General features: G+C 65.5%; 59 protein-coding genes and 2 tRNA genes. 43 read left to right on the top strand and 18 right to left on the bottom strand.

Annotation, left to right across the window (positions count from 1 at the left end; translation table 11 throughout):
- Window positions 1-292: 292 nt before the first annotated feature.
- From rpsJ to J0F76_RS11330, 21 genes are all read left to right on the top strand, one after another.
- Window positions 293-601, top strand: a complete 309-nt coding sequence (gene rpsJ / locus J0F76_RS11430; protein WP_089386317.1) for a 30S ribosomal protein S10 — start codon at window positions 293-295, stop codon at window positions 599-601.
- 10 nt (window positions 602-611) lie between these two features.
- On the top strand, window positions 612-1,478 hold the full coding sequence (gene rplC, locus J0F76_RS11425; RefSeq protein ID WP_207469507.1) for a 50S ribosomal protein L3: 867 nt from the start codon (window positions 612-614) through the stop codon (window positions 1,476-1,478).
- Window positions 1,478-2,098: a 50S ribosomal protein L4 gene (gene rplD, locus J0F76_RS11420; protein ID WP_207469505.1), complete on the top strand. Its 621-nt coding sequence runs from the start codon at window positions 1,478-1,480 to the stop codon at window positions 2,096-2,098. Before rplC ends, rplD begins: the two co-directional genes overlap by 1 nt.
- Window positions 2,095-2,391, top strand: coding sequence for a 50S ribosomal protein L23 (locus tag J0F76_RS11415; RefSeq protein WP_207469503.1), 297 nt, complete (start codon window positions 2,095-2,097; stop codon window positions 2,389-2,391). Before rplD ends, J0F76_RS11415 begins: the two co-directional genes overlap by 4 nt.
- Before the next feature lie 94 nt (window positions 2,392-2,485).
- On the top strand, window positions 2,486-3,325 hold the full coding sequence (gene rplB, locus J0F76_RS11410; protein ID WP_207469501.1) for a 50S ribosomal protein L2: 840 nt from the start codon (window positions 2,486-2,488) through the stop codon (window positions 3,323-3,325).
- Between the two features lie 3 nt (window positions 3,326-3,328).
- Entirely contained in the window at window positions 3,329-3,607 is a 279-nt protein-coding gene (rpsS, locus tag J0F76_RS11405) for a 30S ribosomal protein S19 (protein WP_167622735.1), read from the top strand.
- A gap of 5 nt (window positions 3,608-3,612) precedes the next feature.
- Entirely contained in the window at window positions 3,613-3,993 is a 381-nt protein-coding gene (rplV, locus tag J0F76_RS11400) for a 50S ribosomal protein L22 (protein ID WP_126155999.1), read from the top strand.
- Window positions 3,993-4,709 (top strand): 30S ribosomal protein S3, encoded by a 717-nt coding sequence (gene rpsC, locus J0F76_RS11395; protein ID WP_207469499.1) that lies wholly within the window; start codon window positions 3,993-3,995, stop codon window positions 4,707-4,709. The genes rplV and rpsC overlap by 1 nt, the downstream gene beginning before the upstream one ends.
- Before the next feature lie 12 nt (window positions 4,710-4,721).
- Window positions 4,722-5,135 carry a 50S ribosomal protein L16 gene (gene rplP, locus J0F76_RS11390; RefSeq protein WP_200683679.1) on the top strand — a complete coding sequence of 138 codons (414 nt, stop codon included), beginning with the start codon at window positions 4,722-4,724 and terminating at the stop codon, window positions 5,133-5,135.
- A 191-nt stretch (window positions 5,136-5,326) separates the two neighbouring features.
- Window positions 5,327-5,533, top strand: coding sequence for a 50S ribosomal protein L29 (gene rpmC, locus J0F76_RS11385; protein WP_103173026.1), 207 nt, complete (start codon window positions 5,327-5,329; stop codon window positions 5,531-5,533).
- Window positions 5,534-5,545: 12 nt separating this feature from the next.
- Window positions 5,546-5,791: a 30S ribosomal protein S17 gene (rpsQ, locus tag J0F76_RS11380; protein ID WP_207469497.1), complete on the top strand. Its 246-nt coding sequence runs from the start codon at window positions 5,546-5,548 to the stop codon at window positions 5,789-5,791.
- Between the two features lie 76 nt (window positions 5,792-5,867).
- Window positions 5,868-6,236, top strand: a complete 369-nt coding sequence (gene rplN, locus J0F76_RS11375; RefSeq protein WP_010400243.1) for a 50S ribosomal protein L14 — start codon at window positions 5,868-5,870, stop codon at window positions 6,234-6,236.
- Window positions 6,236-6,541, top strand: coding sequence for a 50S ribosomal protein L24 (rplX, locus tag J0F76_RS11370; protein WP_207469489.1), 306 nt, complete (start codon window positions 6,236-6,238; stop codon window positions 6,539-6,541). Before rplN ends, rplX begins: the two co-directional genes overlap by 1 nt.
- On the top strand, window positions 6,541-7,101 hold the full coding sequence (rplE, locus tag J0F76_RS11365; protein WP_207469487.1) for a 50S ribosomal protein L5: 561 nt from the start codon (window positions 6,541-6,543) through the stop codon (window positions 7,099-7,101). Before rplX ends, rplE begins: the two co-directional genes overlap by 1 nt.
- Before the next feature lie 17 nt (window positions 7,102-7,118).
- The gene (gene rpsN, locus J0F76_RS11360) at window positions 7,119-7,424 is read left to right on the top strand and encodes a 30S ribosomal protein S14 (RefSeq protein ID WP_207469484.1); all 306 of its coding nucleotides are present in this window, start codon (window positions 7,119-7,121) and stop codon (window positions 7,422-7,424) included.
- A gap of 9 nt (window positions 7,425-7,433) precedes the next feature.
- Window positions 7,434-7,832 (top strand): 30S ribosomal protein S8, encoded by a 399-nt coding sequence (rpsH, locus tag J0F76_RS11355; protein WP_207469478.1) that lies wholly within the window; start codon window positions 7,434-7,436, stop codon window positions 7,830-7,832.
- Between the two features lie 12 nt (window positions 7,833-7,844).
- Window positions 7,845-8,378: a 50S ribosomal protein L6 gene (gene rplF, locus J0F76_RS11350; RefSeq protein WP_207469475.1), complete on the top strand. Its 534-nt coding sequence runs from the start codon at window positions 7,845-7,847 to the stop codon at window positions 8,376-8,378.
- A gap of 12 nt (window positions 8,379-8,390) precedes the next feature.
- Window positions 8,391-8,750 carry a 50S ribosomal protein L18 gene (gene rplR / locus J0F76_RS11345; RefSeq protein WP_207469473.1) on the top strand — a complete coding sequence of 120 codons (360 nt, stop codon included), beginning with the start codon at window positions 8,391-8,393 and terminating at the stop codon, window positions 8,748-8,750.
- Between the two features lie 110 nt (window positions 8,751-8,860).
- Window positions 8,861-9,430, top strand: coding sequence for a 30S ribosomal protein S5 (rpsE, locus tag J0F76_RS11340; protein WP_154763368.1), 570 nt, complete (start codon window positions 8,861-8,863; stop codon window positions 9,428-9,430).
- A 12-nt stretch (window positions 9,431-9,442) separates the two neighbouring features.
- Window positions 9,443-9,628, top strand: coding sequence for a 50S ribosomal protein L30 (gene rpmD / locus J0F76_RS11335; protein WP_207101248.1), 186 nt, complete (start codon window positions 9,443-9,445; stop codon window positions 9,626-9,628).
- A 138-nt stretch (window positions 9,629-9,766) separates the two neighbouring features.
- Window positions 9,767-10,477 carry a hypothetical protein gene (locus tag J0F76_RS11330; RefSeq protein ID WP_207469471.1) on the top strand — a complete coding sequence of 237 codons (711 nt, stop codon included), beginning with the start codon at window positions 9,767-9,769 and terminating at the stop codon, window positions 10,475-10,477.
- A gap of 2 nt (window positions 10,478-10,479) precedes the next feature.
- Here J0F76_RS11330 and J0F76_RS11325 read toward each other — a convergent pair whose 3' ends face one another.
- Window positions 10,480-11,088: a hypothetical protein gene (locus J0F76_RS11325; RefSeq protein WP_207469469.1), complete on the bottom strand. Its 609-nt coding sequence runs from the start codon at window positions 11,086-11,088 to the stop codon at window positions 10,480-10,482.
- 216 nt (window positions 11,089-11,304) lie between these two features.
- Between J0F76_RS11325 and rplO the strand changes: the two genes are divergently transcribed.
- From rplO to rplQ, 7 genes are all read left to right on the top strand, one after another.
- Window positions 11,305-11,784 (top strand): 50S ribosomal protein L15, encoded by a 480-nt coding sequence (gene rplO / locus J0F76_RS11320; protein WP_207469467.1) that lies wholly within the window; start codon window positions 11,305-11,307, stop codon window positions 11,782-11,784.
- Window positions 11,785-11,892: 108 nt separating this feature from the next.
- Window positions 11,893-13,263, top strand: coding sequence for a preprotein translocase subunit SecY (gene secY / locus J0F76_RS11315; protein ID WP_207469466.1), 1,371 nt, complete (start codon window positions 11,893-11,895; stop codon window positions 13,261-13,263).
- A 34-nt stretch (window positions 13,264-13,297) separates the two neighbouring features.
- Entirely contained in the window at window positions 13,298-13,969 is a 672-nt protein-coding gene (locus J0F76_RS11310; protein WP_207469464.1) for an adenylate kinase, read from the top strand.
- A 153-nt stretch (window positions 13,970-14,122) separates the two neighbouring features.
- Window positions 14,123-14,491 carry a 30S ribosomal protein S13 gene (gene rpsM / locus J0F76_RS11305; protein WP_207469462.1) on the top strand — a complete coding sequence of 123 codons (369 nt, stop codon included), beginning with the start codon at window positions 14,123-14,125 and terminating at the stop codon, window positions 14,489-14,491.
- A gap of 12 nt (window positions 14,492-14,503) precedes the next feature.
- Window positions 14,504-14,893: a 30S ribosomal protein S11 gene (gene rpsK, locus J0F76_RS11300; RefSeq protein ID WP_089386342.1), complete on the top strand. Its 390-nt coding sequence runs from the start codon at window positions 14,504-14,506 to the stop codon at window positions 14,891-14,893.
- 115 nt (window positions 14,894-15,008) lie between these two features.
- A complete protein-coding gene (locus tag J0F76_RS11295) occupies window positions 15,009-16,025 on the top strand; it encodes a DNA-directed RNA polymerase subunit alpha (RefSeq protein WP_207469454.1) in 1,017 nt (338 codons plus the stop codon).
- 108 nt (window positions 16,026-16,133) lie between these two features.
- The gene (gene rplQ, locus J0F76_RS11290; RefSeq protein ID WP_207469452.1) at window positions 16,134-16,553 is read left to right on the top strand and encodes a 50S ribosomal protein L17; all 420 of its coding nucleotides are present in this window, start codon (window positions 16,134-16,136) and stop codon (window positions 16,551-16,553) included.
- Between the two features lie 21 nt (window positions 16,554-16,574).
- On the opposite strand, the gene J0F76_RS11285 is transcribed toward rplQ, so the two are convergent.
- A complete protein-coding gene (locus tag J0F76_RS11285; RefSeq protein WP_207469451.1) occupies window positions 16,575-16,769 on the bottom strand; it encodes a hypothetical protein in 195 nt (64 codons plus the stop codon).
- Window positions 16,770-16,866: 97 nt separating this feature from the next.
- On the opposite strand from J0F76_RS11285, the gene J0F76_RS11280 reads away from it, so the two are divergent.
- The 11 genes from J0F76_RS11280 to J0F76_RS11230 all read left to right on the top strand — a co-directional run bounded on the left by J0F76_RS11280 (window position 16,867) and on the right by J0F76_RS11230 (window position 27,115).
- Complete coding sequence (locus tag J0F76_RS11280) at window positions 16,867-17,478, top strand: helix-turn-helix transcriptional regulator (protein ID WP_207469448.1); 612 nt, start codon at window positions 16,867-16,869, stop codon at window positions 17,476-17,478.
- 64 nt (window positions 17,479-17,542) lie between these two features.
- Window positions 17,543-18,133 carry an acyl-homoserine-lactone synthase gene (locus tag J0F76_RS11275; RefSeq protein ID WP_207469446.1) on the top strand — a complete coding sequence of 197 codons (591 nt, stop codon included), beginning with the start codon at window positions 17,543-17,545 and terminating at the stop codon, window positions 18,131-18,133.
- 48 nt (window positions 18,134-18,181) lie between these two features.
- Complete coding sequence (locus tag J0F76_RS11270; RefSeq protein ID WP_207469444.1) at window positions 18,182-19,498, top strand: replication-associated recombination protein A; 1,317 nt, start codon at window positions 18,182-18,184, stop codon at window positions 19,496-19,498.
- A 31-nt stretch (window positions 19,499-19,529) separates the two neighbouring features.
- On the top strand, window positions 19,530-19,895 hold the full coding sequence (gene crcB, locus J0F76_RS11265) for a fluoride efflux transporter CrcB (protein ID WP_207469441.1): 366 nt from the start codon (window positions 19,530-19,532) through the stop codon (window positions 19,893-19,895).
- Entirely contained in the window at window positions 19,892-20,953 is a 1,062-nt protein-coding gene (locus J0F76_RS11260; protein WP_207469439.1) for an RluA family pseudouridine synthase, read from the top strand. Before crcB ends, J0F76_RS11260 begins: the two co-directional genes overlap by 4 nt.
- The gene (locus tag J0F76_RS11255) at window positions 20,950-21,606 is read left to right on the top strand and encodes an HAD-IA family hydrolase (RefSeq protein ID WP_207469437.1); all 657 of its coding nucleotides are present in this window, start codon (window positions 20,950-20,952) and stop codon (window positions 21,604-21,606) included. Before J0F76_RS11260 ends, J0F76_RS11255 begins: the two co-directional genes overlap by 4 nt.
- Window positions 21,603-22,316: an ATP12 family chaperone protein gene (locus tag J0F76_RS11250; protein WP_207469429.1), complete on the top strand. Its 714-nt coding sequence runs from the start codon at window positions 21,603-21,605 to the stop codon at window positions 22,314-22,316. Before J0F76_RS11255 ends, J0F76_RS11250 begins: the two co-directional genes overlap by 4 nt.
- Window positions 22,317-22,484: 168 nt before the next feature.
- The gene (locus tag J0F76_RS11245; RefSeq protein ID WP_207469427.1) at window positions 22,485-23,501 is read left to right on the top strand and encodes an amino acid ABC transporter substrate-binding protein; all 1,017 of its coding nucleotides are present in this window, start codon (window positions 22,485-22,487) and stop codon (window positions 23,499-23,501) included.
- A 102-nt stretch (window positions 23,502-23,603) separates the two neighbouring features.
- Entirely contained in the window at window positions 23,604-24,860 is a 1,257-nt protein-coding gene (locus J0F76_RS11240; RefSeq protein ID WP_207469426.1) for an amino acid ABC transporter permease, read from the top strand.
- Between the two features lies 1 nt (window position 24,861).
- The gene (locus tag J0F76_RS11235; RefSeq protein WP_207469424.1) at window positions 24,862-26,316 is read left to right on the top strand and encodes an amino acid ABC transporter permease; all 1,455 of its coding nucleotides are present in this window, start codon (window positions 24,862-24,864) and stop codon (window positions 26,314-26,316) included.
- Between the two features lie 10 nt (window positions 26,317-26,326).
- Window positions 26,327-27,115: an amino acid ABC transporter ATP-binding protein gene (locus J0F76_RS11230; protein ID WP_207469422.1), complete on the top strand. Its 789-nt coding sequence runs from the start codon at window positions 26,327-26,329 to the stop codon at window positions 27,113-27,115.
- A gap of 126 nt (window positions 27,116-27,241) precedes the next feature.
- Here the strand turns inward: J0F76_RS11230 and J0F76_RS11225 are convergent, their stop codons facing one another.
- From J0F76_RS11225 to rpmH, 9 genes are all read right to left on the bottom strand, one after another.
- On the bottom strand, window positions 27,242-27,760 hold the full coding sequence (locus J0F76_RS11225) for a SixA phosphatase family protein (RefSeq protein ID WP_207469414.1): 519 nt from the start codon (window positions 27,758-27,760) through the stop codon (window positions 27,242-27,244).
- A 79-nt stretch (window positions 27,761-27,839) separates the two neighbouring features.
- Window positions 27,840-28,739 carry an acetylglutamate kinase gene (argB, locus tag J0F76_RS11220; protein ID WP_207469511.1) on the bottom strand — a complete coding sequence of 300 codons (900 nt, stop codon included), beginning with the start codon at window positions 28,737-28,739 and terminating at the stop codon, window positions 27,840-27,842.
- A 78-nt stretch (window positions 28,740-28,817) separates the two neighbouring features.
- The gene (gene yihA / locus J0F76_RS11215) at window positions 28,818-29,468 is read right to left on the bottom strand and encodes a ribosome biogenesis GTP-binding protein YihA/YsxC (protein WP_207469412.1); all 651 of its coding nucleotides are present in this window, start codon (window positions 29,466-29,468) and stop codon (window positions 28,818-28,820) included.
- A complete protein-coding gene (locus J0F76_RS11210) occupies window positions 29,465-30,226 on the bottom strand; it encodes an MOSC domain-containing protein (protein ID WP_207469410.1) in 762 nt (253 codons plus the stop codon). Before J0F76_RS11210 ends, yihA begins: the two co-directional genes overlap by 4 nt.
- Window positions 30,223-32,058 (bottom strand): membrane protein insertase YidC, encoded by a 1,836-nt coding sequence (gene yidC, locus J0F76_RS11205; RefSeq protein WP_207469408.1) that lies wholly within the window; start codon window positions 32,056-32,058, stop codon window positions 30,223-30,225. Before yidC ends, J0F76_RS11210 begins: the two co-directional genes overlap by 4 nt.
- 111 nt (window positions 32,059-32,169) lie before the next feature.
- On the bottom strand, window positions 32,170-33,042 hold the full coding sequence (gene ttcA / locus J0F76_RS11200) for a tRNA 2-thiocytidine(32) synthetase TtcA (RefSeq protein ID WP_207469406.1): 873 nt from the start codon (window positions 33,040-33,042) through the stop codon (window positions 32,170-32,172).
- Window positions 33,026-33,289 (bottom strand): membrane protein insertion efficiency factor YidD, encoded by a 264-nt coding sequence (yidD, locus tag J0F76_RS11195; RefSeq protein ID WP_207469404.1) that lies wholly within the window; start codon window positions 33,287-33,289, stop codon window positions 33,026-33,028. Before yidD ends, ttcA begins: the two co-directional genes overlap by 17 nt.
- Window positions 33,286-33,621 (bottom strand): ribonuclease P protein component, encoded by a 336-nt coding sequence (gene rnpA / locus J0F76_RS11190; protein ID WP_242690150.1) that lies wholly within the window; start codon window positions 33,619-33,621, stop codon window positions 33,286-33,288. Before rnpA ends, yidD begins: the two co-directional genes overlap by 4 nt.
- Before the next feature lie 110 nt (window positions 33,622-33,731).
- Window positions 33,732-33,866: a 50S ribosomal protein L34 gene (gene rpmH / locus J0F76_RS11185; RefSeq protein WP_207469400.1), complete on the bottom strand. Its 135-nt coding sequence runs from the start codon at window positions 33,864-33,866 to the stop codon at window positions 33,732-33,734.
- 263 nt (window positions 33,867-34,129) lie between these two features.
- On the opposite strand from rpmH, the gene J0F76_RS11180 reads away from it, so the two are divergent.
- Window positions 34,130-35,548, top strand: coding sequence for a sensor histidine kinase (locus J0F76_RS11180; protein WP_207469385.1), 1,419 nt, complete (start codon window positions 34,130-34,132; stop codon window positions 35,546-35,548).
- Between the two features lie 81 nt (window positions 35,549-35,629).
- A tRNA-Arg gene (locus J0F76_RS11175) sits at window positions 35,630-35,706 on the top strand.
- Window positions 35,707-35,975: 269 nt separating this feature from the next.
- Here the strand turns inward: J0F76_RS11175 and J0F76_RS11170 are convergent.
- Together J0F76_RS11170 and J0F76_RS11165 are read right to left on the bottom strand one after the other, a co-directional pair.
- Window positions 35,976-37,304 (bottom strand): MFS transporter, encoded by a 1,329-nt coding sequence (locus tag J0F76_RS11170; protein WP_242690149.1) that lies wholly within the window; start codon window positions 37,302-37,304, stop codon window positions 35,976-35,978.
- A 109-nt stretch (window positions 37,305-37,413) separates the two neighbouring features.
- Window positions 37,414-38,652, bottom strand: a complete 1,239-nt coding sequence (locus tag J0F76_RS11165; protein ID WP_207469383.1) for an aminopeptidase P family protein — start codon at window positions 38,650-38,652, stop codon at window positions 37,414-37,416.
- Between the two features lie 105 nt (window positions 38,653-38,757).
- On the opposite strand from J0F76_RS11165, the gene J0F76_RS11160 reads away from it, so the two are divergent.
- On the top strand, window positions 38,758-39,654 hold the full coding sequence (locus tag J0F76_RS11160) for a LysR family transcriptional regulator (RefSeq protein WP_207469381.1): 897 nt from the start codon (window positions 38,758-38,760) through the stop codon (window positions 39,652-39,654).
- A gap of 189 nt (window positions 39,655-39,843) precedes the next feature.
- On the opposite strand, the gene J0F76_RS11155 is transcribed toward J0F76_RS11160, so the two are convergent.
- Genes J0F76_RS11155 through gatC form a run of 4 tightly spaced genes read right to left on the bottom strand, consistent with a single transcriptional unit; the run spans window position 39,844 to window position 42,698 of the window.
- On the bottom strand, window positions 39,844-40,554 hold the full coding sequence (locus J0F76_RS11155) for an N-acetylmuramoyl-L-alanine amidase (RefSeq protein WP_341351586.1): 711 nt from the start codon (window positions 40,552-40,554) through the stop codon (window positions 39,844-39,846).
- Window positions 40,551-40,907 (bottom strand): hypothetical protein, encoded by a 357-nt coding sequence (locus J0F76_RS11150; protein WP_207469376.1) that lies wholly within the window; start codon window positions 40,905-40,907, stop codon window positions 40,551-40,553. Before J0F76_RS11150 ends, J0F76_RS11155 begins: the two co-directional genes overlap by 4 nt.
- Before the next feature lie 28 nt (window positions 40,908-40,935).
- Window positions 40,936-42,414, bottom strand: coding sequence for an Asp-tRNA(Asn)/Glu-tRNA(Gln) amidotransferase subunit GatA (gatA, locus tag J0F76_RS11145; RefSeq protein ID WP_207469374.1), 1,479 nt, complete (start codon window positions 42,412-42,414; stop codon window positions 40,936-40,938).
- Window positions 42,411-42,698 (bottom strand): Asp-tRNA(Asn)/Glu-tRNA(Gln) amidotransferase subunit GatC, encoded by a 288-nt coding sequence (gatC, locus tag J0F76_RS11140; RefSeq protein WP_207469365.1) that lies wholly within the window; start codon window positions 42,696-42,698, stop codon window positions 42,411-42,413. Before gatC ends, gatA begins: the two co-directional genes overlap by 4 nt.
- A 198-nt stretch (window positions 42,699-42,896) precedes the next feature.
- Between gatC and J0F76_RS11135 the strand changes: the two genes are divergently transcribed.
- Window positions 42,897-42,971: transfer RNA gene (locus J0F76_RS11135), tRNA-Glu, on the top strand.
- 20 nt (window positions 42,972-42,991) lie between these two features.
- Here the strand turns inward: J0F76_RS11135 and J0F76_RS11130 are convergent.
- Window positions 42,992-43,576: tyrosine-type recombinase/integrase (locus tag J0F76_RS11130; protein ID WP_207469362.1), on the bottom strand; the 585-nt coding region annotated here is incomplete at its 5' end.

Raw genomic sequence — 43,576 nt, 5'->3', positions numbered from 1 at the left:
CGAAGATCCTGAAGTAAGCCCCGCGGCTTGCCGGAACACAGACGAAAGGGCCGCCCCGCAAGGCGGCCCTTTTCCCATGGCGCAAAGGGCATGGTCGATCGGACTTGACGGAGGCCCGCCAAAGACGCTATAGGCCCGCATCGCAGTTGAATCCGCCGCGTGTGGAGATTCGCCTGCCTTGCGCCTGGCCGCCTTATCAAGGGCGGCCTTGCAGTTTTTATACGGTTCGATGCTGGGATCGCGTGGTGCGCTGTCAGCCTCTCAACTGGAACTCCCCGTCAGAGGGATGACTATGCAAAGTCAGAATATCCGCATCCGGCTGAAGGCGTTCGATTACCGCGTGCTGGAAGCCAGCACCCAGGAAATCGTCAACACCGCCAAGCGCACCGGCGCGACCGTTCGCGGCCCGATTCCGCTGCCGAACAAGATCGAGAAGTTCACCGTCCTGCGCGGCCCGCACATCGACAAGAAGTCGCGCGACCAGTGGGAAATCCGCACGCACAAGCGCCTGCTGGACATCGTCGATCCGACCCCGCAGACCGTTGACGCGCTGATGAAGCTCGACCTCGCCGCCGGCGTGGATGTCGAGATCAAGGTGTAAGGAGGGGATGATGCTGCGTACTGGTATTATCGCCAAGAAACTGGGCATGACCCGGCTGTTCCTGGAAGACGGCCGTCAGGTTCCGGTGACCGTTCTGCAACTGGACAGCCTGCAGGTCGTGGACCAGCGCACCGTGGCCCGCGACGGCTATACCGCCGTCCAGCTGGGCGCCGGCGTTGCCAAGGCCAAGCGCACGACCGCCGCGATGCGCGGTCACTTCGCGAAAGCCTCGGTCGCGCCCAAGCGCAAGATCGCGGAATTCCGCGTCGCCGAGGAAAACCTGATCAACGTCGGTGAGGAGATCACGGCTGACCACTATTTCGCGGGTCAGTATGTGGATATCGCCGGCACCTCGATCGGTAAGGGCTTCGCGGGCGCCATGAAGCGTCACAATTTCGGCGGTCTGCGCGCCTCGCACGGCGTGTCGATCTCTCATCGTTCGCACGGCTCGACCGGCCAGTGCCAGGACCCCGGCAAGGTGTTCAAGGGCAAGAAGATGGCGGGTCACCTGGGCGCCGTCCGCGTCACCACGCAGAACCTTCAGGTCGTGCGCACCGATGCCGACCGTGGCCTGATCATGGTCAAGGGCTCGGTTCCCGGTTCGAAAGGTGGCTGGGTCACGATCAAGGACGCCGTCAAGAAGGCGACCCCCGAGAACGTGATCTACCCGGCCGCCCTGAAGTCGGCTGCCGAGGAAGCCAAGCGTCTGGCCGAAGCCGCCGCCGCCGAAGCCGCCGCTGCCGAGGAAGCCGCCCGTGAGGCTGCCGCCGCCGAAGCCGCTGCCGCCGAGGAAGCTGCACTGGCAGACGCGCAAGCTTCGATCCAGGCCGACAAGGCCGAGGGTGACGACGCTGCTGCGCCCGAAGGAGACAAGTGATGAAACTCGATGTGATCAAGCTGGACACCGGCAAGGCCGGTGAAATCGAGCTGGCCGACGAGATCTTCGGGCTGGAGCCGCGCGGCGACATCCTGCAGCGCGTCGTCCGCTGGCAGCGCGCTAAGGCGCAGCAGGGCACCCACTCGGTGCTGGGCAAGTCGGACGTCAGCTATTCGACGAAGAAGATCTATCGCCAGAAAGGCACCGGCGGCGCCCGCCACGGTTCCAAGAAGGCGCCGACCTTCCGTCACGGCGGCACCTACAAGGGCCCGACCCCGCGTTCGCACGCCTTCGACCTGCCGAAGAAGGTGCGCGCCCTGGGCCTGCGCCATGCCCTGTCGGCCAAGGCAACCGCCGGTGAGCTGGTGATCGTCGAGGATCTGAACCTCGCCGATGCCAAGACCGCCGCCGTCGCCAAGGCCGTCAAGGAAAATGGCTGGAAGCGCGTGCTGGTGATCGATGGGGCCGAGGTCAACGAAGGCTTCGCCCGCGCCGCCCGCAACATCGAGGGTGTGGACATCCTGCCGTCGATGGGCGCCAACGTGTATGACATCCTGAAGCGCGACACCCTGGTGATCACGCGTTCGGGCGTCGAAGCTCTGGAGGCTCGTTTGAAATGAGCGCGAAAGCTGAACATTACGACGTGATCGTCAAGCCGATCATCACCGAGAAAGCCACCATGACGTCGGAAAACAACGGCGTGGTCTTTCAGGTGGCGAAGGACGCCAGCAAGCCGCAGATCAAGCAGGCTGTCGAGGCCCTGTTCGGCGTCAAGGTGAAGGCCATCAACACGACCATCACCAAGGGCAAGCAGAAGCGGTTCCGGGGCATCCTGGGCCGTCGCAGCGACGTCAAGAAAGCCTATGTCACCCTGGAAGAGGGCAACACTATCGACGTGTCCACCGGACTCTGATAGATGGCGCGAATCTGCGGCCTCGGGTAACCGGGGCCGCTGATCTTTTAGACCAAACGGACCACCCTGGTCCAAAGCAACGGAAGACAGAAAGATGGCATTGAAGTCGTATAAACCGACGACGCCTGGCCAGCGCGGGCTGGTTCTGATCGACCGTTCGGAGCTTTGGAAAGGTCGCCCGGTCAAGGCCCTCACGGAAGGCCTGACCAAGAACGGCGGTCGGAACAACACCGGACGGATCACCATGCGCCGCAAGGGCGGCGGGGCGAAGCGCCTGTATCGCATCGTCGATTTCAAGCGCAACAAGTTCGATATGGCCGCCACGGTCGAGCGGATCGAATACGATCCCAACCGCACCGCCTTTATCGCGCTGATCTCCTATGAAGACGGCGAGCGCGCCTATATCATCGCGCCGCAGCGCCTAGCCGTTGGCGACAAGGTTGTCGCGGGCGCCAAGGTCGACGTGAAGCCCGGCAACGCCATGCCCTTCAGCGGCATGCCGATCGGCACCATCGTCCACAACGTCGAGCTGAAGCCCGGCAAGGGCGGCCAGATCGCCCGTTCGGCGGGCACCTATGCCCAGTTCGTCGGCCGCGACGGCGGCTATGCCCAGATCCGCCTGTCCTCGGGCGAGCTGCGCATGGTCCGTCAGGAATGCATGGCGACCATCGGCGCCGTGTCGAATGCCGACCACTCGAACCAGAACCTCGGGAAAGCCGGCCGCAATCGCCACAAGGGCATCCGTCCCAGCGTTCGCGGTGTTGCCATGAACCCGATCGACCACCCGCATGGTGGTGGCGAGGGCCGGACTTCGGGTGGCCGCACGCCGGTCACGCCCTGGGGCAAGGACACCAAGGGCAAGAAGACCCGCAGCAACAAGGCGACCGACAAGTACATCTTGCGTTCGCGTCACGCGAAGAAGAAGGGCCGCTGATCCATGGCACGTTCTATCTGGAAGGGCCCCTTTGTTGACGCCTATGTGCTCAAGAAAGCGGAAAAGGCCCGTGAGTCGGGGAAATCCGACGTCATCAAGATCTGGTCGCGTCGCTCGACCATCCTGCCGCAATTCGTCGGCCTGACCTTCGGCGTCTACAACGGGCAGAAGCACATCCCCGTTGCCGTGACCGAGGAGATGATCGGCCAGAAATTCGGTGAATATTCGCCCACGCGGACCTATTACGGCCACGCGGCGGACAAGAAAGCCAAGAGGAAGTAATCGTCATGGGTAAGGAAACAAATCCGCGCCGCGTGGCGGAGAACGAGGCGTTCGCGAAGACCAAGATGCTTCGCACCTCGCCGCAGAAGCTGAACCTCGTCGCGCAGCTGATCCGCGGCAAGAAGGTGGACAAGGCCCTGGCCGACCTGACCTTCTCGCACAAGCGCATCGCGGGCGACGTGAAGAAGTGCCTGCAGTCGGCGATTGCGAACGCTGAAAACAACCACGGGCTTGACGTCGACAACCTGGTCGTCGCCGAAGCCTGGGTCGGCAAGAACCTGGTGATGAAGCGCGGCCGTCCGCGGGCGCGTGGCCGGTATGGCAAGATCATGAAGCCGTTTTCGGAAATCACCATCAAGGTGCGCCAAGTCGAGGAGCAAGCGTAATGGGTCAGAAGGTCAATCCGATCGGCATGCGCCTGCAGGTCAACCGCACCTGGGACAGCCGCTGGTACGCCGACGACAAGGACTATGGCAACCTGTTGCTTGAAGACCTGAAGATCCGGGACTTCATCAAGAAGGAGGCCAAGCAGGCGGGCGTCAGCCGCGTCATCATCGAGCGTCCGCACCGCAAGTGCCGCGTCACGATCCATGCCGCGCGTCCGGGCGTCATCATCGGCAAGAAAGGCGCCGATATCGAGGTCCTGCGCAACAAGCTGGCGAACTTCACCAAGTCGGAAGTTCACCTGAACATCGTCGAGGTCCGCAAGCCGGAAGTCGATGCCGCCCTGGTCGCGGAATCGATCGCCCAGCAGCTGGAGCGTCGGGTCTCGTTCCGCCGCGCCATGAAGCGCGCGGTTCAGAACGCGATGCGCATGGGTGCCCTGGGCATCCGCGTGAACGTGTCGGGCCGCCTTGGCGGCGCCGAGATCGCGCGGACCGAATGGTATCGCGAAGGCCGTGTGCCGCTGCACACCCTGCGCGCCGACATCGACTATGCGCTGGCTGAAGCCACGACCCCCTACGGGATCATCGGGGTGAAGACCTGGATCTTCAAGGGCGAGATCATGGAGCATGACCCGCAGGCTCGCGACCGCAAGGCCGCCGAGGCTCAGGAAGGTCCGGCTCCGCGTGGTCCGCGCCGTGACCGCGACGCGCGCTAAGGAGACTGACAGATGCTGCAACCGAAACGGACGAAGTTCCGCAAACAGCACAAGGGCCGGATCCACGGCGAGGCCAAGGGCGGTTTCGCCCTGAACTTCGGGTCCTACGCGCTGAAGGCCACCGAGCCCGAGCGCGTCACCGCCCGCCAGATCGAAGCGGCCCGCCGCGCGATCACCCGCCACATGAAGCGTCAGGGCCGGGTCTGGATCCGGATTTTCCCGGACGTCCCGGTTTCCTCGAAGCCGACCGAAGTGCGGATGGGTAAAGGTAAAGGCTCGGTCGATTTCTGGGCCGCCCGCGTCCATCCCGGCCGCATCATGTTCGAGATCGACGGCGTGTCCGACGAGATCGCGCGTGAAGCCCTGCGCCTGGGTGCGCAGAAGCTGCCGGTCCTGACCCGGATCGTGGCGCGCGAAGACTGGTAAGCGGTGGGGTGAAGCCCACCCTGCAAGAACCCCGCCGGGCGACTGGCGGGGTTTTCCTTTTCCCTCATGGGAAAAGGGTTGCGCGAAGGCGTCGTTGCCTGTATGGGCAGGCCTTCATCACGAAACTCCACCGGGAATCAGGGTGGCCCTGCGTGCAGGGGCTCTCCGGTGATGTTGAAAGGAACAGGCGCATGAAAGCGCAGGAACTGACGTCGAAGACGCCCGACCAGCTGAAGGACCAGCTTGTCGCGCTGAAGAAGGAGGCCTTCAACCTCCGCTTCCAGCAGGCCACCGGCCAGCTTGAAAGCACCGCCCGCATGCGCGCCGTTCGCCGCGACGTGGCCCGTGTGAAGACCATTCTGAACCAGAAAGCGGCGGAAGCCGCGGCCTCGAACTAAGGAGCCTGGCCCATGCCCAAACGCATCCTGCAAGGCCGCGTCACCAGCGACAAGAACGAACAGACCGTCACCGTTCTGGTCGAGCGTCGCTTCAAGCACCCGCTGCTGCACAAGACCGTTCGTTCGTCCAAGAAATACCGGGCGCATGACGCGTTGAACCAGTTCAAGATCGGCGACACCGTTCGCATCATCGAATGCGCGCCGATCTCGAAGACGAAACGCTGGACTGTCCTGACGGACGAAGCTGCTTCGGCATAAGTCCATCATCACAGATCAGAAATGATCGAAACCCTGGGGCCGCACAAGGCGGTCCCCAAAGGTCGGGAGAAACCAAATGATCCAGATGCAGACCAATCTGGATGTTGCTGACAACTCCGGCGCACGCCGGGTTCAGTGCATCAAGGTCCTGGGTGGTTCGCACCGTCGCTATGCGTCGGTGGGCGACATCATTGTCGTTTCCGTCAAGGAAGCCATCCCGCGGGGCCGGGTCAAGAAAGGCGACGTCCGCAAGGCCGTGGTCGTTCGGACCGCCAAGGAAGTGAAGCGCGAAGACGGAACCTCGATCCGCTTCGACCGCAATGCCGCCGTCATCCTGAACAACCAGGGCGAACCGGTCGGCACCCGTATTTTCGGGCCGGTCGTTCGCGAGCTGCGCGCGAAGAACTTCATGAAGATCATCTCGCTCGCTCCGGAGGTGCTGTAATGGCTGCCAAGCTGAAAAAAGGCGACAAGGTCGTCGTCCTTGCCGGCAAGGACAAGGGCAAGCAGGGCGAAATCACCGCCGTGTTCCCCAAGGACAATAAGGCAGTCGTTGACGGCATCAACATCGCGATCCGTCACCAGCGCCAGACCCAGACGACCCAGGGCGGCCGCACGCCGAAGGCGATGCCGATCGACCTGTCGAACCTGGCGCTGCTGGACAAGAACGGCAAGGCGACCCGCGTCGGTTTCCGCATGGAAGGCGACCAGAAGGTCCGTTTCGCCAAGACCACGGGAGACGTGATCTGATGCTGGACGCAACCAAGTACACGCCGCGCCTGAAGGCCGTCTATCGCGAGCAGGTCCGCGCCGCTCTCAAGGAAGAGTTCGGCTACAAGAACGACATGCAGATCCCGCGTCTGGACAAGATCGTCCTGAACATGGGCATCGGCGAGGCCGTCAAGGACACCAAGAAGGTGAAGCAGGGCGCCGAGGAACTGTCGCTGATCGCCGGTCAGAAGGCCGTCATCACCAAGGCGAAGACCTCGATCGCAGGCTTCCGCGTCCGCGAGGAAATGCCGCTGGGCGCCAAGGTGACCCTGCGCGGCGACCGGATGTATGAATTCCTGGACCGCCTGATCAACATCGCGCTGCCGCGCGTCCGCGACTTCCGCGGCGTGAAGGGCACCTCGTTCGATGGTCGCGGCAACTATGCCATGGGCCTGAAAGAACACATCGTGTTCCCGGAGATCAACTTCGACAAGGTCGACGAAGTTCTGGGGATGGACATCATCATCTGCACCACGGCGCCGACCGACGCCGAAGCGAAAGCGCTGTTGAAGCATTTCAACATGCCCTTCAACAGCTGATCGCGGAGGTAAGAGATATGGCAAAGAAATCCATGGTCGAGCGCGAAAAGAAGCGCGAGCGTCTGGTCGCGAAATTCGCCTCCAAGCGCGCCTCCCTCAAGGAGGTCATCAACGACCAGTCCCGTCCGATGGAAGAGCGGTTCAAGGCTTCGCTGAAGCTGGCCGAACTGCCGCGCAATTCGTCGGAAACGCGTCTGCACAACCGGTGCCAACTGACCGGCCGTCCGCACGCGTATTACCGCAAACTGAAACTGTCGCGGATCATGCTGCGCGAGCTCGGCTCGAACGGTCAGATCCCCGGTCTCGTCAAGTCCAGCTGGTAAGGGGGCAACATGTCGATGAACGATCCTCTCGGCGATATGCTGACCCGCATCCGCAATGCGCAGATGCGTGGCAAATCGACCGTGCGCACCCCGGCCTCCAAGCTGCGCGCTTGGGTTCTGGACGTGCTGAAAGCCGAAGGTTACATCCGCGGCTATGAAGAAGTGACCACCGATGCCGGCCATTCCGAGCTGGAAATCGGCCTGAAGTACCACGACGGCGCCCCGGTCATCCGGGAATTGTCGCGTGTCTCGAAGCCTGGCCGCCGCGTTTACGCCGGCGCCAAGGAAATCCCGCAGGTCCGCCAGGGTCTGGGCGTGTCCATCGTCTCGACCCCCAAGGGCGTCATGTCGGATGCAGCGGCTCGCAATGCCAATGTCGGCGGCGAAGTCCTCTGCACCGTGTTCTAAGGAGGGCAGCAGATGTCTCGGATTGGTAAGAAGCCGGTCGCTCTGCCCAAGGGCGTGACGGCCGAGATCAAGGGTCAGACCATTGAGGTGAAGGGGCCGAAAGGCACCCGCAGCTTCACGGCGACCGATGACGTGGATCTGGTACTGGACGAAGGTTCGGTGGCGGTGAAGCCGCGCGGCACCTCGAAGCGGGCCCGCCAGCAGTGGGGCATGACCCGCTCGATGGTGGAGAACCTGACGGTCGGCGTGTCGGAAGGCTTCAAGAAAGAGCTGGAAATCCAGGGCGTGGGTTACCGCGCCACGATGCAGGGCAAGACCCTGAAGCTGGCTCTTGGCTATTCGCACGACGTGAACTTCGAAACGCCGGAAGGCGTGACGATCACGGCGCCGAAGCAGACCGAAATCGTTGTGGAAGGCATCGACCAGCAGCTTGTTGGTCAGGTGGCCGCGAACATTCGCGAGTGGCGCAAGCCCGAGCCCTACAAGGGCAAGGGGATCCGCTACAAGGGCGAGTTCGTCTTCCGCAAGGAAGGCAAGAAGAAGTAAGGGGCGCATGAAATGGCACTGAAAAAGCAAGAGCTGTTCCAGAAGCGCCGCCTGCGCGTTCGGAACAAACTGCGGGCGATGTCGAACGGCCGTCCGCGGATGTCCGTCCACCGTTCGTCGAAGAACATCTCGGTCCAGGTCATCGACGACCTGAACGGCGTGACTCTGGCTTCCGCCAGCACGCTGGAGAAGGACTTCGGCCTGGTCGGCAAGAACAACGTCGAGGCCGCCGCCAAGATCGGCGCGGCCATCGCCGAGCGTGCGAAGGCTGCGGGCGTCGAGGAAGTCGTCTTCGACCGCGGCGGCTTCATCTTCCACGGCAAGGTGAAGGCCCTGGCCGACGCCGCCCGTGAAGGTGGCCTGAAGTTCTGATCCTGCGGGTGGCGTTTGCGCCGCCCCGATGATCCGGGGGCGTCCTTCGGGGCGCCCACCTGGATTGACACAACCGGCGCCATTGCGCGCCACCTGCAAAGGAATGCCATATGGCAGAACGTGATAACCGCCGGGGCGGCCGCCGCGAAGAGCGCGAGGAAAACCCGGAATTCCAGGATCGCCTTGTCGCGATCAACCGTGTGTCGAAGACCGTCAAGGGTGGCAAGCGCTTCGGCTTTGCAGCCCTGGTCGTCGTCGGCGACCAGCGTGGCCGCGTGGGCTTCGGCAAGGGCAAGGCCAAGGAAGTGCCGGAAGCAATCCGCAAGGCGACCGAACAGGCGAAACGTTCGCTGGTCCGCGTCCCGCTGCGTGACGGCCGCACCCTGCACCACGACATCGAAGGCCGTCATGGCGCCGGCAAGGTGATCATGCGCACCGCGGTTCCCGGCACCGGGATCATCGCCGGTGGTCCGATGCGCGCCGTGTTCGAGATGCTGGGTGTCCAAGACGTTGTCGCGAAGTCGCAGGGGTCGCAGAACCCCTACAACATGATCCGTGCGACGCTGGACGGCCTGAAGAAGGAAGCCAGTCCCCGTTCGGTCGCGCAGCGTCGCGGCAAGAAGGTGGCTGACATCCTGCCGCAGGACAACAAGCCGGCTGCCGAGCCGGTCGAAGCGTAAGGAGACAGGCGCATGGCAACCATCGTCGTCAAGCAGATCGGCAGCCCGATCCGCCGCCCCGCCATCCAGCGCGAGACGCTGAAGGGCCTGGGCCTCAACAAGATGAACCGCACGCGCGAGTTGCAGGACACCCCCGCGATCCGCGGCATGGTCGCCAAGATCCCGCATCTGGTGACGATCATCGAAGAAAAGGCGTAATCCGCAAGGAGCGCCACGGAATGACGCCCTGGAGAAATCCGGGGCGTTTTCCTTTGCCGGCCTGTCTGCCGTTAACCTTATCCTAACCTTTGGCCCCCTAGGATCGGACTTGGCAGGGACCGGACAGGGACAACCCGAGTGACGCGCGTTTTAGGTGGCTGCATCCTGTGGCTTCTTCTTGCGGGGACGGGCCATGCCGGCCCCTGGCCCCGAGAGGCCGGGCACTCGTTCATGTCGCTGTCGGGTGAACGCGACGACGCGGGCAACTCCTACACCGGGCTTTATGCGGAATACGGGCTGAGCCGCCGCCGGACGCTGGGGCTGGAAGTCAGCCATACCAATGTCGGCGAAACCAGCGCCATGCTGTGGTACCAGAAGTCGCTGGACGGGGGCGAGGGGCCGAACAAGCTGGCTTATTCGATGGGTATCGGCGCCATTCGCCGGGATGGAGAGCTTTTGCCGCTCAGCCAGGTGGCGCTGATGTGGGGGCGCGGCTTCTCCGGTCCGTGGGACGGGGGGTGGCTGACCGCCGAGGCACGGCTGAAGATCGCGGGCAAGACCGAGGAAGTGACCGTCCGCGAGGGCCTGACCAGCATCGAGTACGCCTATCTGACGCCCGAAATCGTTTCCAAGCTGGACCTGACCGTGGGGTTGCGTGTCACGCCCGACTGGGCGGTGGTGAACCAGCTTCGGCTGGAGGCGCCAAAGGATGACGACTTCTCGGCCAAGCTTGCTTCGTCGGTGGTCTATGACCTGTCGGGGCCCGCGCGGCTGGAGATCGGCTTTGTCGCGCCCTTGACGGGCCCGGCCGAGCCCGCGGTCAGGATCGGCACCTGGTTGGAGTTCTGAGCCTATTCGCTGCAGGCATAGACCGCGCCGCCCACGGCCACGACGGATACGGCAGCCCCGGCCACGATCGCGGGCGAGGCGGCCATGGCTGCCGCCGCGCCGCCGATGGATGACAGCGCGCCGGTGATATGGCCCTGCGATCCGCTGAGGATCACGGCGCCCGATCCGTCGGGCAGGGCGCGCGCGCCTTTGACCGCGCCCCGTGCGGCGGCCCCGGTAATGGCGACTGCCGCGTTCCTCGTCTGGTTCACGCGCCGGCAGACGGTCCCGGCGGGGGCCTCGCACCGGCCATAGGCGTCGCGCCGGCCCAAGTCATAGCCGATGATCGAATCGCTGGCCTTGTCGTGGCGCAGGCAGAAGGGGCCTCGTTCCTCGTCCGTCAGGTCGGGCGTCAGGCTGCGCAGCACCACATAGCTGGGGCAGGTGTCCCGCCCCCAGGATGTGAAGAGGATCTCGCGCCGGCTGAAATGGTCGCGCAGGCCGGGCTCTTCCTTGTCATAGCCCAGGGGCACATCCCGCCCGTTGATCCGGGCGGTGCAAAGCGTCGGTTCGGCAAGCGATAGGGAAGGGGCGAGGACAAAGGCGGCAAGCAGGGGAATGAGGCGGGTCATGTCAATGGTCCGGGGTTGATGCGGCCCGTGATAGGGCGGCGGCGGGGAACCGCAACTCACATCCGCTTGTCCGTCCGGGCCAAGGCGGGACTTGCCCCGGCGATGCGTTGCGTTTATACGCCCTGCCGGGTGCCGCTGGGCACCGATTCACGAAACAGACATGCCGTGTCCGTCCCGTTTTCGCTTCGGGGGCGCGTCCGGCTTAGGAGAAGCGACATGAAACTGCATGAAATCCGCGACAACGAAGGCGCGAACCGCAAGAAAAAGCGCGTGGCGCGTGGTCCCGGTTCCGGCAAGGGCAAGACCGCCGGCCGTGGTATCAAGGGCCAGAAGTCGCGTTCGGGCGTTGCGCTGAACGGCTATGAAGGTGGCCAGATGCCGCTGTACCGCCGCCTGCCGAAGCGCGGCTTCACGGCGCCGAACGCCAAGTCCTTCGCGGTGGTCAACCTGGGCCAGATCCAGAGCTTCATCGACGCCGGCAAGATCGACGCCTCGGCCGAACTGACCGAGGACGCCCTGGTCGCCTCGGGCCTGGTGCGCCGCAAGCTGGACGGCATCCGTCTGCTGGGCAAGGGCGAGCTGACGTCCGCCGTGACCATCGCCGTGACCGGCGCGTCGAAGTCGGCGGTCGAGGCGGTCGAAAAGGCGGGCGGCAAGGTGTCGCTGCCGGTCGCGGCTGAGTCGGCGGCGGAATAAGCTGTTGAACGGGGCCTTCTTGCCCCATAGATAGCGAGCAGGTTTTCCTGGCGCCGCCGGTCCCCGGAAACGGGTCGGCGGCGCTGTCATGACACGGGACGGAAACACATGGCGTCAGCCGCAGAACAGATGGCCGCGAACCTTTCATGGAGCGCATTCGGCAAGGCCACGGAACTTCGCCAGCGCATCTGGTTCACGATCGGGCTGCTGATCATCTATCGGCTTGGCACCTACATCCCGGTGCCGGGCATCGACGGCGCGGCGCTGCGCAACTTCATGGATCAGGCGCAATCGGGCATCGGCGGCATCCTGTCGATGTTCACCGGCGGCGCGCTTGGCCGAATGGGCGTCTTCGCGCTAGGCATCATGCCCTATATCTCGGCCTCGATCATCGTGCAGTTGCTCACCTCCATGGTGCCCTCGCTGGAGCACCTGAAGAAGGAAGGCGAGCAGGGGCGCAAGAAGATCAACCAGTACACGCGCTACGGCACCGTGGCGCTGGCGCTGTTCCAGGCCTACGGTCTGGCCAAGTCGCTGGAGGCGGGTGGTCTGGCGCATGATCCGGGCCTGTTCTTCCAGGCCTCCGTGATCATCACTCTGGTCGGCGGCACCATGTTCCTGATGTGGCTGGGCGAGCAGATTACCGCGCGCGGCATCGGCAACGGCATCTCCCTGATCATCTTCGTGGGCATCGTGGCAGAGATTCCGGCGGCGCTGGCCAACTTCTTTGCCCAGGGCCGGTCGGGCGCCATCTCGACCCCGGTGATCCTGGGCGTGATCGTGATGGTCGTGGCCGTGATTGCTTTTGTCGTGTTCATGGAGCGCGCGCTGCGCAAGATCCGCATCCAGTATCCCCGGCGCCAGGTTGGCATGAAGATCTATGACGGCCAGTCGTCGCACCTGCCGATCAAGGTCAACCCGGCAGGCGTCATCCCGGCGATCTTCGCGTCGTCGCTGCTGCTGCTGCCGATCACGATCTCGACCTTCTCGGGCAACCAGACGGGGCCGATCATGTCCACGATCCTGGCCTATTTCGGGCCGGGCCAGCCGCTTTACCTGGTCTTCTTCGCGGGCATGATTGTCTTCTTTGCCTATTTCTACACCCACAACGTCAGCTTCAAGTCGGACGACGTGGCCGAGAACCTGAAGAACCAGGGCGGCTTCATTCCCGGCATCCGCCCCGGCAAGCGGACCGAGGAATACCTGGATTATGTCGTCAACCGCGTGCTGGTGATCGGCGCCGCCTACCTTGCGGCCGTCTGCCTGCTGCCCGAGATCATCCGCCACCAGTGGTCGGTGCCCTTCTACTTCGGCGGAACCTCGGTCCTGATCGTCGTGTCGGTCACGATGGACACCATCAACCAGGTGCAAAGCCACCTTCTGGCCCATCAGTACGAAGGCCTGATTGAGAAATCCCAGTTGCGTGGTAAACGCAAAGAGGGAAGCGCAAAGCCGCGCCGCGCACCGTCGCGCCGCTAACGGCCGCAAGGCTGACGAGGGGGACAGACCTTAGATGACGATCAATATCATTCTGCTGGGGCCGCCGGGTGCCGGCAAGGGAACGCAGGCCCGCAAGCTGGTCGAGGAGCGCGGCCTGGTGCAACTGTCCACCGGCGACATGCTGCGGGCGGCGCGGTCCTCGGGGACCGAGATGGGCAAGCGCGTGGCCGAGGTCATGGACCGGGGCCAGCTTGTCACCGATGAGATCGTCATCGGTCTGATCCGCGAGAAGCTGTCCGAAGGCGGCAACGGCTTCATCTTCGACGGCTTCCCGCGCACGCTGGCCCAGGCTGACGCGCTGGGGCAGTTGCTGGACGAGACCGGCATGGTCCTGGATGCCGTGGTCGAGATGCAGGTGGACGACCAGGCCTTGGTGCGCCGCATCACCGGCCGCTACACCTGCGGCAATTGCGGCGAGGTTTACCACGACGACACCAAGCCGACCGCCAAGCCGGGCGTCTGCGATGTCTGCGGATCGACCGACCTGAAGCGCCGGGCCGACGACAACGAGGACAGCCTGAGGACGCGGCTGCTGGAATACTACAAGAAGACCTCTCCGCTGATCGGCTATTATTACGCCAAGGGGAAGCTTTCGCCCGTGGACGGCCTGGCCGACATGGACCAGGTTTCCGGCCAGATTGCAGCTGTCCTGCCTGTGTCAAGTGAAATCATCACAAGCACTTGACGCGCGAGGCAGCCGCTTATAAATCACGGCATCTCGCAAGAGAATCACCCCTCGCGGGTGGATCATTCATCGGCCCGAAGGCATGGCTTTCGGGCCTTACGTTGTGAAAAAAGGTTCCGGCGCTACGGAACCGCAACCGATAAAGGAAAACGCGTGGCTCGTATTGCTGGCGTCAACATTCCGACCGGGAAACGCGTCCCGATCGCCCTGACCTATATCCACGGCATCGGTCCGATGTATGCCGAACAGATCTGCGAAGCCGTCGGCATCGACCGCGCGCGTCGTGTCAACGACCTGTCGGATGCCGAAGTTCTGCAGATCCGCGAATATATCGACGCCAACCTGTCCGTCGAAGGCGACCTGCGCCGCGAAACCCAGATGAACATCAAACGGATGATGGACCTGGGCTCGTATCGCGGCCTGCGCCACCGTCGCGGCCTGCCGGTCCGCGGTCAGCGCACCCACACCAATGCCCGCACCCGCAAAGGTCCGGCGAAACCCATCGCTGGCAAGAAGAAATAAGGGGTAAAGGATATGGCACGCGATAAAACCCGCATGAAGCGTAAAGAGCGCAAGAACATCGCCACCGGCGTTGCGCATGTGAACTCCAGCTTCAACAACACCAAGATCCTGATCTCGGACGTGCAGGGCAATGCGATCTCGTGGTCGTCGGCCGGCACCATGGGCTTCAAGGGCTCGCGCAAGTCGACCCCCTACGCCGCGCAGATGGCCGCCGAAGACGCGGGCCGCAAGGCGCAGGAACACGGCGTCCGCACGCTGGAAGTCGAAGTCCAAGGCCCCGGATCGGGCCGCGAATCGGCGCTGCGCGCGCTGGCCTCGGTCGGCTTCAACATCACGGCGATCCGCGACGTGACCCCGATCGCGCATAACGGCTGCCGCCCTCCGAAGCGTCGCCGCGTCTGATTTCAGATGACCCTTGCCCGGACCGCGCCTTGTTGCGCGGTTCGGTCTTTACGTTTTCAACCTCGGGCGTTTCCGGCCACGGACATGGGGCGGGGACAAGAATGGAGGCAAACGCATGATCCACAAGAATTGGGCCGAGCTGATCAAGCCGACGCAGCTGGTCGTCAAGCCGGGCGCGGATGCCACCCGCACCGCCACGCTGGTCGCCGAGCCGCTGGAGCGCGGCTTCGGCCTGACGCTGGGCAACGCGCTGCGCCGCGTGCTGCTGTCGTCGCTGCAGGGCGGGGCGATCACCTCGGTCCAGATCGACAACGTCCTGCACGAGTTCAGCAGCGTCGCCGGCGTCCGTGAGGACGTGACCGACATCGTGCTGAACCTCAAGGGCGTGACGCTGAAGATGGACGTGGAAGGGCCCAAGCGCCTGACCCTGTCCGCCACCGGACCGGGCGAGGTCAAGGCCAGCGCCATCCAGGAAACCGCCGGCATCACCGTCCTGAACCGTGACCACGTGATCTGCCACCTGGACGAGGGTGCGGATCTGAACATGGAACTGACGGTGCAGACCGGCAAGGGCTATGTCGCCGCCGACAAGAACCGTCCCGAGGATGCGCCCATCGGCCTGATCCCGATCGACGCCATCTTCTCGCCCGTGAAGCGGGTCAGCTATGAAGTCACGCCCACCCGAGAGGGGCAGGTGCTGGACTATGACAAGCTGACGATGAAGATCGAGACGGACGGGTCGCTGACCCCGGAAGACGCGGTGGCCTATGCCGCGCGCATCGTCCAGGACCAGCTGTCGGTCTTCGTCAACTTCGACGAGCCGGAATCGGCCAACCGCCAGGACGCCGAGGACGGGCTGGAATTCGATCCGCGCCTGCTGAAGAAGGTGGACGAGCTGGAACTGTCGGTCCGTTCGGCCAACTGCCTGAAGAACGACAACATCGTCTATATCGGCGACCTGATCCAGAAAACCGAAGCCGAGATGCTGCGCACCCCGAACTTCGGCCGCAAGTCGCTGAACGAGATCAAGGAAGTCCTGTCCGGCATGGGCCTGCACCTGGGCATGGACGTTGTCGACTGGCCGCCGGAGAACATCGAGGATCTGGCCAAGCGTTTCGACGACCAGTTCTGAGTTTCGGCGGGGGCCCCGGCCCCCGCCAACCGGGCATTCCGCCCCAAGGAGAGCGGCCCGCACGCATGGGCTGCCGGACAAAGCAAAAGACGTTAACGGAGAATCATCATGCGTCATGCCCGTGGCTATCGCCGCCTCAACCGCACCCACGAACACCGCAAGGCGCTGTTCGCCAACATGGCCGGCTCGCTGATCGAGCACGAGCAGATCAAGACGACCCTGCCCAAGGCCAAGGAACTGCGCCCGATCATCGAGAAGCTGATCACGCTGGCCAAACGCGGTGACCTGCACGCCCGCCGTCAGGCTGCCGCCCAGCTGAAGCAGGACCAGCACGTCGCCAAGCTGTTCGAGATCCTGGGCGCCCGCTACAAGGACCGCCAGGGCGGCTATGCCCGCGTGCTGAAGGCCGGCTTCCGTTATGGCGACATGGCGCCCATGGCGATCATCGAACTGGTCGACCGCGATGTCTCGGCCAAGGGTGCCGCCGATCGCGCCCGCATTGAGGCCGAAGCGGCCGAAGCCGAATAATAATTCGGTCCGGTTTTCGAATCACACGCCCCGCAGCTGTTCAGGCTGCGGGGCGTTTTTCATGGCACTGCGACAAATCGCGCAGGTTTCCGGCAAGGCCGTGAATTGAAGCAAGGCTTGCGCAACCTCGTTTCTTTCGTCTGCCGACAGCGGCAGTGCCAGCAATTGCTCGCAAAGTTCGGGTGGCAAGGCAAAGATGCCGCTTGAAGGCCGCATCGGCGGGCTCTCCCATCCCATTAATGATATGGCAAGAAATATCCGTCACTACTAGAATGTCCGTTGACGATACTGAACGCAATTTGTCTAAAAAGTCATGTCATCACGCGCAGATATCAATGCAGGGTTGCGGAAACTGGCGAAACTCGCCCCGGCTGGCTATTTCGTCGGCCTGCATATCCGCTTCGCCGCCCCCCTCATGCAGTTCCAGACCTATGCCGAGGAATGGTCGGATTTCTATTCCCAGAACGGCTACGCCTTGCGCGATCCGACGATCGCCTGGGGCTTTTCGACGACCGGCGCCTGCCGCTGGTCCAGCCTGCCGATTCCGGACCCGTTCAACATCCTCAAGGAGGCCGCGAACCACGGCCTGACCTTCGGGCTGACGGTGTCCTGCGGCCCGATCAATTCACGCACCATCGCCAGCTTCGCGCGCGATGACCGCGAGTTCACGGAAGACGAGATCGCCGAGATCTCGACCACGGTACGTCGGCTTCACGATTCCACGGAGCCGCCGGCGAGCCTGACAAAGGCTCAGAAAGAAGCCCTTCGTTGCGTCGCGGAGGGCGATCGTCATGCGGCAGCGGCAGCCAAACTTGGCATTACCGAAAGCGCGTTCAAGGCAAGGCTGATTTCGGTCCGCGAAAGGCTGAAGGCACGCACCACCGCCGAGGCGCTGCAAAGGGCCAAGGAATACCGCCTGCTATAGGCCATCGCCCAGGGGAGCCGCGGTGCGGGGAGGGGCAATCCCCCACACCCCAGGAGTTATGACCATGCAGACGACCACGCTTTCCTTTTCGAACCTCCACAACCACGGCGAACTGTTCGCCAAGCTGTTCCGCGCCCGCAAGCAGAGCTTCATCGTCCAGAAGAACTGGGACCTGCCCGAGGCCGAGGACATGGAGTTCGACCAGTACGATACTCCGCAAAGCCGCTGGGTCGCCGTGCACGACAAGGGCGAGGTCCTGGCGGGCTTCCGCCTGACGCCCACCACGGCCCGCTGCGGCATCTACAGCTACATGATCCGCGATGCGCAGAAGGGCATCCTCGGCGGCTCGATCCCGCAGGATCTGCTGTATGGAGAGGCGCCGGTCGACGATCAGGTCTGGGAATGCTCTCGCGTGTTCGTCAGCCACGACATCCCGCAGATGTACCGCCGCAAGGTCCACTTCAAGATGGTCGAGGCCATGACCGGGTCCGCCCGTGACCTGGGCGCCATGCGCCTGATCGCGCTGACCGGCGCGTCCTGGCCGCGCTGGTACGGCCGCTGCGGGCTGGAAGCCGAGGCGATCGGCCGCGTCATGTGGATCGACGACGCCAACTTCCAGTGCGTTTCGATCAACCTGACCGCCAAGATGCACTAAAGCCGGGGGCTGTTCGCAGCCCCAAGGCCGCCCTACATTGGTTGCATCATGCCCGACCTGTTCGACGCCAGCACCTTTTCCGATCCACCGCCGTCCCCGGCGGTGCGACCCTTGGCCGACCGCATTCGCCCGGTGCGCATGGGCGACGTGATCGGCCAGGAGAAGGTGCTTGGCCCGGACGGGCCGCTGGGCTCGATGCTGGCGGGGGGCAGCCTGTCATCCCTGATCCTCTGGGGGCCGCCGGGCGTCGGCAAGACGACGATCGCGCGGCTTCTGGCGGATCAGACCAACCTGGCCTTTGTGCAGATCAGCGCCATCTTCTCGGGCGTGCCGGAACTGCGCAAGGTCTTCGAGACCGCGAGGATGAGACGCGGGCAGGGGCGCGGCACGCTGCTGTTCGTGGACGAGATCCACCGCTTCAACAAGGCGCAGCAGGACAGCTTCCTGCCCTACATGGAGGACGGGACGATCCTTCTGGTCGGTGCGACGACCGAGAACCCGTCCTTCGAGCTGAATGCCGCGCTGATGTCGCGGGCTCAGGTCATCGTGCTGGAGCGCCTGTCGCTGCGCGACCTGGAACTGCTGGCGCAGCGGGCGGAACGCGAACTGGGCCGCAAGCTGCCGCTGGCGCCCGAGGCGCGGGATGCGCTGCTGGAGATGGCGGACGGCGACGGCCGAGCCGCCCTGAACCTGATCGAGCAGGTGGCGGCCTGGAAGATCGACAAGCCGCTGGACCAGCCTGCCATGGCGCAGCGGCTGATGCGGCGCGCCGCGAAATACGACAAGTCGGGCGACGAGCACTACAACCTGATCTCGGCCCTGCACAAATCGGTGCGCGGCAGCGATCCCGACGCCGCGCTTTACTGGCTGTCGCGGATACTGGAAGGGGGCGAGGACCCCCGCTACCTCGCGCGCCGCATCACCCGCATGGCGATCGAGGACATCGGTCTGGCCGACCCTGCCGCCGCGCGCCATTGCCTGGATGCCTGGGCGATGTACGAACGCCTCGGCAGTCCCGAGGGGGAACTGGCCCTGGCGCAGGCGGTCATCTATCTGGCCCTGGCGCCGAAGTCGAACGCGGGCTACGTCGCCTACAAGGCCGCACGGGCCGAGGCGCGGCGCACGGGCAGCCTGATGCCGCCCGCCCATATCCTGAACGCGCCGACGCAGATGATGAAGGACCAGGGCTATGGCGCGGGCTATGCCTATGACCACGACGCCGAGGACGCCTTCAGCGGCCAGAACTATTTCCCCGACGGCATGAAGCGGCCGGTGCTGTACACGCCCGTGGAACGCGGCTTCGAACGCGAGTTGAAGAAGCGGCTCGACTGGTTCGTGTCGCAGCGGTTGAGGCGCGGCGGTTGACTTTGCGCGCGCCCCGGCACAGGACCAGCCGATGATGAATCCATATCTTCAGGTCGCCATCGGCGGGGCCATCGGATCGGCGGCACGCCTTGGCATCTATCGCGCGATCCCGGCGCAGGGTTTTCCGCTGGCGACGTTCCTGGTGAACGTGGCGGGCAGTCTGGCCATGGGCCTGCTCGCGGCGCTGCTGGCGCAGCGTGGCGGGAACTGGGCACCCCTGCTGCTGACCGGGTTGCTGGGCGGCTTCACGACCTTTTCCGCCTTTTCGCTGGACGCGCTTACATTGTGGGACCGGGGGCAAGGGTTCCTGGCGGCGATCTATGTCGCGGGATCGGTGCTGCTGTCGCTGGCGGCGGTATGCGTCGGCATGGCTGTCGGACGGGGGATTTTCGCATGAGCGGCGTTCAAACCATCCGCGTCGGCGGGGACGAGGGCGAACAGCGGCTCGACCGCTGGCTGAGGAAGAAGTTTCCCCAGCTTGGCCAGATCGCGATCGAGAAGCTGTGCCGCACCGGCCAGATCCGCGTCGATGGCGGGCGGGTGAAGCCCGCGACCCGGATCGAGACGGGGCAAGAGGTTCGCATCCCGCCCCTGCCCGACGCCGCCCCGGTTGCGGCGCGGGCCAAGGACCGGCCCCTTGGTCCCCGCGTGTCCGAAAGCGACCAGCAGATGATCCAAGGGGCCGTGCTGTGGAAGGACGAGCATATCATCGCCCTGAACAAGCCGCCGGGCCTGCCGTCCCAGGGCGGCAGCGGTCAGGGAGAGCGGCACGTGGACGGGCTGACCACCGCATTGATGTTCGGATACAAGGACCGGCCCAAGCTGGTGCACCGGCTGGACAAGGACACCTCGGGCGTTCTTCTGCTGGCCCGCACCGACCGCGTGGCGCGCGCGCTGTCCGAGGCCTTCCGGGCGCGGACCACGCGCAAGATCTACTGGGCCGCCGTTGCGGGCGTTCCGAACCCCCGCATGGGCACCGTCCGCTTCGGCCTGGTGAAGGCGCCCGGCCACGGCCGGGGCGGCGAGGGCGAGAAGATGATCGCCGTTCACCCCCGCGACATCGACAAGACCGAAGGCGCCAAGCGCGCGACCACCGACTATGCCGTGCTTGATGCGCTTGGCACGCGGGCAAGCTGGTGCGCCCTAGTGCCGATCACGGGGCGGACGCACCAGTTGCGCGCGCATATGGCGGAACTGGGCCACCCCATCGTGGGCGACGGCAAATACGGCGGCTCGGGGCAGGAGAACCTGGGCGACGGGTGGGGCGCGCAGCTTGGGGGCGAGATCAGCCGCAAGCTGCACCTGCACGCCCGCAGCCTGTCCTTCGATCATCCCATCACGAAAAAGCGCATCACCCTGACGGCGCCCCTGCCGGACCACATGGCACGGACCTGGAAAACGCTCGGCTGGCACGAGAACGACGTGCCGGACGACCCCTTCGCGGATGTCGAATGAGGCTGGTGGTCTTTGACGTCGATGGCACGCTGATCGACAGCCAGCACCATATCGTCGGCGCCATGACGACCGCCTTCCACAAGGCCGGTCTGGACCCGCTTCCACGCGAGGCGGTCCTGCGGATCGTCGGGCTTTCGCTGCCCGTCGCGGTGGCGGAACTGACCGTCGGGCATGGCGCGGCCGTGCAGGCGCGAATCGTCGAGGAGTATCGCGACGCCTTCATGCAGGCGCGGCTGGTCCAGGCCGCGCCGCTTTACCCCGGGGCGCTGGATTGCCTAGACGGTCTGGCGGGTCGCGACGATGTCCTGCTGGCGCTTGCAACCGGCAAGTCCCGGCGCGGGGTTGCGGCGATGATCGCGGCCCATGGGCTGGAAGGGCGTTTTGCCAGCGTCCAGACGGCGGACGATCATCCCTCGAAGCCGCACCCGGCGATGCTGCTGGCAGCGGCGGCGGACACCGGCATCGACCCCGCCGATGCGGTCATGGTCGGCGATACCAGCTTTGACATGGACATGGCGAAGGCGGCAGGCATGGCGGCGTTCGGGGTCCGCTGGGGCTATCACGCGCCGGACGCGTTGACCGCTTCCGGCGCGGCGCTTGTCGCGGCGGATTTCGCGGATCTGGGCCAGGCACTGGAAAGGTGGGCGGCATGACGGAATGGAAGGCGCGGCGGTTCTGGAAGGCCTCGGGGGTGCGGCCGTCGTCGGACGGGTTCGAGGTCCTGCTGGACGATCGCCCCCTGCGCACCCCCGGCAAGCTGCCGCTGCTTTTGCCGACACAGGCGCTTGCGGATGCGGTGGCAGGGGAATGGGATTCGCAGGCCGACGTGATCGAGCCCCACACGATGCCGCTGACCCGTGCGGCCAATTCGGCGGTGGAAAAGGTCGCTCCTCAGTTTGCCGCGGTGACGGCCATGCTTGCCGAATACGGCGGCACCGATCTTTTGTCCTATCGGGCCGACCAGCCGGCCGAACTTGCCCGCCGACAGGCCGAATCCTGGGACCCGCTGATCGACTGGGCGGCCACCGACCTGCGCGCGCCCCTGCGCATCACCCATGGCGTGATTCCGGTCGAACAGGATGCGCTGTCGCTGTCGCGCCTGCATCGGCATCTTGCGGCGCTTGACGTGTTTGGCGTGACGGCGCTGCACGATCTCGTGACGCTGCCCGGATCGCTGATCCTGGGGCTGGCGGTGATACGCGGCAGGATCGACGCGGAAACCGCCTTCAGGCTGTCCCGCATCGACGAGGATTTCCAGGCTGAACGCTGGGGCCAGGACGACGAGGCGCAGGGTGCCGCCGAAAGTCGCAGGCAGGCGATGCTGGTCGCAGAACGGTTGTGGCACTTGTCGCGCCAGGATTGAAACTGCCCTTGCCGTGGGCGGCGTCCTTGACGCACCGGGAAGGATCGGCACTATGTTGCCTATGGGATGGCCGTTCAGGGCGTCCAGGGGACAAGTCCGGTCACCAAGGACCGGACGCTGCCGGTCGGACCTGGACCCGCGCCGGTGGCAGCCAACAAAGGGGTAGAGATGAAGACTTCGGTATTTCTGGGCTCCGTCGCCGCCGCGACGCTGATGGCGGGTGCAGGGGCGGCCGACACGCTGGCCGATGTGAAGGCGCGCGGTGAACTGAACTGCGGCGTCAACACCGGCCTCGTCGGTTTTGCGGCACCCGATGCGAACGGCAACTGGACGGGCTTCGACGTCGACATCTGCAAGGCTGTCGCCGCTGCGGTCCTGGGCGATCCGTCCAAGGTGAAGTATGTCCCGACCACCGGCCAGACGCGCTTCACGGCCCTGTCCTCGGGCGAGGTGGATGTTCTGGCGCGGAACTCGACCTGGACGTTTTCGCGCGACACCGACCTGAAGCTGGATTTCATCGGCGTCAACTACTATGACGGCCAGGGCTTCATGGTCCGCAAGGACCTGGGCGTGACCTCGGCCAAGGAACTGGACGGCGCGACGATCTGCATCCAGACCGGCACCACGACCGAACTGAACCTCGCGGACTACTTCAAGGCCAACAACATGGCCTACCAGCCCGTCAACATCGACAGCAATGCCGAGGGCGAACAGCAGTACATGGCGGGCGCCTGCGACGCCTACACCACCGACGCGTCCGGCCTTGCCGCGACCCGCGCCGCCTTCGCCGACCCGGAAAACCACATCATCCTGCCCGAGATCATCTCGAAGGAACCGCTCGGCCCGGCCGTGCGCCACGGCGACAACCTTTGGGGCGATATCGTCCGCTGGACGCTCTACGCGCTGATCGCGGCCGAGGAATACGGCGTCACCTCGAAGAACATCGAGGAACTGACCAAGTCCTCGCAGAACCCCGAGGTCCAGCGCCTTCTGGGCGTGACGGACGACCTGGGCGCGATGATCGGCCTGGACAAGGACTGGGCCAAGCGCGCGATCCTTGCCAGCGGCAACTATGGCGAGATCTTCGCGGCCAATATCGGCGAACAGACCCCGATCGGCCTGGCGCGCGGCCTGAATGCCCAGTGGACCCAGGGCGGTCTGATGTATGCGATGCCCTTCCGCTGAGGCATCGCCGCGGGGGGCGCCGACGCGCCCCCTTTTGCATGACACGACCGGTCGCGAAAAGCGCTGCCAGGAAAAGGCAAGATCGGCTGCAGGGGTGGAAGAATGACGGATGTTACGGCATCGGCGAACCCGCCGTTCCGACCGGGCATGCTGATCCATGATCGGCGCTATCGGTCGATGACCTTCCAGGTGATCGTGTTCATCCTTGTGATGGCCTTGCTGTGGTGGCTGGTCAGCAACACGGTCCGCAACCTTGACGCCCTGGGCAAGGACTTCAACTTCGGCTTCCTGTGGCAGCGCGCCGGATACGACATCCCGCAAACGCCGATCCCCTATACCTCCAGCGACACGCATTTCCGCGCGGCCGTGGTCGGGCTTCTGAACACGCTGATCGTGTCGATCCTGGGCTGCATCGCGGCGACGGTCGTGGGCATCGTCGCGGGCGTGGCCCGGCTGTCGCGGAACTGGCTGATCGCCCGGCTGATGACCGTCTATGTCGAGGCGTTCCGCAACGTGCCCCTGTTGCTGTGGATTCTGATCGTCTTCGCGATTTTCACCGAGATCATGCCGCCGCCCAACGCGTTCCGGGGCGACAATGCCACGGCCGGCATGATCCTGTTCGACAATGTCGCGCTGACGAACCGCTATACGGCCATCCCGACCCTGGCGATGGCGAACGATCCGGGCAGTCTGGATCTGGGCGCGCGGATCACCTTCAACTGGGCCACCATCGCCTTCGTCGTGGTCCTGGTCGGCGGCTGGTTCGTGCGCCGCATGATCGGCGCATGGGCGCAGCGCGTGCAGGACCAGACCGGCAGCCGCCCGACCACCTGGTGGATGAGCCTTGCGGTCATGACCCTGCCGTCGCTGCTGCTGATCTGGTATTTCGGGCTGTCCCTGGTGCCGCCGACGCTGAAGGGCTTCAACTTCACGGGCGGGATCAATGTCCAGAACGGCCTCGTGGCGCTGTGGCTGGCCCTGACGCTTTACACCGGAGCCTTCATCGCCGAGATCGTGCGCGCCGGTATCCTGGCCATCAGCCGCGGCCAGTCCGAGGCCGCCTTCGCCCTGGGCCTGCGCCCCGGCCGCACCATGTCACTGGTGATCCTGCCCCAGGCCCTGCGCGTCATCATCCCGCCGCTGATCTCGCAATACCTGAACCTGACCAAGAACAGTTCGCTGGCGATCGCCGTGGGCTACATGGACATCAAGGGCACGCTGGGCGGCACCACGCTGAACCAGACGGGGCGGGAACTCGAGGCGATCCTGCTGATGATGGGCGTCTATCTGGTGCTCAGCCTGATCATCTCGGGGGGCATGAACCTGTTCAACGCCCGCGTGAAGTTGAAGGAGCGGTGAGATGAGCGAGACCCATGCCCAGACCGTTCCCTTCGTGCGCGACACCATGCTGCCCCCGGCCGACCCCCCGGTGCGCGAGGCCGGGACTGTCCGCTGGCTGCGCCAGAACCTGTTCTCGGGGCCGCTGAACACAGTGCTGACCGTGCTGGGCGTCCTGATCGTCTGGTTCCTGGTCAGCCATTTCTGGGACTGGTTCGCCCATTCCGTCTGGAACGCGGGCAGTCTGGCCGAATGCCGCCGGATCATCGCCGAAACCTGGGGCGAGGGCGCGCGCGGCGCCTGCTGGGCCGTGATCCGGGAGCGTTGGAACCAGTACGTCTTCGGCTTCTACCCGGTCGAGCTTTACTGGCGCCCGACCATGACCTTCGGCCTGCTGTTCGTGGCCCTGGCGCCGGTGCTGTTTTCGGAATCCGCGGCGATCCGGCGCGTGGTGCTGGGCATCGCGACCGTGCTGACGCTGTGGCTGATGGTGACGCTGAACGCGCCTGCCCTGTGGCTGGTCTTTGCCGCCGCCGTGCTGATCGGCGCGCTGCTGATCTCGGAACGCCGTCCCGCGTGGCTGCTGGTGTTTTCGGTGCTTTATCCGCTGATGGGGGTCTGGTTCCTGTGGGGCGGTTCGGCCTGGGGGCCGGCCATGGTGTTGGTCGGGCCGGCGCTGGGCTGGCTTGCCTGGCGGCTGGTCGGCCGCGTCTCGGGCCTGCTTGCGACCGTGGCGGCCCTGGTCGTGCCGCTGGTCTGGTGGACCCTTTTCGCGGGCGATGCGGCGCGCGACGCGGAAAGCCTGGTGTCGCTGTCGATCCCGGCGGTCGCATCCGACCGCTTTGGCGGCTTCCTGCTGTCGATCACCATCGGCGTGTCGGGCATCGCCATGTCGCTGCCGCTGGGCATCGTCCTGGCGCTTGCGCGACGGTCCGACATGGTCCTGGTCAAGACGCTGGCCGTGATGTTCATCGAGTTCATCCGGGGCGTGCCGCTGATCGCGCTGCTGTTCGTGGCCTCGTTGCTGCTGAACTATTTCCTGCCGCCGGGCACCACCTTCGACATCATCCTGCGCGTCATCATCATGGTCACGCTGTTTTCCGCCGCCTACATGGCCGAGGTGATCCGGGGCGGGTTGGCGGCCCTGCCGCGCGGCCAGTACGAGGCGGCGGACGCGCTGGGCCTGGACTACTGGAAGGCGCAGCGGCTGATCGTGCTGCCGCAGGCGCTGAAGATTTCGATTCCGGGCATCGTGTCGACCTTCATCGGCATGTTCAAGGACACCACGCTGGTGACCTTCGTGGGGCTCTACGATCCGCTGAAATCCATGTCCGACGCGGTGCGCGCCAGCACCTCGTGGAAGGGCATCTACTGGGAGCCGTATATCTTCGTCGGCTTCATCTTCTTTCTGATCTGCTTCGGCATGTCGCGATATTCGATGTATCTCGAGCGCCGGTTGGCACGCGACCACAGGTAGGAACCGCCCCATGAGCGAAGACATCACCCGCAAGATCGACCGCAGCCACATGCAGGTCAGCGACGAGGTCGCCATCGACATCCGCAACATGAACAAGTGGTACGGCAATTTCCACGTGCTGCGCGACATCGACCTGACCGTCCACAAGGGCGAACGCATCGTCATCGCCGGGCCGTCGGGGTCGGGCAAGTCCACCCTGATCCGCTGCATCAACCGCCTTGAGGAGCATCAGTCCGGCCATATCGTCGTGGACGGGATCGAGCTGACCAACGACATCAAGAACATCGACAAGGTGCGGTCCGAAGTCGGCATGGTGTTCCAGCACTTCAACCTGTTCCCGCACCTGACCGTGCTGGAGAACTGCACCCTGGCCCCGATCTGGGTGCGCAAGGTGCCGCGGAAGCAGGCCGAGGCGACGGCGATGAAATACCTGGAAAAGGTCAAGATCCCCGATCAGGCGCACAAGTATCCGGGCCAGTTGTCGGGCGGACAACAGCAGCGCGTGGCGATCGCCCGATCTCTCTGTATGCAGCCCAAGATCATGCTGTTCGACGAACCGACCTCGGCGCTTGACCCCGAGATGATCAAGGAGGTTCTGGACACGATGATCCAGCTGGCCGAGGAGGGGATGACGATGATCTGCGTCACGCACGAGATGGGCTTTGCCCAGGCCGTCGCCAACCGGGTGATCTTCATGGACCAGGGCCAGATCGTCGAGCAGAACGAGCCGCGCGAGTTCTTCAACAATCCCCGGTCCGAACGGACCAAGCTGTTCCTGAGCCAGATCCTGGGGCATTAGGCTGCAAGGCCGGGGGCGCTTCGCCCCCCGCTCGGGCCTGCCGGCCCCTTCCTCGCTGAAAAAGGTCCACTGGACCTTTTTCCGGGCGCTCGAAAGCCCCCGCGGATATTCGGTCCAAGATGAAGCTCAGGTCCGCCCGTCAAGGCGCACGAAATCCATGACGCTGCCCTGGCCGGGTTCGACCTGGCTCCAGTCGTCCACCTGGAAATCGACAACAAGGGTCGCGCCCGTGGGATAGCGCCGGAAGTCCGGGTCCAAGGGCAGCCGCGCGGGCAGAAGCGCCGCGAATTCCGAGATGCCGGGGTTGTGGCCCAGCATCATCACCGTCGGATAGGTGGCGGTCTTCAGGATCGACAGCATCTTTTCCGGCCCGGCATGGTAGAGGCCCGGCTCGATCCGGACGATGGGGCGCACTTCCAACGCGGCGCCTGCGACCATCGCCCAGGTTTCCTGCGTCCGGGCGGAGGACGAGCACAGCACCTCCTCGGGCTCGTAGCCGCGCGAGGCCAACCAGTCACCAAGCGCGCGGGCCGAACGGCGGCCCCGCTCGTTCAGCGGGCGGTCATGGTCGGGCAGGCCCGGATCATCCCAGGCCGACTTGGCGTGGCGCGTCAGGATCAGCCGTCGATGTCCAAGCGGTGTCATATGCAGGCAGCCCCCGTTTCAAGCCGAATGTGAAGGCAGCCTGCCATTCCCCCGCGCATTCGGCAAGGCGATGCGTGCCCTAGAGAGAGGCTTCGCCTTGCCGCAACCCGCGCGGGCGGGTCGAGGGCGGGGTGGACCGGATCAGGCTGCCCGCGCCGTGTTCGGTGAACAGTTCCAGCAGGCTGGCGTTGGGCACGCGCCCGTCCAGGATCACCACCGCGCGCACGCCGTCCTGCAGGGCCTTCAGCGCGGTTTCGGTCTTGGGGATCATGCCGCCCGCGATGGTGCCGTCGGCGATCATGTCGCGCACCTGGTCGGGGTGAAGCTGGGTCAGGACTTCGCCGTTCTTGTCCTTGACGCCGGCCACGTCGGTCAGAAGCAGCAGCCGGTCGGCCCGCAGGGCACCCGCGATGGCGCCGGCGGCGGTGTCGCCGTTGACGTTGAACGTCTCGTTGTCGGCCATTCCGGTGGCGACGGGGGCGATCACGGGGATCAGGCCCGCCTTGTAAAGGTCGCGGATGATCTGGACGTTCATCTCTACGGGGCGGCCCACGAAGCCCAGTTCGGGGTCGTCCGCCTCGCAGACCATCAGGTCGTCGTCCTTGCCGCTGATGCCGACCGCGCGGCCGCCCGCGTCGTTGATCGCCTGGACGATGCGCTTGTTAACGAGGCCCGACAGCACCATCTCGACCACTTCGACGGTTTCCTTGGTGGTCACGCGCTTGCCGCGCACGAAGGTGCTTTCGATGCCCAGCTTGCCCAAGAGTTCGTTGATCATCGGGCCGCCGCCGTGGCAGACGACCGGGTTCATGCCGACCTGCTTCATCAGGACGATGTCGCGGGCGAATTCCGCCATCGCGTCGTCGTCGCCCATGGCATTGCCGCCGAACTTCACCACGACCACCGCGCCGGAATAGCGCTGCAGATAGGGCAGAGCTTCGGAAAGGGTTCTGGCGGTGGCGGTCCAGTCGCGGTTCATGTTCTGCTTTCTCATCCTTCAGGGCCCCTTGATGACGCGCGGACCCTAGGACGCCTCGGCGGATCAGTCCAGACGCGTTCAGTCCAGACCGGCGATGATCGCGCGCAGGGTCGTGATGCCCTGGCCCTTGTCCGAGGAGGTGACGACGATCTGCGGAAAGGCGGCGGGGTGTTTCTGCAATTCCGCCTCGACCTGGGCGATGACCGGCTGGATGGCGTTCGGCCCCAGCTTGTCGGCCTTGGTCAGCACGACCTGGAAGGGTACGGCGGACTTGTCCAGCAGGGTCATGATCTCGTGGTCCACCGGCTTCACGCCGTGGCGCGAATCGATCAGGCAGAAGGCGCGGCGCAGGGTGGGGCGGCCCGCCAGATAGTTCTTCAGCAGCGCCTGCCATTTGGCGACGACCGCGACCGGCGCCTTGGCGAAGCCATAGCCGGGCAGGTCCACCAGATAGCTGCGGTCGCCCAAGGTGAAGTAGTTGATTTCCTGCGTGCGGCCCGGCGTGTTCGAGGCGCGGGCAATGCCCTTGCGGCCGGTCAGCGCGTTGATCAGGCTGGACTTGCCCACGTTGCTGCGGCCCGCGAAGCAGACCTCGGGGCGGTCGGCGGGGGGCAGGCCGTCCATGGCGACCACGCCCTTGAGGAAATCGACAGGGCCCGCGAACAGCAGGCGCGCGGCCTCGGCTTCTTCGGCTTCGGGTTCGGGGGCGACGGGGAAGGCGACCTTCATGCCGCCACCTTATCGCCCAAGGCGATGTCGCCGCCGGTGACGACCTCGGCGAAAATGCCGAAGTCGGTGTGGCCGTAAAGGCGGTCCAGCGTTGCCAGCATGTCGATGTCCCGTTCGCCGGTGTCGGTATTGGCGCTTGTCGCGTCGCAGCGGCCGACCTGGCCGGTCACGCGCAGTTCGGCCTTGCCGATGCGGATGACCTGGCCGATCAGGTCGCGTTCGGCCCAAGGCGCCCAGCCATCGATCCACAGGTTGCCGCGCCAGCGGTGGATGCCAAGCGCCTGGCCCGTGCGGGCCTCGAGATCCGCAAGGCTCGCCAGAGACAGGATCGAGATCCAGGGCCACCTCTGGTCGGTCCAGATCGCGGCGCCCCGCACCAGCCGGGTGGGGGCAGGGGCTTCGGCGGGCCACAATGGGCGCAGCCATTCGACCAGCCGGTCGCCCTCGGTTTCCGGGTCGATCACCAGATCGGCCTGGGCGGGCTGGCGCAGCACCAGATGGCCATCCGACCAGCCGCCGCTGATGGCCTGGACCTGCGGCGAGGACACGCCGCGGATGAAGCAGGACTTGGGCAGCCAGCGGTCGGGCTGCCCGCCGGTCTGGCTGGCCTGCGCGTTCCGCTCTCCGGCCTCGGTCAGGACGGCCCATTCGCGGTCGCCCGGCAGGCGGCGCGCGGCGGCCAGGGTGACGCGGTCCAGCCCCTCGCCGCCGATCGACTTGATCGGGTGGCGGCGGATATGGGCCAGGCGCGCGGTCACTTGCTGCCCTTGCGCGGTCGCGAGGGGATCGAGGCCTTGATGTTGCCGAACAGGTCGGGCCGGTGACCATGCATCGACATGATCGTGTATTGCTGCACGCAGGTGATCAGGTTGTTGGTGATCCAGTACAGCACCAGGCCCGACGCGAAGCCGCCCAGCATGAACATGAAGATCCAGGGCATCCAGGCGAAGATCATCTTCTGGGCCGGATCGGCGGGGGCCGGGTTCAGCCGCTGCTGGACCCACATGCTGATGCCTAGGACGATCGCCAGCGCCGGCAATGACAGCGAATGCAGCAGCGTGCCTTGCGCGGGCGGCGCATAGGGCAGCAACCCGAACAGGTTCAGCAGCGACGAGGGATCGGGCGCGGCAAGGTCGCGAATCCAGCCGACCCAAGGGGCGTGGCGCAGTTCGATGGTGACGAAGATCACCTTGTAGAGCGCGAAGAAGATCGGCACCTGAAGCAGCACGGGCAGGCAGCCGGCGGCGGGGTTCACCTTCTCGCGCTTGTAAAGCTCCATCATCTCTTTCTGGAACTTCATGCGGTCGTCGCCGGTGCGTTCCTTCAGCGCCTCCATCTGCGGCTGCAGTTCCTTCATCTTCGCCATCGAGATGTAGGACTTGCGCGCCAGCGGGAAGACCAGCGTCTTGAGGATGAAGGTCAGCGCGATGATGGACCAGCCCATGTTGCCGATCATGCCGTGCAGCCAGTGCAGCAGGCGGAAGATCGGCTTGGTCAGGAAGTAGAACCAGCCCCAGTCGATGGAATCCACGAAGCCTTGGATGCCGGGGGTTTCCTGATAGCCGTTGATGACCTCCCACACCTTGGCGCCGGCGAACAGGTAGCTGTCGGCATTGACCTGGGTGCCCGGCGCGACGGTCTGCATGGGATAGCGGGCTTCGGTCTGGAAGATGCCCGCGCCTTCCGCATATTTCACGACCGAGGTGAAGGCCTGACCCGGTGCGGGGGCCAGGGTGGTCATCCAGTACTTGTCGGTGAAGCCGATCCAGCCGTTGCCCGTGACCTCGGTCACCTCGGCGCGGCCCTCGCGATCCACGGGGTCCAGTTCGGCGATCTTGTCGTATTTCAGTTCCAGCAGCGTGCCATCGGCCATGCCGACCGCGCCTTCGTGCAGCACGAAGAAGTTCTGCGTGTCGGGGCGGCCGTGGCGGGCGATGATGCCATAGGGCGCGGCGGTGAAGGCCGCGTCGCCGTTGTTCTGCAGGCTGTGGCCGACCGTGAACAGGTAGTTCTCGTCGACCGAGAAGGTGCGGCGGAAGATCTGCCCCGCGCCGTTGTCCCAGGCCAGCGTGACGGGCTTGCCCGGCGCCAGCGTGTCGCCCGCTTCCAGCGACCAGACGGTCGAGGGATTGGGCACCAGGGCCGGATCGACGCCGGGGCCGGGGGTCCAGCCATAGACGGCGTAATAGGGCTTCGCCTCGCCGGTCCGGATGGCGTCGGTTGCCGTCGCGGACGACGGCGACAGCAGGCGCACATGGGGCGAGTCGTCGTCCAGCGTCTCGCGATACCTTGTCAGCAGCAGGTCGTCGATGCGCCCGCCCGCCAGAGAGATCGAGCCCGACAGCGAGGGCGTCTGGATCTGCACGCGGCCCGCCTGGGGCGCGGCATCGGCCGGCGTGGCGGCCAGGTCGGCCGGCAGCGTGCTGCTCTCCGGGTTGGCCAGCGGGACGTCCTGGGTCTGCGTTTCCACGGCGACCGGCTGTTCCTGCGTCTGGGCCGGGGGCTCGGGCGCGAAGACCGTGTACCAGACCAAGATCACCAGGAACGACAGGACCGTCGCCAGGATCAGATTGCGGTTGTTGTCTTCCATGCCGTCACCAAGCCTTTGCGCGCGTCAGTCGCGCCGGTTCAACAGAAGGGGCGTCCAAAGGTCAAGCGGATTTGCCCCCGGGGGCCAGCCCTGCCCCGGGGCCGCAGGCGCTTATCGAAGCCGCGGGATGTCGTCCACGGGTGCCGCGGCGTCCCCGGGAAACAGCGCGGCGAAGTCGAACAGCTTCGGGTCCAGCAGATGCGAGGGGCGCACGTTCATCAATGCGCGGAACATCACCTGGCGCCGGCCCGGCGTCCGCTGTTCCCATTCGTCCAGCAGCCGTTTCACCTGGACCCGCTGCAGCCCTTCCTGGCTGCCGCACAGGTCGCAGGGAATGATCGGATAGTTCATCGCGCGGGAAAACCGCTCGCAATCCGCCTCGGCCACATAGGCGAGGGGGCGCAGCACCGTCAGGTCGCCGTCCTCGTTCAGCAGCTTGGGCGGCATGGTCGCCAGCCTGCCGCCATGAAACAGGTTCATGAAGAAGGTTTCCAGGATGTCGTCGCGGTGATGACCCAGAACGACGGCGGAACAGCCTTCCTCGCGCGCGATGCGGTACAGGTTGCCCCGGCGCAGGCGCGAGCACAGCGAACACATCGTCCCGCCCGGCGCGATCTTGTCCGTCACGATGGAATAGGTGTCCTGGTATTCGATGCGGTGCGTGACGCCACGTTCGGTCAGGAATTTCGGCAGCACGGTCGCCGGAAAGTTCGGCTGACCCTGGTCCAGGTTGCAGGCCAGCAGGTCCACCGGCAGCAGCCCGCGCCATTTCAGTTCGTGCAGAACCGCCAGCAGGGTATAGCTGTCCTTGCCGCCCGACAGGCAGACCAGCCAGCGGTCGCCGGGGCGGACCATGCCGTAATCCTCGATCGCCGCACGGGTTTCGCGCACCAGCCGCTTGCGCAGCTTTCGGAACTCGGTCGAGGAGGGGGCGCCCGCGAACAGCGGGTGGATCTCGGTCTGGTCGTCAGTGTCGTCCAGCATCGGACTGCCTTTCGTGGTCGGGATCGGCCCCCGGCACCGGATCATAGCCCGTGCCGCCCCAGGGATGACAGCGCCCGATGCGCCGGGCCGCCAGCCAGGTGCCGCGCAACGCACCATGGCGCGCCAAGGCATCCAGCGCATAGGCCGAGCAAGTCGGCTGGAAGCGGCAGCCATGCCCGACCCAGGGCGAGGCGACCAGCCGGTATCCCCGGACCGGCAGCGCCAGAAGACGGGCCAGCGGGCTCATGGATGGATCTTCCGCAGCGCGGTGCCGAGGTCGCGGCAGAGGTCGGCGAAATCGCGCGTCACCGTCGCCTCGGGCCGGCCGACCAGGACGTAATCCCAGCCGGGCCGCGCGCCCTGCGGCAGATGCAGCCGGGCGATTTCGCGCAGCCGCCGCTTGGCGCGGTTGCGCATCACTGCGTTGCCGATTTTTTTCGAGCAGGTGAAGCCCACGCGGAACGGGGCGCCGTCGCCCCTGTCGCGCGCCTGCAACAGAAAGCCCGGCGTTCCTTGCCGCAGCGCGCGCGAGGCGGCCAGGAAGTCGGCGCGCTTGGCGATGACCGGCGGCATGGACATGCGAAATGCCGCCGTGCCGTCATCCGCGGTTCGCTTTGGCGCAACGGGATGGGGCAGGGGCGGCATCTGCAACAGCCTCTGGTTCGGCGGAACGGGCCCGCCGCGAGGAATCAGGCCGACAGGCGCTTGCGGCCCTTGGCGCGGCGACGGTTCAGCACGGCTTGGCCGCCTTTGGTCGCCATGCGGGCGCGAAAGCCGTGACGGCGCGCACGAACGAGGTTCGAGGGTTGAAAGGTGCGCTTCATGGTCAATCTCCGGGGTCGTATATGCGGGTGGCGGGCGGCAGCGGCGGAATGACAGAATTCCACCCTGCGCGCGAACGCGCCGGTTGTTCGAAGCCCGCTGGATAGATCAAGCGGCCTTTCCCGTCAACCGGTAAGGCGCCCGTTCCGAAGATTGTGCTTTTCCACGGAAGCCGGAACTGGTGTAAGATCACATTCGTTTGATGTGCAAACCGGCGTGGCCGGGCCGAAACACGCGTATTCGACGCGACGACAACCAAGAATCCATGCGACTGAATACGATCTCTGGCCGATTCGCCGCGCTGACGATCATCTTCGTCATGCTGGCGGAACTGTTCATCCTTCTTCCGGCGCTTGCCAGCTTCCGGCTCGATTACCTGGAATCGCGGCTGGAGCGGGCGCAGATCGCCAGCCTTGCGCTGCTGGCCACCGACGAATCGCTGGCCAGCGACCTGGAGTCCGAACTGCTGCAGAATGCCGGGGTCTTCAACGTCGTGCTGCGCCGCAACGACATCCGCCAGCTTGTCCTGTCCTCGCCTATCCCTGGGCCCGTGGCCCAGACCCATGACCTGCGCGAGGAAGGCGTGCCGCAGACCATCGACGACGCGCTGGGCACGCTGCTGAACCGCCGCAACGAGGTGATCCGCGTCATCGGCGCGCCTGTCAACCAGGCGGGACAGCTGATCGAGATCACGATGGAAACCGCGCCGCTGCGGGCGGGGATGATCGACTATGGCCTTCGGCTGCTGCTGTTGTCCGCGGCATTCTCGATCATGACGGCGATCCTGCTGAACCTGGCCGTGCAGCGGCTGGTGCTGGTGCCCATCCGTCGCGTCATCAGCCACATGGTGTCCTATGCCCAGGCGCCCGAGGACCCGCGCCACATCATCAGCCCCGACGCCCGCCTGGCCGAACTGCACGACGCCGAGACCGCGCTCCAGACCCTTCAGAAGACCGTCACGTCCTCCTTGAAGCAGAAAGAGCGGATGGCCCAGCTTGGCCAGGCGGTGGCCAAGATCAGCCACGACCTGCGCAACATCCTGACCACCGCGCAGATCTTCGCCGACCGGCTGGAGGACAGCGGCGATCCCAAGGTCAGGCGGGCCGCGCCGAAGCTGGTCAACTCGATCAGCCGGGCCGTGAACCTGTGCGAAACCACGCTGGCCTTCGGCAAGGCCGAGGAACCGGCGCCCACCCTGTCCCGCTTCGCGCTGGCGCAACTGGCGGCCGAGGTGATCGAGGCCGAGACCCTGGCCAGCGGCGAGGGCGCGAAGGTCGAGTTCCTGATGGACATTCCCCCCGCGCTGACGATCCGCGCCGACCGCGACCAGCTTTACCGCGTCCTGACCAACCTGTCGCGCAACGCCCGCCAGGCGATCGAGGGCACGGGCCAGCCCGGAACGGTCGAGATCGGCGCGGGCGAGACCGACAACGACTGGTGGATTCGGGTGGGCGATACCGGGCCGGGCCTGCCCGAGAAGGCGCGAGAATATCTGTTCAAGCCGTTTTCGGGCAGCGTCCGCAAGGGCGGGACCGGCCTTGGCCTGACGATCGCCGCCGACCTGATCCGCGGGCATGGCGGCCGGCTGGACCTTGTGCGCAGCGACCGCGACGGCAGCGAGTTCATGATCCACATTCCGCGCGACATGGCAATCCTGCCCGCGCCTCAGGCGGTCGCGTCCTGAGAAAATGAGAAGGGGCGACGTTTTTTTCCGTCGCCCCTCTTGCATCCTCCGGAACAGGGGGATAGATCACCGCCCTACGACGGACCCGTAGCTCAGCTGGATAGAGCACCAGACTACGAATCTGGGGGTCGGGCGTTCGAATCGCTCCGGGTCCGCCATTAGCTTCCAGGCACTTAGACAAGCTTCCCCTGCGGGGGACCGAAGCTGCGGGTGAGCCACGCGCTCCCGGATCTTTCCGTTCCGGAATCGCGCCCTGACTCGAGTTTCCCCGGCATTGTTTGGTCGAAGCGTTTTCCGGATCGCGGTCAGCCGCACCCATGCCGCGGCACGGGCGAATGCGGCCTTTCACGAAGAATCGCGTCCCGCGGACGGGAAAAGGAAGCGGCCTTGCAGGGCCGCTCCTTCGGCTGTGTTGTCGCGGTGCCGTTCAGTCCTCCAGCGGCTTGCCCGCAGTCTCTCGGCTGGTGAGCATGGCGATCAGGGCAACAACCGCCGCCGCCACCAGGAACCAGGCGGGCGCCGCCTTGCTGCCGGTGGCCGAGATCAGCCAGGTGGCGATGAAGGGCGCGGTGCCGCCGAACAGGGCGTTGGCGGTGTTGAAGCTGAAGGCGAAACCGGAATAGCGCACTCGGGTGGGAAAGATCTCGGACAGGAAGCAGGGCAGGGTGCCGTCGTTCACGGTCAGCAGCGCCCCGAAGATCACCTGGACCAGCACGATGGTGCCGAAGGTCGCGCCATCCAGCAGGCCGAACAGCGGCACCGTCAGGACGATGAACAGGATCGACGCGGCGACAAGCGCGGTCTTGCGCCCGAACCGGTCCGACAGCGCGCCCATCATGAAGATCAGGAAGATATAGGCGAACAGCGCGATGCTGTTGGCCAGGAACGACGCGCTTTCGTCCATGCCCATCTCGGTGATGAGATAGGTCGGCATGTAGCTGAGGATCAGGTAGAAGCCGACCGCGTTCAGGCAGGTCACGCCGAAGGCGCGGAGGATCGGCTCGCGATAGGTCGTGAACAGTTCCCTGACCGGGGTGGCCTCGACATGATGCCGCGCTTCAAGCTCGCGGAACCGGGGGGTGTCTTCCAGCTTCAGGCGGATGTAGAGGCCGACAAGGCCCAGCGGAAAGGCCAGCAGGAAGGGCAGGCGCCAGCCCCAGCCGTGCAGTTGCGCCTCGGTCAGCTGGCTGAACAGCAGCGCCGACATCAGCGACCCGGCCAGCAGGCCCGCGGCGGTGCTGGCGGGGACCATGCTGGTATAGAAGCCGCGCTTTTCCGGCGGCGCGTATTCCGCCAGGAAGGACGTGGCGCCCGCATATTCGCCCGATGCGGAAAAGCCCTGCACCATGCGGACCAGCAGCAGCAGGACAGGCGCCGCCATGCCGATCTGCGCATGGGACGGCAGAAGGGCGATCACCGTGGTTGCGCCCGACATGATCAGGATCGACCACGACAGCGCGGTGCGTCGGCCCACCCGGTCGCCGATGCTGCCCCAGACGATGCCGCCGATCGGGCGGATCACGAAGGAAATCGCGAAGACCGCGAAGGTGGCCAGCAGCGCGGCGGACGGGGCGATCTCGGGAAAGAAGACGACCGCGATCACCGTGGCGAAATAGCCGTAGGACGCGTAGTCGAACCATTCGACGAAGTTGCCGATGAAGCTGGCGGTCAGAACCTTGCGCAGGACGGCGGGCGTCGCCTTGGCATCGGGCGGTGCGTCTGCGGCGGCAGTCGCGGAAATGTAGGCTGTGGTCATGGTCTCCTCCCATGGATGCTGGATGACGGCCCGCCCCTCCCGGCGGTCCGGCGTGCTTTCGCGCTCTTGAACGGAAAGACCGGCGGGGGCTTCCCGCCGGTTGCAGATGTCAGGCGGCCTTGGCCTTGCCCCCCGTCCTGACGATCAGGTGGTCCGGGCCATAGGGGAAGCCCGTGATGTTGCGGTTGCCGCCGTCCTCGATCACCAGGATGTCGTGTTCGCGATAGCCGCCGGCGCCGGGCTGGCCTTCTGGGATGGTGATCATCGGCTCCATGCTGACGACCATGCCGGGTTCCAGGACGGTGTCGCAATCCTCGCGCAGTTCCAGCCCGGCCTCGCGGCCGTAATAGTGCGACAGCACGCCGAAGCTGTGGCCATAGCCGAAGCTGCGGTATTGCAGCAGGTTCTCGGCGGCGTACATCTCGTTCAGTTCCGCCGCGATGTCGGAACATCTCGCGCCGGGCACCAGCAGTTCCTTGCCGCGGTCATGGACGCGGCAGTTGAAGTCCCACAGGCGGATGTGGTCGTCGCTGGCTTCCTCGGCGAACAGGGTGCGTTCCAGGGCGACGTAATAGCCCGCGACCATCGGGAAGCAGTTCAAGGACAGGATGTCGCCGCGTTCGATCCTGCGGCTGGTGACGGGGTTGTGGGCGCCGTCGGTGTTGATGCCCGACTGGAACCAGGTCCAGGTGTCCAGCAGTTCGGCGTCGGGCCAGGTCCGGGCGATCTCTCGGACCATGGTGGCGGTGGAATGCAGCGCCACCTCGTGTTCGGGCACGCCCACGGCGGTTGCCTCCACGCAGGCCGCGCCGCCCAGGTCGGCGATGCGGGCCATTTCCGTGATATGGGCGATCTCCTCGGCCGACTTGATCATGCGCAGGCGCATGGCGGGGGCGGCGATGTCGACGAAATCGACGCCCGGGAACTCGGCCTTGAACTGGTTCAGCAGGTCGATGTTGACGTGGTCGAACTCGATCCCGATGCGCCTGGCCTTGCCGATGATCTGGCGGATGGCGTGGAAGTAGTTGTCCTTCTGCCAGTCGGTATAGGTCAGGTTGCTGCCGCCGAAGGTGCGCCGCCACGGCTGCCCGCCGTCGATGCCCGCGCTGATCGAGGTGGCGTGGTCATGATCCACGAAGAAGCCATAGCGCCGCCCGAACTGGCAGTACATGAAGTCGGCGTAGTAGTTGATGTTGTGATAGGACGTGAACAGCGCCGCATCGACGCCCGTGTCGGCCATGTGTTTGCGGATCGCATCCAGCCGGCGCCGCATCTCGGCGTCCGAGAAGGTGCCCTTGGCCTTTTGCCCGTTGCCGACAAAGTCCTGAAGTCTCTCGCGTTCGGTCATCGACCCCTCCTTGAGTGATATTTCCTGAACCATGCAGCCGGTGTTTGCAGCGGTCAAAAGAGGATTTATAAAGCATCGATTAGTTTTTCTCATAAGGGGAACGCGATGTCCCAGCCTCCGCTGAACGCCTTGCGCGCCTTCGAGGCGGTGGCCCGCACGGGCAGCTTCCGCGCGGCGGCCGAAAGCCTGTTCGTCACGCAATCCGCCATCAGCCATCAGATCAAGCACCTGGAGGACTGGCTGGGACTGCCCCTGTTCGATCGCGGGGGCAGGGCGCCAAGGCTGTTGCCGCGCGGCATGGCACTGGCGCGCGATCTGACGACGGCGTTCGACGGCATCGACGCCGCCTGCCGCCGGGCAAGGCCCGCCTCGCACGAGGGCGCGGTCGTGGTGGCGGCGATCCCATCGGTGGCGGTCTGCTGGCTGATCCCTCGGCTGCCGCGGTTCCGGGCCTTGCATCCGGACATCCAGTTGCGCGTGATCTATGCCCATCACGGCCACGAGATCGACGTCGCGACCACCGACGTGGCCTTCACCTTTGCCGACACGCCGCCGACGGGAGAAGGCATCCTGGCCCAGCCGTTCCTGTCCGGCCGCAGCGTGCCGGTGGGCAGCCCCGCCCTGGTCGGCACGGGTCCGGTCGCCCTGTCGTCCGAATGGCTGCTGAAGGTCGGACTGCTGCACGACACGGACCAGTCGGGCTGGAAGACCTGGCTTGCGCGGGCGGGGGCAGTTGTTCCCGACCGGCTGCCCGGCGCGATCTTCGAGGATTTCAACCTGCTGCGCGCCGCGGCCCTGGCGGGGCAGGGGGTGGCGCTGTGTTCCCTGGCGATGATCGGCCCCGACCTGGCCGAGGGTCGCCTTGTTCAACTGTCCGATGTGTCGGTGCTGGAGGAGTTCGACTACTACCTGATCCAGTCCGGCCCCACGCCGCGCGATCCCGGACGGCGCAAGGCACGGCAGGCGTTCCTGTCCTGGGTCAAGGCCGAACAGACCGGCTAGGGCGAAGGTTCATCGCGCTGGCGCCCGTCATGCGGGCTGCGGGAACCGACCCTGGGCTTCAAGGGAACTGGACGAAAGGACAGGTTTACCCGCGCGTCAGGATCAGACATAACACCCATATCAGCCGAGCGGCCAATGTGTTGTTTGTTCCCGAGTTCGGGCCGCCCGGCTGAGAAATCCCCCCTGAAGTCATGCCGTCCGAAACGGTGCCGGTGCGGTTTCCGGCCTCAAGGTCTCGGCCGCCCCGTCACCGGCAGGTTGATCCGCCTGTCCCGCCGCAAAGGCTGCCGCCCGGCGGTCTGCCTCGGTCTCGGCGCCCCGGCCCCAGGGTCGATGGCGCAGGCGGAAGGCGGACAGGCGAAGCTCGGCCGAGGCGGGCGGATAGCCCAGGCGGGTCAGGCTGGCCTCCAGGGGCAGGTCCTCGGCCCGGCCGCTGGGTGTCGCAAGCCCTTCGCGTGCGAGGCGCTGCCAGTCGAATCGGGGGCCGGGGTCGATCTTGCGGTCGGGCGCCATGTCGGAATGGCCGATCACCGCGTGGGGGCCGATGTGCCAGCGAACCATGATCTCGCGCAGCAGCACGACCACGGCATCCATCTGGCGGGCCGGGAAGGGCCGGTCGCCGGGATTGGCGATCTCGATCCCGATGCTGCGAGAGTTCACGTCGTCGCGGCCCTTCCAGGACCCGGCGCCGGCGTGCCAGGCACGGCGGTCCTCGGGGACAAGCGCCTCGACCCGGCCATCCTCGTGGATCAGCCAGTGGGCGCTGACCTCGGCGGTGGGATCGCACAGCCGGGCGCGCGCCTCGGCCGTGTCGCTCATCCCGGTATAGTGCAGGACGACGAGTTCAGGCCGCTGGCCCCGCCGATCGCCGTGATTTGGACTGGGGTAATCCGCGCTCACAGCGGCGGCTGGTCGTCCTTGCGCATCGACGGGGGCGCGATCGGGATCGGCGCGTCCGGATCTTGCGCGGGAACGGTCTGGACTTTCTTCACCACCCGCACCTTCGTCACGCCCATGGTGGGCGGGATCGGCACGGGACTGCGGCCCGCGATCTCGGCCCCCGTCGGCGCATAGAACGGCCGCGCGACCGGAATGGTCTTCGGCGATTCCGCGGCCGTCACCAGGGCTGCCTCGCGGGTGGCACGATACTCGCCATAGCGGGTCGGTGCGAAGTTGTAGTTCGGGTTCCAGCCCAGATGCTCGCCGCAGCCGGCAAGCGCCAGCACCGAAAGGATCAGACAACCGCGCATCATGCCTCCTGGATATGCCATCGGCCCGAGCCTACCACCAGCGATCGGGCTTGGCTACAAATCCGGCAGCGCGTTCAAGAACAAGGGCGTGGTTCAGCAATTCGCCTTCCTCGAAGGGTTTTCCGAACAGTTGCAGGCCCAGCGGCAGCCCCTGGCTGTCCTGGCCCACGGGAACCGCGATGCCCGGCAGGCCGACCAGGTTCAGCGTCACCGTGAACACGTCGTTCAGATAGGCCTGCACCGGGTCGGACTGGTCCAGCGACCCCAAGGGGAAGGCGGCCGACGGCGTGGTCGGCGCCAGGATCGCGTCGATGCCTGCGGCGAAAGCCTGATCGAAGTCGCGCTTGATCAGCGCGCGGACCTTGCGGGCGCGGTTGTAATAGGCGTCGTAGAAGCCCGCCGACAGCACATAGGTGCCGATCATCACCCGGCGCTGCACCTCGGGGCCGAAGCCCTCGGCGCGGGTCTTTTCATACATCTCGACGATGCCGTCGCCTTGGCCCAGCTTGGCGCGGCGGCCATAGCGCACCCCGTCATAGCGGGCGAGGTTCGACGACGCCTCGGCCGGGGCGATCACGTAATAGGCGGGCAGGGCGTATTTCGTGTGCGGCAGGCTGATCTCGACGATCTCGGCGCCCGCGTCGCGCAGCATGTCCGCGCCCTTGTCCCACAGCGCCTCGATCTCGGGGGGCAGGCCGTCGCGGTATTCGCGCGGGATGCCGATGCGCTTGCCGCGGATGTCGCCGGAAAGCGCGGCCTCGAAGTCCGGCACGGGAAGGTCGGCACTGGTCGAGTCCATCGGATCGACCGAGGCCATGGCCCCCAGCATGATCGCCGCGTCGCGCACCGTCTTGGTCATCGGCCCCGCCTGATCCAGCGACGAGGCATAGGCAATCACTCCCCAGCGACTGACGCGGCCATAGGTGGGCTTCAGCCCCACGATGCCGGTGAAGGCCGCGGGCTGGCGGATCGAGCCGCCGGTATCCGTCCCCGTCGCGGCCAGGCACAGGTCCGCCGCCACCGCCGCCGCCGACCCGCCCGAGCTGCCCCCCGGCGTCAATTGCCGGTCATCGACCTTCCAGGGGTTCACCGCCGGGCCGTAGCAGCTGGATTCGTTGGCCGAGCCCATGGCGAATTCATCCTGGTTCAGCTTGCCCAGCATGACCGCGCCCGCGTTCCACAGGTTCTGGGTCACGGTGGATTCATATTCCGGGCGGAAGCCTTCCAGGATGCGGCTGGCCGCCTGCGACGGCACGCCCTTCACGCAGAAGACATCCTTGATGCCGACCGGAATGCCGGTCATCGCGGCGGCCTTGCCCGCCTTGATGCGGACATCCGCGGCCTCTGCCATCTCGCGCGCCATCTCGGGGGTCTTGTGGACAAAGGCGTTCAGCGCGCCCGCGTTCTCGATGGCGGCCAGGCAGGCTGCGGTCAGTTCGACCGAGGTCGTCTCGCCCCTGGCCAGCGCGTCGCGGGCCTCGGCGATGGTCAGGGTGTTCAGGTCGCTCATTCCACCACCTTCGGGACGGCAAAGAAGCCCTCGCGGGTGTCGGGGGCGTTGGACAGGATCTTGTCGGCCATCTCTCCGGCCGTCACGACATCCTCGCGCCGCTTGAGCCGCATGGGGGTGACGCCGGTCATCGGCTCGACGCCGGCCACGTCGACCTCGGACAGTTGTTCCATGAAATGCAGGATGCCGTTCAATTCTCGCGCAAGCGCGGGCAGAGCGGCGTCATCGACCGCGATGCGCGCCAAATGCGCGACCTTGCGGGCCTGATCCTCGGTGATCGACATGACGGTTCCTTTCGTTGGGCGCGGGTCTACAACCCCGGGCGCGCCCCTGCAAGAACCGCGCGGATGCCCGACCCCGAGGGGCAGTTTCGGCCTTTGTCAGAAATTTTGCCGGACCCGGTTTTTTCCCCTTGCGCACCCCTGCGGCTTTGCCTAAACACCGCCCCACGCCGCCGGTGATGACTGGCAGTGCTGAAAAGTGGCCCGTTCGTCTATCGGTTAGGACGTCAGGTTTTCAACCTGAAAAGAGGGGTTCGACTCCCCTACGGGCTGCCACTTCTTCTTGTAAGCAATGATTATCGTTCACCTTTAGCTCTCTTCTTGTCCAACTCTGCAGAAAATTTGGGCACGGTTTGCAATCTGGTGAACCCGCTATCTGCCAGCTTCGAGCGGTTCGCCTTCTTTGCGTAGGTGTCCGCCTGCTTGGTGTCCTCGTGCGCCAAATAGGAGGCAATCTCCCATGCACTGGCACCGGCATCAGCCAAGCGAGTTGCACCAGCTTTGCGCAGCCCATGCGGTGAGCCGGGAACTTGCGCCTCGGCGCAGCGGTCCCGAAACCAGTTGCCAAGGGTTTCCGGCTTGTACCCGATCGGCCGCGCGTCCTGCGTGATGAACAGAAGCCGATCGGTCGGCGCATGAGCCAGTTCTTCTGCCAAGTCGGGTAGAATCGGTAGATCAGCGGCAACAGAGGTTTTCGCCCGCTTGTAGGCGATCCTCGTGCCGCCAACTGTCTTGCTGACGTGCTGCCACCCGACGCGGCAAAGGTCTTGCCGGGACATTCCCGTGTTCACATCGTAAGCGCGACGGCGTTCCCCTTCTGCCTCTTGTAATCTGCTTGGGCCATTCTGCACGCGCATGAGCGTGGGAGTGTTGGCTTGGAG

It is taken from the genome of Paracoccus fontiphilus (genome assembly GCF_017356265.1).
Classification (GTDB): Bacteria; Pseudomonadota; Alphaproteobacteria; order Rhodobacterales; family Rhodobacteraceae; genus Paracoccus; species Paracoccus fontiphilus.
This window is presented reverse-complemented; position numbering and strand designations above follow the sequence as displayed.

What these genes read in the sequence shown, in the direction of transcription:
- rpsJ (WP_089386317.1), top strand. Translation starts at nt 293, where the DNA reads ATGCAAAGTCAGAATATCCGCATCCGGCTGAAGGCGTTCGATTACCGC.
- rplC (WP_207469507.1), top strand. Translation starts at nt 612, where the DNA reads ATGCTGCGTACTGGTATTATCGCCAAGAAACTGGGCATGACCCGGCTG.
- rplD (WP_207469505.1), top strand. Translation starts at nt 1,478, where the DNA reads ATGAAACTCGATGTGATCAAGCTGGACACCGGCAAGGCCGGTGAAATC.
- J0F76_RS11415 (WP_207469503.1), top strand. Translation starts at nt 2,095, where the DNA reads ATGAGCGCGAAAGCTGAACATTACGACGTGATCGTCAAGCCGATCATC.
- rplB (WP_207469501.1), top strand. Translation starts at nt 2,486, where the DNA reads ATGGCATTGAAGTCGTATAAACCGACGACGCCTGGCCAGCGCGGGCTG.
- rpsS (WP_167622735.1), top strand. Translation starts at nt 3,329, where the DNA reads ATGGCACGTTCTATCTGGAAGGGCCCCTTTGTTGACGCCTATGTGCTC.
- rplV (WP_126155999.1), top strand. Translation starts at nt 3,613, where the DNA reads ATGGGTAAGGAAACAAATCCGCGCCGCGTGGCGGAGAACGAGGCGTTC.
- rpsC (WP_207469499.1), top strand. Translation starts at nt 3,993, where the DNA reads ATGGGTCAGAAGGTCAATCCGATCGGCATGCGCCTGCAGGTCAACCGC.
- rplP (WP_200683679.1), top strand. Translation starts at nt 4,722, where the DNA reads ATGCTGCAACCGAAACGGACGAAGTTCCGCAAACAGCACAAGGGCCGG.
- rpmC (WP_103173026.1), top strand. Translation starts at nt 5,327, where the DNA reads ATGAAAGCGCAGGAACTGACGTCGAAGACGCCCGACCAGCTGAAGGAC.
- rpsQ (WP_207469497.1), top strand. Translation starts at nt 5,546, where the DNA reads ATGCCCAAACGCATCCTGCAAGGCCGCGTCACCAGCGACAAGAACGAA.
- rplN (WP_010400243.1), top strand. Translation starts at nt 5,868, where the DNA reads ATGATCCAGATGCAGACCAATCTGGATGTTGCTGACAACTCCGGCGCA.
- rplX (WP_207469489.1), top strand. Translation starts at nt 6,236, where the DNA reads ATGGCTGCCAAGCTGAAAAAAGGCGACAAGGTCGTCGTCCTTGCCGGC.
- rplE (WP_207469487.1), top strand. Translation starts at nt 6,541, where the DNA reads ATGCTGGACGCAACCAAGTACACGCCGCGCCTGAAGGCCGTCTATCGC.
- rpsN (WP_207469484.1), top strand. Translation starts at nt 7,119, where the DNA reads ATGGCAAAGAAATCCATGGTCGAGCGCGAAAAGAAGCGCGAGCGTCTG.
- rpsH (WP_207469478.1), top strand. Translation starts at nt 7,434, where the DNA reads ATGTCGATGAACGATCCTCTCGGCGATATGCTGACCCGCATCCGCAAT.
- rplF (WP_207469475.1), top strand. Translation starts at nt 7,845, where the DNA reads ATGTCTCGGATTGGTAAGAAGCCGGTCGCTCTGCCCAAGGGCGTGACG.
- rplR (WP_207469473.1), top strand. Translation starts at nt 8,391, where the DNA reads ATGGCACTGAAAAAGCAAGAGCTGTTCCAGAAGCGCCGCCTGCGCGTT.
- rpsE (WP_154763368.1), top strand. Translation starts at nt 8,861, where the DNA reads ATGGCAGAACGTGATAACCGCCGGGGCGGCCGCCGCGAAGAGCGCGAG.
- rpmD (WP_207101248.1), top strand. Translation starts at nt 9,443, where the DNA reads ATGGCAACCATCGTCGTCAAGCAGATCGGCAGCCCGATCCGCCGCCCC.
- J0F76_RS11325 (WP_207469469.1), bottom strand. Translation starts at nt 11,088, where the DNA reads ATGACCCGCCTCATTCCCCTGCTTGCCGCCTTTGTCCTCGCCCCTTCC.
- rplO (WP_207469467.1), top strand. Translation starts at nt 11,305, where the DNA reads ATGAAACTGCATGAAATCCGCGACAACGAAGGCGCGAACCGCAAGAAA.
- secY (WP_207469466.1), top strand. Translation starts at nt 11,893, where the DNA reads ATGGCGTCAGCCGCAGAACAGATGGCCGCGAACCTTTCATGGAGCGCA.
- J0F76_RS11310 (WP_207469464.1), top strand. Translation starts at nt 13,298, where the DNA reads ATGACGATCAATATCATTCTGCTGGGGCCGCCGGGTGCCGGCAAGGGA.
- rpsK (WP_089386342.1), top strand. Translation starts at nt 14,504, where the DNA reads ATGGCACGCGATAAAACCCGCATGAAGCGTAAAGAGCGCAAGAACATC.
- J0F76_RS11295 (WP_207469454.1), top strand. Translation starts at nt 15,009, where the DNA reads ATGATCCACAAGAATTGGGCCGAGCTGATCAAGCCGACGCAGCTGGTC.
- rplQ (WP_207469452.1), top strand. Translation starts at nt 16,134, where the DNA reads ATGCGTCATGCCCGTGGCTATCGCCGCCTCAACCGCACCCACGAACAC.
- J0F76_RS11285 (WP_207469451.1), bottom strand. Translation starts at nt 16,769, where the DNA reads ATGCGGCCTTCAAGCGGCATCTTTGCCTTGCCACCCGAACTTTGCGAG.
- J0F76_RS11280 (WP_207469448.1), top strand. Translation starts at nt 16,867, where the DNA reads ATGTCATCACGCGCAGATATCAATGCAGGGTTGCGGAAACTGGCGAAA.
- J0F76_RS11275 (WP_207469446.1), top strand. Translation starts at nt 17,543, where the DNA reads ATGCAGACGACCACGCTTTCCTTTTCGAACCTCCACAACCACGGCGAA.
- J0F76_RS11270 (WP_207469444.1), top strand. Translation starts at nt 18,182, where the DNA reads ATGCCCGACCTGTTCGACGCCAGCACCTTTTCCGATCCACCGCCGTCC.
- crcB (WP_207469441.1), top strand. Translation starts at nt 19,530, where the DNA reads ATGATGAATCCATATCTTCAGGTCGCCATCGGCGGGGCCATCGGATCG.
- J0F76_RS11260 (WP_207469439.1), top strand. Translation starts at nt 19,892, where the DNA reads ATGAGCGGCGTTCAAACCATCCGCGTCGGCGGGGACGAGGGCGAACAG.
- J0F76_RS11255 (WP_207469437.1), top strand. Translation starts at nt 20,950, where the DNA reads ATGAGGCTGGTGGTCTTTGACGTCGATGGCACGCTGATCGACAGCCAG.
- J0F76_RS11250 (WP_207469429.1), top strand. Translation starts at nt 21,603, where the DNA reads ATGACGGAATGGAAGGCGCGGCGGTTCTGGAAGGCCTCGGGGGTGCGG.
- J0F76_RS11245 (WP_207469427.1), top strand. Translation starts at nt 22,485, where the DNA reads ATGAAGACTTCGGTATTTCTGGGCTCCGTCGCCGCCGCGACGCTGATG.
- J0F76_RS11240 (WP_207469426.1), top strand. Translation starts at nt 23,604, where the DNA reads ATGACGGATGTTACGGCATCGGCGAACCCGCCGTTCCGACCGGGCATG.
- J0F76_RS11235 (WP_207469424.1), top strand. Translation starts at nt 24,862, where the DNA reads ATGAGCGAGACCCATGCCCAGACCGTTCCCTTCGTGCGCGACACCATG.
- J0F76_RS11230 (WP_207469422.1), top strand. Translation starts at nt 26,327, where the DNA reads ATGAGCGAAGACATCACCCGCAAGATCGACCGCAGCCACATGCAGGTC.
- J0F76_RS11225 (WP_207469414.1), bottom strand. Translation starts at nt 27,760, where the DNA reads ATGACACCGCTTGGACATCGACGGCTGATCCTGACGCGCCACGCCAAG.
- argB (WP_207469511.1), bottom strand. Translation starts at nt 28,739, where the DNA reads ATGAACCGCGACTGGACCGCCACCGCCAGAACCCTTTCCGAAGCTCTG.
- yihA (WP_207469412.1), bottom strand. Translation starts at nt 29,468, where the DNA reads ATGAAGGTCGCCTTCCCCGTCGCCCCCGAACCCGAAGCCGAAGAAGCC.
- yidC (WP_207469408.1), bottom strand. Translation starts at nt 32,058, where the DNA reads ATGGAAGACAACAACCGCAATCTGATCCTGGCGACGGTCCTGTCGTTC.
- ttcA (WP_207469406.1), bottom strand. Translation starts at nt 33,042, where the DNA reads ATGCTGGACGACACTGACGACCAGACCGAGATCCACCCGCTGTTCGCG.
- yidD (WP_207469404.1), bottom strand. Translation starts at nt 33,289, where the DNA reads ATGAGCCCGCTGGCCCGTCTTCTGGCGCTGCCGGTCCGGGGATACCGG.
- rnpA (WP_242690150.1), bottom strand. Translation starts at nt 33,621, where the DNA reads ATGTCCATGCCGCCGGTCATCGCCAAGCGCGCCGACTTCCTGGCCGCC.
- rpmH (WP_207469400.1), bottom strand. Translation starts at nt 33,866, where the DNA reads ATGAAGCGCACCTTTCAACCCTCGAACCTCGTTCGTGCGCGCCGTCAC.
- J0F76_RS11180 (WP_207469385.1), top strand. Translation starts at nt 34,130, where the DNA reads ATGCGACTGAATACGATCTCTGGCCGATTCGCCGCGCTGACGATCATC.
- J0F76_RS11170 (WP_242690149.1), bottom strand. Translation starts at nt 37,304, where the DNA reads ATGACCACAGCCTACATTTCCGCGACTGCCGCCGCAGACGCACCGCCC.
- J0F76_RS11165 (WP_207469383.1), bottom strand. Translation starts at nt 38,652, where the DNA reads ATGACCGAACGCGAGAGACTTCAGGACTTTGTCGGCAACGGGCAAAAG.
- J0F76_RS11160 (WP_207469381.1), top strand. Translation starts at nt 38,758, where the DNA reads ATGTCCCAGCCTCCGCTGAACGCCTTGCGCGCCTTCGAGGCGGTGGCC.
- J0F76_RS11150 (WP_207469376.1), bottom strand. Translation starts at nt 40,907, where the DNA reads ATGATGCGCGGTTGTCTGATCCTTTCGGTGCTGGCGCTTGCCGGCTGC.
- gatA (WP_207469374.1), bottom strand. Translation starts at nt 42,414, where the DNA reads ATGAGCGACCTGAACACCCTGACCATCGCCGAGGCCCGCGACGCGCTG.
- gatC (WP_207469365.1), bottom strand. Translation starts at nt 42,698, where the DNA reads ATGTCGATCACCGAGGATCAGGCCCGCAAGGTCGCGCATTTGGCGCGC.